Source organism: Methanoregula sp., assembly GCF_049518935.1.
Lineage (GTDB): Archaea > Halobacteriota > Methanomicrobia > Methanomicrobiales > Methanospirillaceae > Methanoregula.
This window is the reverse complement of sequence record NZ_JBEKRH010000001.1, coordinates 285,453-343,123: the sequence shown is the minus strand read 5'-3', so window position 1 is coordinate 343,123 and position 57,671 is coordinate 285,453. Positions and strand designations below refer to the sequence as shown.

Here is a 57,671-nt window from a genome sequence, read left to right as displayed (position 1 = left end):
AGGAGATTATGGTAACGGGTCGGAAATAGTGCGGGTATGTGATGTCTTATGAGAATCACTATCTTATGCCTTCCGAAGGGTGAACCGGATGGCAGCACCCTGCTTAGGATCCCCGGCAACGCGGTCATCAGCTCTCACATTTCCACCATAACTTTCAATGAGCATCTTGACAATATGAAGTCCGAGACCATAGCTGCTCCGCGTCTTTTTGTCGTGTGCAAACCGATCGAATATTCTGGGTTTCATTACATCGGGAATCCCCGGACCATCATCAGTCACCGATATTTCAATATCCTGATCGCTGATATCCCGGGCACTGATCCCTATCGTTACTCCGGTCCCCCCGAATTTCAGGCTGTTGGAGAAGAGATTGTCAAAAACTACTCCCAGCATATCGTTGGCAAGGACATTCCTGTAGCAGTTATCCATCCGGAAATGAACGTCAGGCCGTGATTCTATCTCTTTTTTCAGGATATCACCTATATTGACCGGCCGGATTTCCGGTGGCGTTTTATAGATATGGCTAATCGTCTCGATGTTCCGGATAACCTCGTTACTCTTCTGGGTAACCCCGATGATCTTCTCAATAAAGTATTTTTCCTTTGGGCCTGCGGTCTCACGGAATAATTCAGCGTATCCCCGCAGACCCATGAGGGAATTGAGAATCTCATACGAAATCGCGTCGAGATAAATATCGAGATAGAGATTGGCCTTCCGGTTCAGTTCTTCAAGCCGGTTGTTGCGATCGGCGAGTTCCTGCCGCGCAGAACTGAGATCATCACGTTGCTGCTGAATCTCGTCCAGCAAATCCCGCAATTCATCGCGCTGCTGCTGGATCTCATTTAGCATCTGGTTAAGGGAACGGGTGAGCGAGACGATCTCCTCGTCACCCCTCTCCGGGATCCGCTGCTCAAGATCCCCGGATTTGCCGATGGCCTTCATACCGGTATCCAGTGTACTCAGCGGAGCAAGGATAAATCGCTGGAGCAGGAGCTGGACAACGACAAGGAAAACGATGCTGAGTACCATTATTGCTGTAGCGACAATGAGGATGGATTTTTCCACCTCCTGGTAGACCGGACGCGTCGAGTCGACCCGGACAAGGAGGAATGTAGGCTTGTTTTCAATACCGGTAATCATCCCGGTACCTTCTATCCTCGTATCATTCATTGCCTGAGCAATGATCGCACCCTTTTTTAACCGGTTCTCGACATCCGCGTTCAATGGCTGGACATTTGCAGTCCGGGAATACGGGACAAGTGTTGCAGACATCTGGAGTATCTGGTCCAGATTATCGATCCGGTCCTGGGTGAGTAATCTGCCCATGACAAGAGTTCCCGCAGAAGATCCCATTCTGTTGCCGGAAGGGATAGGGTAACCGGCAAGAATAATCGGATCATTGTTGAGGTAGGATATGCCCCGCCGCCCTGCGACCCCTCCGGGTGATCCTTCAGGAATGATGCTGTCATGGATGATCCCATCCAATTCCTGTGGAACTGATCTGTCGACGGTTCCATCCGGAGAGATCGCTTCAGAGAATACGAGGCTACCGGATGAATTATAGGCCAGAATGTAATCGATGCCCAGGTTCTTCATGGAGATCGGCTGGAACGGGGCCGTGGGATTATTCACTCCCTGCGTACCGGTAATGAATGCAGACGTCTCATCCCGATCAGACCAGTCCTTGCAGGTAGCGGCTACATTCTCCACCTGACTGTTGACCTGAGCGACAAACTTCTGAACATTTGCGGTAGTTTCTTTTTGTTCCAGTACGTTGAACGATTGGAGGATCAGCGATTGGGTGATGAAGCTCAATATAATCAGAAAGATGACCAAGGTTGCGACAAGGATCAGTCTCGTTCGGGTCCGTACTTTCATCAAATGACCTGCACGATCCCATAAGTTTCAAACCTATATCATATCTTTCACTTTAGACTGTATATATATCAATATCAAATCATACTAATATTGTGAAAAAAATGATGTCGGATGGATGATCCGGCCCGGGATACTTATTGCCGCTCCATCTGACCGGACAGGTGAAGTATCTCACTAAAAAAGAGGGATAGCACCTATTCTTCTAATGAGAATTAATACTAGAACATGGGGTTTCACTCAATCGGGATACCAGAACCGGGCCGATACCCGCTTTTGGGAATGAGGATTTCGAACCTGCATCCTTTTCCCGGAATCCCGTTTTCCATGATCGAGATGCCCGTTATGGCAAGAATCTCACGGATCAGGAAAAGGCCGAGGCCGGTATTTTTTCCATAGCCCCGAATAAATAGTTTCATCTTCTCCTCGTAGGAAATCCCCGGCCCGGTATCCTCGTAAAGAAACATGAGGTGATCCTGGTCGGGCTGGCATGTGATCTTGATCAGTGTGTCAGGTTCTGCATACCTGAGCGAGTTCTCCAGTAGATTATAGAACACTTTTTCAAGAAGGGGATCAGCAAAAATTTCCATCCCGGCACAAGTCTCCGTTGTGTCAACAGCCATGGGGGGTAATAGTTTCTGCGCGTGCCTGATGGTGACTTCTGCATTCTGCCATTGGGGAGAAGCGATACCGATCTTCTGGTAATCCCGGGCAAAGAGGATTTGCTTGTGTATTGTCTCAATTACCTGTTCACTCCGGACAAAATATTTCGTAACTGCCGGGTCAGAGGATTGCGCTTCCCCAAGCGAGATGTATGAATTCAGTACCGTCATCTGGTTGAGAATGTCATGTCGGGTGATATCATTCACCAGATTCAGTTTCCTGTTACTCTCCTCGAGTTTTCTCTCGACATTTTTTCGATCCGTAATGTCAGTCGAGATGACCGTAACGGCGACAACCGTATTATCCATGGTATCTATCACGGGGTTAAGTTTACGGAGAAAAAATCTTCCATCCCGTTCGTATTCGTCTTGGATCATTCTTTTTGAGGAAATGACCTGCTGAACCCGAGCCATGAATAGTTCAGTTTCTTTCCGGGAATGGAAATCGGCGTAGGATTTTCCGGCATACTGTTCAGGAGATAATCCCCTGCGTACCAGATGTCGGGCATTAATCAGGAGATAACGCAGATCCTTGTCCACGGTGTAAATGGAGTCTTCAACGGATTCGACAAACGACCGGTACTGCATCTCGGATCTACGAAATTTCTCCTCTGCGTCCCGCTGGTGTGCAAGCGCCTCTCTTGCTTTCTGCTGTTCGCGGTAAGATCGTCGGAGTGGAAAGAATACGATGACAATCGAGATTACGCTTGTAAATACGATCGTAATCTCATGCGACTCCCAAATGGATATGGATGGATTGAGGAGTTGTTTGGTCAGCTCAAAAACTGACATCAGGATGATCATCGAGAAAAAAACAATTCCGAGATCCGTGGAAAGAGCGGAAATGGTTTTTTTCAGGTTGATTTTTTTCAGGTTCATGAATGAAGAATTCATTTCGGTGTGATACGAAGAATTTTGCGTATCATATGATTGACAGCTTTGTGATCTGCCTCTCTCCCGATCGTGTTATTCTATTTTCGGAGCTTACAGGAAATACGCCAAAGATAATGCCCTTTCCAAAATAATTGGGGTACTTACCAGTATGCTTCGGGAAGGTGGCAGGGTTAATTCTGGTATCATTGACTATCAATGAGCGTTTTCCTCTGTCGTATAGCATGGTCATGATGTGGATTGATGGCGAGAACCTGGTCATATGCATGCAAAGCATCCGAATGCCGGCGGATCTTTTTAAGAATGAATCCCTTGTAGAGCCATGCATCAGTATTATCACAGTCACATTCGATTGCGCAATCGCATGAATCGATTGCCTCTTCGTACCGGCCAAGCATAGCAAGCGCTTTTGCCCGGTTTATCCAGGTTGTTATATCCTCATTGTTGATCTCCAGCGCCCGGTCATAGGCGAACTGTGCCTCATCATATATGCCGAGTTTCCGCCGTGCATCACCAAGGGCCGCCCATGCTCGGGCATTCTCCGGTGCACGTTCCAGCACCTGTTCATAGGCTTCTGTGGCTAGCTGATACTTTCCTACTTTGATATAGAGATCCCCAAGGCTGTTCAGGGATCCACTATTCCCCGGGGTTCTGTTGAGGACTTCCAGTGTCTGGTGGATCAGTTCGTCATAGGAATTGCGGTGGACTTGGGTGGTGTTGGGGGCGGATGTTGTGGTGACTGGTGTTCCCTGCGGTCGTACATCGTATCGTTGAACGGGAATCGATTCAGTTTTTTGAGCATCTCTGATCAGTTTACCTGATGAGACCTGTTGGTCTCTGTCTATATCGGTAACCGGCTCGAAGAGATCACGAGAGATTTTTTTCCGGGCTGCTGCCGGGGGATGTGCCGAAGGGAGAATGTTCAAAGGAGCGGGTTTGGCACGGGGTACGCACACACTCCACGGCATGGTTGAGGTCTCTTCTATCATACCAGGATTGGGTGAAGTGAGGGGAGGAGCAGAAATCAGGTCCGCGGGTTTCTGGACCGGTTTTGTCTGCCTGGATTTCTCCCGCTTTTTCATTGCAATGCTGATGCCGCTCAGAGCATCGAAATGCTTTGGCTCAATAACCAGTACCTGTTCATAGGCACCGATCGCTTCATCATACCGTTCCAGGATAGCGAGCGTAAGGCCTTTGACGTACCATGCGTTTCCGTATTTGGGATTAAGTGCCAGAGCTCGATCGTACTGGACGAGGGCTTCGGAATGTCTGCCAAAACCGGAATAGATCAGGCCCTTATAAGTTAGTGCCTCGTGAAGCCGGGGATTGAGGGCCAATGCCTGATCAAAGAACTGCAGGGATTCCTCGTACTTACCCATCTGATAAATGGCGTAACCTTTCAGGAACCAGGAGTCGGCATGATATGCAGATATTGCAATCATTTTATCCAGCGCTTCAAGTCCATCAAGATAATATCCGCTGGTGCAGAGCTCGCGCCCCCGCTGGTACCAGAATTCAGGATCCTGGTTCTCATTATTCAGGATAGTGTTCATGAATCCCATATGATTAGATCTCCTGCCGGTTATTGCAATTCCGACTCCACTCAATCAGTGTTCTCACCGAATTAATATATACTTTTTTAAACAAGTATATAGTAAAATCATATCTCTACATATTTTATGCAAGGGACGTCTCTACAGAAGAGCGTTTATTTTACAAACTATGAAAAAGGTGGCTTAATACGAGAGGTGTAATGAAGGGGAGAAAAAATTATTTTCCGGCCTTTGCCTTATGGGGTCCCTGTTCGTTTTCCACCAGAAGGTTGATCACGGTTTCCGAGATATCGCCGGCATATTCCCCGGCCCGACGAATACTTTCGACAATGTAACCGATGGATACTGCAGCAACGGTATCCTGTTTGAGTACCATGTTGTTGATATCGCCGCAGATATTTTCGAGTGCACCGATCGATTCAATATTTTTGTGAGCCTCCTTCATGTCAGTATTAAAGAAAGATATGATGCTCCGGTCGAATATTTCCAGGGACAGGGCACTGGATTTCTTGATAGCATTCACGATTTTTTTATCGAGATCGCTGTCAATGATGGGAAGAGAATTCTCAGCGATCCTGACCGCGTGATCACCGATTCGTTCGATGATCCGGCTCAGCTGATAATAATTCATGGCCATACCGGTTGAGATCCCCATCTTGCGGGACAAGGAGGCATTCTGCATAATCATATTCGTCTGCCGGGCGATCAGCCAGTTAAGCCGGTCAGCGTCCATGTCGCGATTAATGACATCCTGCGCCAGCGTTTTATTATGCGTCTCAAGCGCCGTTATTGCATCCTCGTGCATGGTTTTAACGATGACAAACATCCGCTTGATGGTGTTGTCAAACGGCATCTCTGATGGGTTGAGCAGATCCTTAATGACAATGACCGTCTCAGTTTCCTCAACAACCTCCTGACCGATCGTCATCTGGGTAAAATCACGCACTACCGATCGCACGAACGGGGGAAATCTCTGTTTTGAGGTTATCCTGATGGTAGTAAATCCGGTTATATATGTACCTATAAGCATCCGGAATAAAAATGCGGGATCAGCTACTATACTACTATCTATCTCTTTGAGGCGCTGAATGGGATCTTCCGTGATCTTTTTCGTAACGAGCAACGTCCCGTCCGGCTGGACCGTCAGCCCGACCGGATCGTTCTTTTTGATCTTCTGCGCCTCCGCCCAGTCTTTTGGGAGTGTCACCACAAAGGATGCACCCCCCGTCATCTGCACGCGCCGTATCTCCATCTCTTTCTCACCGCAAGACAATAGGAAAATGATTTCGCTATTACACTCTATTTGTCTATTTCTTGTATATATACTAGTATAGTTTATGGCGAAAAAAGGTTTATTAGCTCGTGTGAAATGCTAGATCGAACACCATGAATGCAAAAAGGAGTTCCTATCTGATTATCACCCTCAGCCTTGTCGCGGTGTTCATGCTCGCGATTGCTGCAGGGTGTACGGGCAACGGATCAACGAACACGGCTGCCACGCAGGTGCCGGTTGCCTCCCCCACGATTGCAGCAGCTGGCGCCACTACCTCCGTTACTTCCGTCATCCAGACCGCGAATGCAGTACCGGTAACCACGAGTGCACCTGTCTCAACAGGGCAGAAGCAGACCATCAAGATCACGGGATCGACCACGGTCCTGCCGATCGTCCAGGCAGCGGCTGATAAGTACATGGCAGAACACCCGGACGCAGACATCCAGACATCCGGTGGCGGATCCGGTGTTGGTATCCAGGCGATTGGTGCCAAGACTGTTGATATCGGTATGACCTCCCGTGATGTGACCAAGGATGAAATGGCCAAGTACCCCGACTTCGTCATTACACCGGTTGCCCAGGATGGAATTGCTATCATTGTCAACCCGGCCAACACGATCCAGTCTGTCACCTTCGATCAGATCAGGCAGATCTACTTGGGCAATATCACCAAATGGTCCCAGATTACGGGAGCAGATGTTCCGGGCACGAACGACCAGATTGTTGTTGTAGGGCGTGACAGCGCATCGGGAACACGGGTGTATTTCGAACAGACGATTCTGCCGACAAATGCGACCCCGGTTGCCTCGATGCAGGAACTGAACTCCAATGGCGCAGTGCTCCAGAACGTTGCGCAGACTCCGGATGCCATCGGGTATATATCCATCGGGTTCGTCAGCTCCGATATCAAGGCACTTCCTATCATGGGTACTACCGGCACTACGATTTCCCCCACTATTGACAATGTGAAGACCCGGACCTATCCGATCTCCCGCAACCTCTATGTTATCACCAACGGTCAGCCAAGCGGCCTTGCCGGCGACTTCATCAAGTACATCCTCAGCCCTGAAGGCCAGAAGATTGTTGCCGATCAGGGATATGTCACTTTGACCTGAGATGGTTTGTTGAGAGGACCACCAATTTTTCCCCCATTTATCCTGAGGCGAAGATCGTGAAAATTGCCGGAACCAGCATCGGATTTGGGACCATTTCACCGGGTATCTCCCGCAGTTCCGTACTCAGGGAGCAGTTGATCAAGACCCTGTTCTTCCTCACAGCCTTCTTTGCCGTTATTGTCATCATATTCATCCTCCTATTCTTGTTACGGGACGGTTACCCGATCCTTGAGCAGGTCAGCCTGCCTGATTTTCTGCTTGGATTATCGTGGGAACCGACTGCAGCGGTGCCGCTGTACGGGATCTTACCGATTATTGTCGGGACACTTCTCGTTACCATCGGCGCCATGGTCTTTGCTGTCCCGCTGTCCATTGGCTGTGCAATCTACATTTCCGAACTCGCATCCCCCCGGGTGAAAACAATTCTCAAACCGGCGATAGAACTGCTGGCGGGGATTCCTTCCGTAGTCTACGGGTTCTTTGGTCTTATCGTTCTCACGAATTTCATACGGGTCACCTTTAATATCCCCTCGGGAAACACATGGCTTGCCGCGTCCGTCCTTCTCGGGATCATGGCCCTTCCCACAATCGTCAGTGTCTCCGAAGATGCAATCAGCTCAGTCCCATGCGAATTCCGTGAAGGCTCGCTTGCCATCGGTGCTACCCGGTGGCAGACGATCAGCCGGGTGATTGTTCCGGCAGCTCTCTCCGGCATCGCTGCAGCAATTATTCTCGGTATCGGCAGGGCGATTGGAGAGACAATGGCGGTCCTGATGGTGGCCGGCAATGCAGCGATTATCCCCGTTCCGATCTGGAACATCTTTTCCCCGGTAAGGACCCTGACCGGGACTCTGGGTATCGAAACCGGGGAAGTCTCCATCGGCAGCGATCATTATCATGCATTGTTTGCCGTGGCAGTCGTGCTGCTGCTCATTACGCTCGTCATCAACCTTTCTGCGGTTGCTATCCTTCGCTATCTTCACGAAGGGCGCAGGATCCGTCCCGGCCGGAAACCCTTTATCAGTCCCGCTGTAATGGACTCGATCGGGGGAGCTGGGAAAATCCTGCTTGCCGCCGCTCTTCTCATCTTCCTGCTTGCCGCCGCTCCCTGGTGGCTTGCGGCACTGGTCATCCTCGCAGGAGGTGCATGGTATTTCGGCAGGGATCGGCTTTCACAGGCTACGATCCAGAAGTGCTCATTTGCCCTGATCGCGGGAGCAACGCTCGTCGTCCTGGCAATTCTTGTTATCATCCTCCAGGACATCATCGTTCATGGCCTCCCGGCTCTCTCCTGGGATTTCCTGACCCAGCCCCCGAAGGATCTCGGAAGGGCCGGGGGAATTTATCCGGCGATCGTTGGTACGTTGTACCTCGTAACCGGTGCAATTGCCATTGCTCTCCCGCTGGGTGTCGGAGCAGCGATTTACCTGGTAGAATACACACGCGAGGGAATCATCACCCGGCTTATCCGGACCGGTGCCGATCTCCTTAATGGAACTCCTTCGATCGTATTCGGCCTTTTTGGTTTTGCCTTCATCGTCCTCTATCTCAATGTCGGGGTTTCCATGATTGCCGGGCAGATCACCTTGGCACTGATGGTCCTGCCCACCGTGATCCGGACCACGGAAGAATCCTTAAAAAATATACCCCAATCCCTGCGCGAGGGAAGTCTGGCACTTGGCGCAACAAAGTGGCAGACCATCAGCAAAGTGGTCCTTCCCCCTGCGGTCCCGGGTATCGTAACCGGAGCGATCCTCTCCATAGGAAGAGCGGCCGGGGAGACAGCCCCTATCATGTTTACAGCAGCAGTCTTCTCGCAGCGCTTCCTGCCTTCATCTGTCTTCCAGCCGGTAATGGCGCTGCCATATCACCTCTTCATTCTTGCAACCAATGTCCCGAATTCCTCTACCAACAGGTACGGCACGGCCCTCGTTCTGCTGATGCTTGTCGTTGGATTTTATCTGGTAGCGATTCTTGTAAGAACCCATTTCCAGAACAAGGCACGGGGATAATATGTCTGAACACAGTATCATTTCCACAACCAATCTCAACCTCTGGTATCACGAGAAGCATGCGCTGCAGTCAGTCTCCATGAAGATCCCAAGGAATAAGGTGACTGCCCTGATAGGTCCTTCGGGATGCGGGAAATCTACCCTGCTGCGGTGCTTCAACCGGTTGAACGATCTTATCGATCATGTGAAGATCACGGGTGAGATCACGCTCGATGATGAAAATATCCATGCACCGGATACGGATGTTGTCTCACTCCGGAAGCGGGTCGGGATGGTCTTCCAGAAACCCAATCCTTTCCCGAAATCGATTTACGAGAATATTGCGTACGGTCCGAAAGTCCACGGTGTAAAGGATAAAGGGGAGCTCGACAGGATTGTTGAACAGAGTCTCCGTCATGCCGCCATCTGGGACGAAGTAAAGGACCGTCTTCACGATTCTGCTCTTGGCCTTTCCGGCGGCCAGCAGCAGCGACTCTGCATTGCACGGACCCTTGCCGTCTCCCCGGAAGTGATCCTGATGGACGAGCCCTGTTCGGCACTTGACCCGATAGCAACTGCAAAGATCGAGAACCTGATCGACATGCTCAAGGAAGAGTACACGGTCATCATCGTTACGCATAACATGCAGCAGGCGGCCCGGGTGAGTGATTTTACCGGTTTCATGTACCTGGGCAGGTTGATCGAATGCGGGAAGACCGTGGAGATCTTCGAACACCCAAAAGAAGAACTCACCGAGAATTACATCACCGGCCGGTTTGGGTAGGGAGGGAACATGGCAGAAAAATTTCATATAGAACTCAAAACCCTGAAAAAAGATACCTTGGCTATGTCAGCGCTGGGGCGCCTGATGCTCAGGAACTCTGTCGACGCATTGATACGGCAGGATAAGGAACTTGCAGCCACGGTCATTGCCAGAAAAGATGAACTCCATAAAATGGAAGTCAGGATTGAGGAGCACTGTTACCAGTTGATCGCACTCAACCAGCCAATGGCAAAGGATATGCGTGTCATCGCCTGTACTCTCAAGGTCATAACGGCATCTATGCGGATCGGACGTTATGGCAAGGTGATTGCCAACATCGTCAAGGATATCTCAGACAAGCCCCATATCGCCAACCTGATGAGCATCCCCCACATGGCCGATCTCGTAATCGAAATGATTGACGATGCGGTCAGGGCCTACGAGACTGACGATCTCTCGTTTATTGAGGATTTTTCATCCCGTGACGATACGATCGATGCACTCAGGCATTCGATCTTCCGGGAGGGGATTACCTACATGATGGAAGATCCCAAGAACATCTCGCGCTGCACGCACTACATCATGGTTGCCCGGTACCTTGAACGCTGTGCCGATCATGCCTGCAAGATTGCGGAGAATGTGCATTACATGCAGACCGGCGAGCGCATTGAGATTCACTAAACCCCCAGATGCATCATTGGACCTTCGATGGAAACGGTACTTTTTATATGTTCTTATAATTCAGTCAGGTCACAGATAGCCGAAGCTCTCCTGCGAGCCAGGTGCGGGGAGCGATATACGGTTTTTTCCGCAGGAGTCGCCCCCGCGGGAATCAACCCGTATGCGGTGAAGGTGATGCAGGAGATCGGTATTGATATGTCACATGCCCGCTCCAAATCCCTGACCGTTTTTGCCGGGAAAAAGTTTGATCATGTTATCACCCTGTGCGATCAGGCCCGGCTCGCTGCATCGAATACTCTCCCTCATGGAACCTATAACATTCACCAGGGATTCATCAGCCCTTCGGAGATCCGGAAGAATAAAAATGAGATCCTTCTGGATTTCCGGAAACTCCGGGAGGATATCAATACCTGGCTGCTGGAAATTTTCCCGGACTGTACATTACGGGAGCCTGAATGCCGATGATTTCACGACAGCGGGTATCATTTTCCGGAAAGGCCTGTATCCCGTGGAAGGTGACTATATAGAAACGATTTTAAGTATATACTACAAGAATAAAATATGTAGCCGGAATAATCTGGCAGGGTGCATCCCATGCAGGGTCCGGCTGTGGAGAGGAATGATGGAACTATCAGCAAAACAGGCAAACCCCCGCAGGGTATCAGCACGATTCATGAAAAAATGGGATCCCGATGAGAATCTTACGGATGAATGCCGGCAGCTCATCCATGTCCTGGTAAAAAAAATTGATGTGCTTTGCGATGACGAGTCAGGAGATCACGAACAGATCAACCGCATCAAATCACTTGTTCCTGCGTTGTCAACCATGAGCGATCTCCTCCATGAGATCAAACCCCGGAACATGTCGCGGTCAGCGCTGGATGATTTCATGCAGGATGATCGCGGGTTCACGTATGTTTCTGTCAGGAATTCAGAGCTTGAACGATTCAGTGCGAAGTAAGGAGAACTGCATGTACTCAGTATCTGTTGATTCGGAAAGATATGGAAAAGAATGGAAACGTATGAGCTCGTTTGGGCTCAGGGAAGTGGTCCGGATGCATCCCGATGATGTCATCGCACTCAAAGCATGGGTCATGGCAAAACGGCTTTACGAGCATGAGCTTGCCACCATATGTCGCGATGGGTACCTGCATGGCCGGATGCCCGGATAGAGCAGAAGGATCTGAAAAAACAGCGAACCAGAAAAAAATCATCTGTGGGGGATCTGCCGTTGGCAAACCTGAAATTCTGGTCAAGAAGCTGATACTTCCTGATAAAATATAGTTTGCAAGTGATTGATATATATACATTTCCCTATCTATGGCGCCCAGTACACCGAGTTTTGATAATTTATTTGAAATGTACAAGCGCTTTTGCTACATATTCGGGCAATCCTTCGACCGGGACCCGAACCGGGATATTACAAAGTTGATCTACCAGGCAGATCTTGAGATGACGCCGGGAATGTTCACCTCATTATGGCTGGTCACGTCCATCCTGTGCGGGGCGATTATGTTTGTTATCGCATGCCTGATCCTCATGCTCCCCCAGAGCCCGTTCTTCACCAAGACCCCATATATCTATATTCTCCTTATCGCCTTTATCGGGGCCGCAGCAGCAGGTATAGGTTTCCCGTTCTATCTCCAGAACGAGATCGAGAACAAGAAGCGGGATATCGACAAGCAGATCCCGTATGCCCTCGCATTCATGTCAATCCTCGCAAGTTCCGGTGCAACACCGCTCGATATTATCCGGCGGTTGTCCCGCGAAGATTACGGCCAGATCTCCAACGAATTTCGGAAAGTACTGTTCCGCGTTGACATCCTCGGAGAAGATGTGGTAAGCGCCATGAACGGACTCGTCCACAACACGCCGTCTGATCTGTTTCGCGATATCTGCGTGGATATGACCAACATCATCTACGGTGGTGGTGGGCTGAAGTCGTACCTGGAGACCAAGTCCAAGGAACTCATGGCGATCAGGAGGCAGACCTACAAGGAATTTGTAGAGTCACTGGCGATCTTCGGTGAAGGGTATCTCGGGGGCGTTGTGATGACAATCACGCTTGCCGTCCTCGGGATCGTTATCTCCGGGGCACTGGGCATTCAGTTTGGCCCCTTCACACCCCAGGACATGTTCAACGTCCTTATCTACGTCCTGATCCCGATCATCAATATAATCTTCCTCCAGGTGCTCGCTGTGAAATATTCAACAACCCCCTAGGTAAAGGAGTTCTTTCCCAATGCGTGAAAAGATAGACCAGAAGATTGAGGAAGTGAAGGAAGTAGTTGAGCGGATCCGGATCCTCTACAACCCGCCGCGTGAATATTTTACTGTTGCGCTGCCGGTTGTTCTTGCTCTATTACTTCTCATCGGTGCAGTACTCGCGGGATATACGTTCCAGGGAACCGAGAAGCAGCAACAACAGGGAGACAGCGCCAGATTACAACAACTAAAGGAACTGCAGGCCCAGATGGACGATTCCAGCGGAGCATCGGCGGATAATGCAACAACGCCGGAAACACCAGCAACCACTCAGAAGATGGGCCTTGATGAGATCATGGTCTTTGCCGTCATTATTGCCATAACCCCTTATGCCATAGACATCACGCTCCAGAAGCGGAATACGCGGAGGAAAGAGGAACTGTATACTGAATTTTTGTTTAAACTCTCGGAACTGATGCGGGGCGGGCTCGATCCGATCAAATCCGTAAAAGAGTTATCCCGGACCGATCTCGGCATACTGACGCCCCATATCCGCATAGCATCGACATCCATGGTATACGGGAAGTCATTTGAGGAATCGATGAAGATGATGGCACGATCCCTCCATTCCGAGCTGATTGTCCGGTATACGACGCTTGTCATCCAGGCATCGTATTCCGGCGGCTCGGTCGCCGATCTGATCCTCAAGGCATCAGAAGACATGCGCAGTATTATCAGTATTGAGCGGGAGAAGGAAGGAAATCTCTCCCAGTATGTCATGATATTCTATTTTGCTCAGGGTATCATCCTCTTCATCATTTACACCCTCTCCACGAGCCTGCTCCCTTTCGTCAAGCAGCTTGGTTCTACTTCAATCTTCGGGGGGGCCAACCAGATTGCCAATCTTGACTTCTCCCGGGGATTTTTCCACATGATCATGATCAACTCGTTCTTCGGCGGCCTGATCATCGGGAAGATCAGCGAGGGGGATGCCCGGTTCGGGCTGAAGCACGCGGTTGTCCTGATGATCTTCGGCTATATTGCGTGTGCGCTGTTCATTCTTCCGCCACCGGCAACCACCGGGCAGAACATCAAGATCATGCCTGTTGTGAACGGATCGATAAATGCGTATCCTTCCGTCCCCCTCAAGGACCCCGTCTCATTCATGGTGACAGACACGAGCGGGAACCCGGTGAACAGCACGGTAGTCCAGTTCAGTATCGTACCATCCGGATCGGTTAGTCCCACGTCAGATACGTCCGATAATCTGGGTATTGTCAAAACGAAAGTTACTGTAGGGGATGCACAAGGAACCTACATTGTCATTGCCTCATCGAATGGAGCTACAGCACGCCAGATCATTGTTGCAACAGGAGAATGAACCAGTAACGGAGAACTCCAGATATGAAAAAAATTACAGGCCTTACCATTATTATTGTGTGCGGGTTGATTCTGGCCATGTGCCTTGCCGGGTGCATGCAGAAAATGCCTGATCCGGAAACCGGCGTAAACAACTGGGTTTCTGCGGCGAATAATCACGATTACAGCCGGGTATATGATCTCGCACCACAGGAAATCCGCATCCAGATCAACCGGCAGGATTTCATCGCGGCGCAAAATGGAAATCCATTTCTTGCCCCGGGGAATAGCATCAGGAATTATCAGGTTGTGAACAGGACCCTGAGCGGAGACAACGCAGAACTGACCGTAGCGGTCGACCTGTATTCCCCGGGCTCAGCCAATGCATCGTCCGGCAATGTCCTTATCTTTCTTAAATTCCTCGAGGTTTTTGAGGATGGTGAATGGAAAGTGTGGACTACTAAACCGTAGAGATCGGATCAATTGCAACAACGCAAAATGAATATTGTTCATTTTTTAAGAATGCGGTGGAGAGAAGAATGATTTTTAACCGGATTATCCATGTCGCTCTCTCGTATCAATCTGCAATCCCTCTTCATTGAGCGTGAACGAGAGCATCTTGGTTCTCGGGAATTCCCCCCGCATCTTCGGGATATTAATATAATGTTTGAGCTTGTCGCCTTCGGGAACTACCACGAACTGTATGATCCCGTCTGCCATTGCCCTGACAAGGTTTTCCTGTCGCTCAGGGAGAACACCGCTGTCCACCATGAGGAGGAAGGTGGTTCCTTTCCTGCTCGCCGATACCAGGCTGAACAACAAGGCACTCAGTTCGGTAAACGAGTCTTCGGCAAAAAAGACCGAGAACGGATCGATGACAATGAGTGGAGCACCTGGATTCATGATCTCGGCGAGGACTTCCTGCCTGGCATGGGCAGGTGTGATCTCAACAATCGTAAGATTTTCTGATTCCGGTATCCTCAGCAGCGCCATTTTTTTCATGACATCTTCCCTGACCTGGAGCGTGAGGTAATGTACCGGGGACCCGTTCTTTGCCCATTCCGAGGCAACATAGATCGCATAGATAGATTTAATATTTCCCGAGTGATCTTCGATGCACAGAACGCTGTGATCGGGGACCATCTCCAGCCCGTTTACCAGTGCCATTACTCAGTATTGGTCAACAAACTATGATAATTCATTCGCCACTCTATATGGCGAAAAGCGCGTCGGTTACTGGCATAACGGGGCATCGTGTCACTGCGCTCATGCGGGAAAAACCGGAGGATACCGGCATTTCTTTCCCGATCAGATTACGATTTCCCTAAAATATATATAATATTGAGCCATCATAGAAGAAAGTGCAGAAAACAATCTGCAATAAACGAAAGAAATCATAATCAGGGATTGCTATGCAGATGAAATCGGAAATACTCGGAAAATTGTATGGCAATTATAAATTCATTGCTCTGGCGCCTGCCTTTGCGGTAATCATCGATTATGCATTGACATTTTATCTTGCAGGCGATACCTCGATGATCACCACCTGGGAAGCGAGCCCGTTCGTCCGGTTTGCGGTGATCCATAACCTGATGGCACCCTATCTCATCGCCATTGTCCTCTTCTACTACACCGCTTCATATGCAGTGCTCAAGGTACTCCACAACACAGATTACTACAAATTCGGGGTCCTGCTTATTCTCACCCTGAGTTTCACGCATGTCTTCGGGGGCCTCTCCTGGTACTTCCGGAATGCCTTGTACTCAAACGGTGTGGTCGCCCTTTCGATTCTTTCTGTCGTGATTGCGGTGATCCTGTTCGGGTTCTCGCTGCTGCACGAAAGGTCTGTGACGGATTCCTGAACCCTGTTTTCCCGGAACCAGTGTCCGGAACTACGGGTATGTCTCACCTTAGAATACTACCGTTCATTTCCCCTCCTGGCTGACATTCTCTTCTGGTGCTGGATGACAGCCTGGGTCTCACCTTTTTACCGGGACGATCTTTCCACCCCCTCAGGGGGATCACTTGACTCCATGGTCCGACCCCTATGACCCCCTCCCTGCCCCGTTCTTCTCCGCCCGGTCCGCGAATTCTGATCTTTCACGTCATAATTCTGATTCTTTCCGCATTGGGATGTTCGCCCGGGTGGATAGTGAAAATTCCCCTCAGGGCCGTGGGTCCTGGGGGGTCACATGCACATTGTGGGTGACCCCCATGATGGGTCAGGCAGAAAAGAAGGCGACCCCCCCAACCCCCCAAGCTGGAATCCCGGCCTCCAAATTATGTCGTAAATTCCCAAATGGCCATGAGTAAAACTGCTGCGGAAATAGCCGGTTTCCATAGGGGGTCACCAATGATTCTGGCATGACCCCCCATGACTCTCAATGGGGTCACCATGTCCCTTAAGCCGACCCCCCTGACTCCCCCCCTTCCGATCAATTAGAATATATTTTATTAAATCTTTTCTTCTTAGAATTATACTTGCAATGATTGACTCCGGTTCCGGGTCAGCCAAACCTCCGCAGGCTCTTGTGACGGAAAATCCACGTTCATGTCCCGGTGGAGGTGCAGCAACCCGGTACCCGGATACCCTTGCACGGTATCATGCTTCCCGGGATCCGGGCACGGGAACGACCTGAACGCGTGAGCGAAAACGAACGTGCGCAGAAACCGTGAGATACAGAACCGTGAGAACCAGGACAGAATAGAAAAAGAACAGGAGATTGTGTAAACCATGGCAGATTTCCAACAGAACTCCCAGCAGAAGAGCGCGGCCCGGATACTTGCGATCCCCATTGCCGATGTGGACGCATTCCATGCGATCGTGCAGGACATCATAATGAATAACCCGTTCGGGTGCATTTCCTACTACACGCCCGGTACCAATCACCCGCCCATAGAAAAAGTGAGGGAGATGTATACCGCGAAATTCGTGTATACGGACAGCGGTGGAAAACGCGTGGGCTCCGGATCTGAAGTGTACAACTCTATCGCCGGTTTTAACGCGGGCATTGCCGCAGTTACTTCCCACATCGCAAATGTCGCCGCCCACTGAGGGACGGTCAGCAGGAACCCGGCCGCGGACTCCTACGCAGTATCGCTCAAGTGCCACGATGCCAGCGGCGAGCTCTTCTTCCTGAACCTCGCCCGCGACCGCGTGACGCTTTCATCCTACCGGGACGACGCAATCCGCACCCGGATCGAGAACTGGGCGGAGGGTGTGCCGGCGCTGAAGTAAATTGCATATCAGAAAAATGCAGTAGGGGGAGCGGCCGGGTTACGGGCCCAGGAATAAACGGGGGTTCAGCAGCTCACCGGGTGCGGGGAGTGGTTTCCCGGTCACCACCGGGTGCCGCAGTTTTTGCAGTACCAGGTTTGTTTGCCGCGGCGGGGATCGGATAAGATGAGTTTTCCTTTCCGTTGCGCTGCATGGAGTTGCGGCGTCGGTCCTGCATAAACAACAGGTATGACGTCCCGGTCGCTGTTGCAAACGGGGCAGTAATTCCCGGTATTTTCCGGAACCTGGCCGGGAGTGTCCTGCATGAGCATACCATGGAATTTCCACAGGATCCCATAACTGTTGTGAAATCGTCTGAGAGAGATCCCCTCTCAAATCTCCGCGTCCCGTGCTTTACAGAAATCTGGTGGGCGGTAAATAACAAAGAATGAGAGCTGTCCGGGAACTTCGCCCGGAATGATAAAATGCCGGAATGGTAAGGATCCAGGTACCAGGATCCTCGGGGCGTTTCCTCAGGGATGGTACCAGAAGATCGGGTGGCGATCCCTTCGCCCGGCCCGTTTTTTTTTATGCCCTTATCGCATCTCCAGGATTTGTTTCGGGGTGAGCAGCCACTGGAGATCTCCCGACGGCTTTCCGTCGAACGAGAAATTCCTGATCTTCGCAAGGCCCCCTTTTGCAAATATGACGGAACCCGTCCCGCCCCCGGAGATGATCCTGCCGACCAGCGCAGATAACGCCGGTTCGTGGCCTACGATAAGGATGACCGCATCGTCACCGGATTGCGCGGCGTGGTAACAGATGGTGTCCGGATCCTCTTCGGGTGCAAGTTCATCCCAGAGAACAAGCCGGTCCTTCCGGTCCAGTGCCCGGGCAATAATGCCTGCGGTCTCACTTGCGCGGGCCAGCGGACTCGACGCGATCACATCGAACCGGAACCGCTCTCTTCGCATCCACCGTGCGATCTCCCGGATTTCTTCTCTCCCGTTCGGTGTCAGCGGTCGTGTGCTGTCATCCGGGTCGTCTGAAGATTGTCCTGCTTTTCCGTGCCTGATAACAAAAAGATCCATCCGGTCCCCCCCATTTCTGATCCTCAGTACGTCTTTTCAGTTATCAAGATATCGGGGTCTCGCATTCCGGGAATGTTTTCAAGGCCGGAAAACTGGTACCATTGCTCTATATAAGATAGATATGACTATATCTTCAATTCAAAAAATATATATCCCCAACCGACCGAGAATCTAGTATACAGGCGCGGGATCTGATCAGTTATCTCATCAGGCTAACAGGACATCCACATGACACAGGATCTCGTTTTTATGGGCAACAAAAAAATATCTGCTGTCGTTCCCGCGGCCTGTTTAATCCTTCTGACGATCGGGAGTGTCTCCCTTTATGGTGTTCCCGGCGATTTCCTTTTGCCCGCAAGCTTTCTCATTGCGATATGCACACTGACACTGGTGATCGTATTCATGCGTGTGAATGCAGATCACTCCCAATAATGCATTTTTCAGGTTCCAGGACCTGTTGTTATTATTGAGAAATTCGGAGGTATATGTAAACCCCTCGTCTCTATATCGTACTATAGAAATCTGTTTTAAATCTATATTCAGATCGACAAAAATATATACCCGACCGTCTATTATCTGATTGGTGAAGATGACATCTGTGGGGGATGAATGAACTTCGCCAGAATCCGTTGCAAACCTACAAATTTTTTTAATCGCAGCAATCTCTCCAACGCATCCACAAGAACTCCAGAATATAACAGGTGAATTTCACATGGCAAGCTACAAGACCAATGATATGGCAATTTCGCCGATCGTTGCGACCCTCGTCCTTATCGTCGTCGCAGTCATCGGTGCGGTCGCAGTCGGTACCATCCTCGGTACCTTCTCGTCCGATGTATCGAAGCAGGCAAATGCAAATGGTGCAAGTTCTGCCTCCCAGACGGAGATCCTCGTCGCCGGTTCAACAACCATCGACCCGATCACCCAGGCAGCAGCCAAGATGTACACCGCCTCGAACCCGGGCATCAAGATCACCTCCCAGGCAATGGGCAGCGGTGCAGGTGTCCAGGCAGCAGGCAACGGTGTCGCTGACATCGGTGCAGTCTCCGAAGCAATCAAGCCCGCATGGACCACCCAGTTCACGAACCTCAAGACCTACCAGATCGGTGAGGGCGCAATTTCTGTTATCACCAACAAGGCAAAACCCGCTGCAACTGCATCAATCCCTGTTGCCGATCTTAACACATTATTTGATGGCACAAAGCCTGCAGGCACCCTTGCACCCGCATCCGTTAACGCATTAGTTACCGTCGTAACCCGTGCTGACGGTTCAGGTACAGCAGATTCATTCTACCAGAAGTACCTTGGGCTTCCCAAGACCTATACATCCAGTGCCGCCTTTAACACCACCGCAGTAAACGGAAACGCAGCAGTCGTCTCGACCGTTGGGTCAACCTCCTATGCACTCGGATTCGCCGACTACGGTGACTCAGTTGCAAACGCAGCAAGCGGCGCATCAACCATCATCATTCTCCCGGTTCAGGATTCAGCAAGTGTTACCTACACGCTTCCGGGACTCTTCGACACAACTACCAACGTAACCGCCAACTTTAACTACCTCCGGAGCAGCGCAAAGTACATCTACCAGACCTCCGTTGAGAATGGCCAGACCCCCGTCCAGTCCGGTACTGCTAACTACCCGATTACTCTGTTCCGCCCGCTCTACTACGTGACCAACGGCGCGCCATCCGCGAACGTTCAGGCATTCATCAACTACGTCGAGGCCCAGCCATACGACACCCAGACCAAGACGAACATCTTCCAGGAAACCAACAACTTCTGCGTTGCAGACGTTGCATAACCCGGATGAATTAAACCCACTATTTTTTTGCTTATCCTCCTCACCAGACCGATGGGAATGCCCTGACTGAACTCAATTGACCTGCCTGAAAGGATTTTTCCGGTAGTGTCGGCATTGTCACGTTCCGTATCTTCCTGACCCGGGAAAACAGTCCTGATCGTAACCCTCATTAAGACTCACCAGAATCCCATGGAACCACACCATAAATCCCGGACGGTTTCACTGGAGGGGATCGGCAGCGTAATTGTCACAGAATCCCCTCTATTAAGCATCAAGCCTGCAACTGGCGCCTGCGTTATCGGTAAATTACAGGAAAACAACTGTAACCACGCTGAAAAGTACGAACATGCCGGTCGGATTTACCCCGGTCATAGCGTTTGCGTGAGACTCCCCGACAGTTCCCAGGATCAGACTACGCCGGAATGGACCCAGCACGCAATACTGCGTGTATTGCTAACGAAAATCATATGGGAACACCATATCCCTCTATATTCTCTACTCAAAAGATATATTTCACTAAAACCCCGATGTTTTACTGTAGTAGCATAATCCTGTCCGGTGCGGTACGATTTTCCCGGATCCTGAACGGACGATACAAACGCATCACCAGCCAGAACGGAATGCCATGAAAGAACACATTGACCTGCCCGAATGGATCTTTTTTGGCATTGCCGGCATCACCGCGCTCCTTGTCCTCCTGATCATCGGCTTTCTCATCTATGCTGCCGCCCCAGTACTGAGAACCTCGGGAATCGGCTTTGTTACTTCGTCTGTCTGGGATTACGATGCCCACCAGTACGGCGTCCTGATTTACCTGATCGATACGCTCATCCTGACTGCGCTTACCCTTGCAATCGCCGTACCATCCGGCCTCCTCACCGCCATGTACCTGGCAGAGTGGGCCCCGGCATGGATGGAAAAGATCCTGCGCCCTCTCGTGGAACTTCTCGTCGGCATTCCCTCCGTAGTCTACGGGTTGTTCGGGTTGCTGGTCCTTTCCAATTTCTTTATGGATTACCTCGATCCTCTTGTCGATCATCTCATCGGGTTCATCCCGGTCTTCCGGAATGTGCACCCAAATCTCCATATGAATTTACTCCTCACCGCCACCATTCTCGCGGTAATGGTTATCCCCACTATTGTTGCCCTTTCACAGGATGCCATGCGGGGAGTCCCGGATGAATACCGGGAAGCCTCTGTTGCCCTGGGGGCGACCCGCTGGGAGACCCTGCGATATGTGGTGATCCCTGCTGCATTCCCGGGAATTGTCACTGCAGTGGTTCTCGCCATGATGCGCGCGATGGGAGAGACCATGGCCGTCGTGATGCTCATGGGAAATACGCCCCAGATACCCTCATCGGTCTTCGACACGGGGTATACCATGACCGCCAAGATCCTGAACGATATTTTGTGGAATATAGCCGACCCTGAGCCCCGGGCTGCGCTCTTTGGGATCGCGGTAGTGATCTTACTCATGGAAATTCTTGCCGTTGCCGGAGTACGCCTCATCTGCTCCTGGGCCCAGACGAGGTCCCGGTCATGAAGACAATGCGCCGGCAGGTAACCGAGAAGATCATCACAGGGTTGTGTCTCCTGGCAACACTGGCAGTTGTCGGCGTGCTCTTCCTGATTATCGGACAGATATTCATCAACGGCCTGCCCTCCCTCTCCTTGTACTTTATAACTACTCCTGAGAATGCCACGCCAGGACTGGGACAGGGTATCGCCAATGCGATCGCCGGTACTGTCCTGATCTCCCTCTGTGCGGTCATTTTTGCTGCACCATTCGGGTTCGGGACTGCGATCTATATGAAGCGGTACGCGCCGGATAACGCTATCACCCGGGCATTCCGGTTCCTGCTGGAAGTCCTGTCAGGAACCCCGTCCATCGTCGTCGGTGTTTTTGGTTTTCTCGTATTTGTCATTTACCTGAAAAAAATTACAGGAGGATATTCCCTGATCGCCGGCTCGCTCGCCCTCGCGATCCTGATCATGCCGGTTATCGAGCGGGCCATCGAGGATGCCATCGACCGTGTCTCCCGGGAACTTGAAGAGGGAAGCTACGCACTTGGCGCTGACAAGTGGCAGACCATCCGGGGTATCACGATCCCGACGGCCTTTACCGGTATCCTGACCGGACTCACGCTTGGTTTCGGGCGGGCAGCCGAGGAATCCGCAGTCGTGATCCTGACTGCCGGTTATACCCAGTATATGCCGGATTTCGGTATCCATTCCGGGAGCAGTGCCGGCATGAAGATCTATCCGATTCAGGACCAGGTCGCAACTCTGCCATACGCCGTGTATCATGCATTCCAGAACCAGACCCTGGTAAAACCGTCAGCGGGATTTGCCGCAGCCTTCGTACTCGTCGTAATTGTATTTACGATAAATATTGGCGGTAAGATGCTGCTCCAGCGAACCATGAACGCCGGAAAGCCCAAAAACTCCCTCATCGGGATGATACGGGAAAAATTATCGGCCGGTAAACCACGCCCTGAACAGGTAGCCGGTAATCAGATAGAATCACTCCCTGAGCCGGGCCCCGCCATGCCGGAACCCACCGATCAACCCGGATCGTCATTCGCTGACAGGATACGGAATCTCCCGCTGGTAAAAAAGATTATCCTGCTGATCGGGCGTTCCGGAAAAAAAGAGAATCCGTCGCAGATCCCATCTCCTGAAAATGACGGGAAGAAACGAACACTCAGATTACACGTCCTCCCCTTCCTCCGCCCCCTCCTCCCCTTCGCGATCCCGGCGGTCCTCCTCCTCCTCATATCGTTCCTCGCAGGCATCCCCCCGCTACACCAGATCCTCGGCCCGGCCAGCCCTGCCCTTGCAGGCCTGTTCGCCTCCGTTCTTGCCCTGATCGTCACCGTCGCCGGGTTGATCTTCGGGATCCTGCTCGCAAAACGGAGCGGGGCGTTCAAAGCAAAGACCCGGCGCACCGGGTACGCAGCTGTCGGGGCAGGATTCTGCATCCTCTGTATTGCCGGCATCATCTGCTCGTCAGCCGCAGCCGGTCTCTTTATGACCGGAGATGAACCGGCAGTGCAGGCTGGCGGGGACCGTGCCGCAAAACTCGCTGCCATGGCTGCTGGCGGTGAATTGGGGGACGGATCAGGATCCACCGTTTCAGTCCAGACTGTCGCCCCAGCTATGCCGGCTCCGTCTTCAGTACCTCCACAAGTGATGCCGGGAGCGGCAACGACACAGACGGTCCCGGTGAAAGATGCTCTTGACGTGGGTGAATATTACTGGTACGGGGATGCCGAGCACACCAGCCGGGCAACCGTGTACGATTACAAAGTGCTCCCGTTCTATTTCTGGTGGTTCATTGATTACAACCGGTTCGTCCAGCAGGTTCCTCCTCCGGGCTATTCCTACCTCGTAGTATTCCTGCGGATTGAAGATGTGGGAACGAAGAGTGCCATTGTCCCGTCCGCAGACCAGATAGTGGTAACCAACAATGGCAACAGTTACTCCCATGAGCTGTTCTTCAACCAGTCAGTCCTCAGTTCATACCAGACAACGTATTATGAGTATAACTATAACGCCCTCCCATACCAGTGGATACGCGAGATTGGCCAGGACAAGCGGGACTATGCTTTCCTGACCGATTACAATATATTCGGGGATAACTTTTGGCTAAACAACGGCACGACAGTAACCCCGACTCCTGCAACAACTTCATCTGATACAACAGATACAACCAATTCCACTACAGATACAAACGGCGAAGGCTTCTTCCTGCACCCCGGCTCAAGCAATGCGATTGACGGTTATTTAATCTACACCGTACCCAATTCGGCGCTGAATACCACGGAGGATCTGAAATCAACCTATGTCCAGGTAACGTTCAACAATTTCAGCGCCACCCGTTGGCGGCTGGGGACGGATGTCCCGGGATAACCGTTTCATTGGAATCTCTCCCAGCCGGTGAATGTATGATTCCTCTATATTCTCTATTCAAAAGATATATTTTTAGAACGTTCTAATAGGTACTAAAGAACAAGTCGCTCGCTGAATATCATCCATTGAAGCTATTCATTTCGCATGATTCCCGCCGTTTTCGCGGGCGTAAGATCTGTCCATTCAAGGTTCCGGTTGCAGGTAAGGAGATTTTTCGTGGCACGGTTCCCCAGGCTTAAAAAACGGTCAGTACTTGCTGTTCTCGGTATTGCAATCCTGATCCTCATCGCCGCCGGTATATTCTTCCATATCCTGCCCGGCCCGGGGGCGCTTGCACGTTTCTTCGAGCCCAAAGCAAGCCCGGCGGTGCTTAACCCTCTCGCAGGTGCAGTGAATTCCGTCACCGCTCCTATGAATCGCCCCCTGATCGCCGATTTCCTGCATGCGTCGGCATCGGAGTATACACCCTTATCCATCAGGTTCATCGATTTGAGCCGGGGTTCACCTGCCACCTGGGACTGGGATTTCGGCGATGGGACCACAGGCTCCCTGCAGGATCAGGTACACGAATACCAGAAATCAGGTCTGTATAATGTCACCATGCGTATTACCCGCCCGGACGGCTCAGTGCGATCGGTCGCCGTTAATGATGTGCTGGGTATCGCCAACCCGGAACCCCGGCAGGTACTTGTCGATACGCTACGGCAGGGAACACTGGAAAAAGGCTCGTTTCTGACCTTCGTTTCCACAAACAGTGATTCGTACTGTTCCATCAATGGCAATCGTATAGCGCTGCCGAACGGTTCTGTTGTCAAGCTCAGGACAAATACCGATGGGGATGGTATGGTGAGCATCCGGCAGGGCAATCTGCTGAAGTTCTCCGTGCCCGATGCAACTCTTTATGTCAACGGTTCTCAATTGGCGCAGGGATCTTCAGGTGATTGCAGTCTCCCGGACTTCCGTTACTTCAGTACGAATTTTACTTATACTGTAGTTCCGACAAAAGGCGATGTGCGCCAAGTGGCGATCAACGGCCAGAAGATACTGGCGGGAGTGGAGAACTCACGCATTATGATCGTGCATGAATCCGATGACCACAATGCTGATCTGACTCTTGTCACGAATCCTGCATTTTTTGAAGGGAGCGCTGCACAGTTGGAAATTACGCCCGCAGTCATAGCAGACTTTTCCACGGTTTCCCCGCGTGCAGGTGATGCACCCCTGAATATCACCTTCGGGGACCAGTCGGCGGGAGATCCCACCGCATGGGCCTGGGACTTCGGTGACGGGAGCCGGTCCACCGAAGAGAATCCTGCACACCGGTACATAACGCCGGGAGCCTATACCGTCACCCTGACTGCCAGCCGCGGAGCTCTCTCCGATACCATTGCAGAAAAGAGTTTCATCGTCGCAACACCACCCCGCCTCGTAGCAAACTTTTCCGCCTTTCCCATAAAGGGCGTCATCCCGCTGGTTGTGAGATTTACTGACAACTCCACGGGATCGCCATGGATGTGGAACTGGAATTTCTGGGAGGTGGGGAATGCAACCCCGTCCTCCTCGTCGCAACAGAACCCGGAGATAACGTTCACCGAGCCGGGAACCTACAATGTCTGGCTATCGGTCAACAATATTTATGGCAGCAGCGACCTGATGCGCCCGCAGTACATTATCGTCACGGATCCCTACAGGTTCCCGGATACGATGCTCCAGGTCCAGACCGGCAAGCAGGGGTACATTGAGAAAGACTCCTGCATCCAGTTTATTGTCGGGAACAGCCCGGCAACCATCAGCATCAACGGAGGATATCGCGATCTCCCGAAAGGAGCTCTCGTGAGGATTGAGGCGCTGAGTAACCAGAAAGGCGATATCTATATCGACAATGGCCAGCTGCTCAAGTTCACCCTGCCCGATGCAGCAATCTATATTGACGGGGACCTTGTTGCTGCCGGGAAGATTGACAGCATTTACGTGCCATATATGACTGATTTCCGTACAGCACTTTCATACTATCTCGAACCGGCATCATCCTGGACAACAGTAACCGAGAACGGGTACCGTGTCCTCGGTGACTGGGACAATGCATGGATACGATTCTCCAACATCGGCATGAACACCGGTGGCAGCCTCCGTCTGACGGTTTCCGACAATGCTACCTTGATCGATGGTGCGGATAACCAGACGGTACACGACTGGGTAGTGCAATAAATTCACGGACCCGGTAAAAAAATCCCCGTCTGAACAGGTACCAGGTACGGCAGATCTCAGGAAATGATACAACCGGCCCGGGCTTATCAAAACGGCGTGTGTGCGATCCGGAGTATTACTGATCCTGAAAAATGAGTGTTCCGAGCGGGAACAGGTACAGCCCCTCGTGATCTGCAGGCCCGGCCGGGCCGGGGAATCGGATCCCCGTCATTACGATCAGCACCGGGTTTTATAATCCGGTGAAATACCCGGTTTCCTGGCAGAAGGTATGTTGTGATGCTGGTGCAGGAAACAGCAGAATATGGGAATTACTGGGTTTGTTGCAGCAGCTGTGCCTGTGCAGTCATATTTTCCAGGGCTGTATCCCCGTCAGAGAGCGATGATGCGGCAAGCTGCCGCGAATTCATGGCGGATTGCAGGTAGGCATCATTCCAGTAATCGGGATCATCTGGGGTCACGTACGCGCCTGCATTATTTGTATAATCGATCAGGTGCTGCTGGGCATTTCCCATCGAGACGGTATAGATCCTCATGTACTGGACCATGAGGGCAATCTGCTGTTGCGCTTTCGGGTTGTTCGCATAGGTCAATGCCGACGTATTTTTTTCAAAATCATCCGTTGCGAAATTCAGCCTGGCGATTTCATTCTCCCACGCATCGAGAAGCTGCCGCTCTTCCGCCACGTTCTGTCGTGTGAGCGCAAGATCCGGGGAATCGCGCGTAATTTCCGTATTATAGGTCATTGTATCTGCAGAGATCCGCTGGAGATCGGATCTCACCTGACGATCGAATTGCTTCTGTTCGGTAACCCATGAATTGTATTCCTGGATGGCAACGGTCGTGTTGTGGGTATCAGCGGTACGGATCGATGTGCAGCCGGAAAACCCGCACAACACTATCAGGATAATTATTGCACACAGGGTGATTACCGGGCCTCTTGAGAACATTACTTATCTATAGGGTTGGTTTTTTCTTTAATATTTCCTTAGTTAATACCCAAATGTGAGCAGAAATGCTCATAAAAATTTTTTCAGCAGCCACTGGAAAGTATTGTGATTTCGTGAATAGAGAGAATAGTTTAAAACTATTGTGAGAGAAAATAATATATGTATAAATGGGGCTGGCCAGTCTGCCTTTTGGTCGTCTTGATCGTCATGACCAGCGGCTGCACGTTCCTTGGTGGGGGAAAAAGTAACAGCAGCACGAATAACCCGTCGGTTCCCACGATGACAGATACGCCTGCCCTTCCGGATCAGTACGTTGCACAACCCGTTGTCACGGCAACACCGGGGAATGTGACACCACGGCCTTCATTGGGAGATCTGCCGGCGATTGAGGCAGCAGCAAGGACAACGATCAATGGTACGGGTCTTGCCGGGAACGATTCGAACTCTACAAATTCCAACACCGGTGTTGTGATTCCCGTTGCGCAATTCAGTTCGAATATTGCCATGGGATTTGCACCCCTGACAGTCCAGTTTACCGATACCTCACTGAACCTGCCTACTGGTTGGTACTGGGATTTCGGGGACGGGAATACCTCGGCGCTCCAGAACCCTGCCCACACGTATTATTCCGGGGGACAGTATTCCATCGGGTTCGTTGCATCAAATGCGGCGGGATCGAATACGATGAATTCCACAAATTATGTGTCTGTATATGCGCCCGGTTTTTCCGCATATCCCTTGTCGATATCGCCAATGGATACGGTCACATTCACTGATACCGGCGGCGGTTACCCGTTGCCGTCATCCTGGTACTGGGATTTTGGGGATGGGATCACAAGCAAGGTACGGAATACAACCCACCAGTACGTGTCCTCCGGAACGTATGATGTACATTACCGGGTTTCCGGCACTGCCGGCACGGCATGGATCAACCAGAGTGCCCTCATCACAGTCAGGTGAATCTGCATGAAATCTCTCCCCTACCTGTTTTTATCGTGTGGTTCAGGTGTATGATCCTATGTCGTTCATGAGCAGCATTTCATCGTTCTTTATGGAGCCGGAGGAAGAGACTGCCGTAGCAGAGCCAACCCCCTCCTCAGGGGTCCGGAAAAACAAGAATCAGGAAAACACCGCAGCTGTCCCCGGGGGAGATCCTATTCCCACCATCCCTCATGCAGATGACGGGGACCCTCTGCATATGATAATTGAAGATGCGCTGAGTGAATCCCCCGAACCGGAAGACAAATCCCATTCTCACGGAGACACTGCCACCCCCGCTCCCTCCTTCCTTGACAAGTTCCGGATGCTCCTCTCAAAGCCCCCCGAGCAGGATATCACTACCCTTGCATTCGATCCCGGGGACCTTGCTATCCCTTCGCTGGAAGGATCGCTCAGGGATGTCAACCTGACATACGTAGTGGAAGTTCCGTTCCAGTTTGTCCACATCGAGTATTCCCGTCTCGAAGGAATGATGATCTACGGCGTTATCGAACCTCAGCTCAGCGAGAACGAGCGGTCCGCGCTTACTATCATTGAGAATGCTTTTGAAAAGCTTGTCAGCACGAATGCCGAACTGGTCGATGCGGAATCACGGGAGAAGTACCTGCACGAACGCTTCTATTCCCTTGTCCATATTTTCGGGCTCAACCTGACCGATCCACAGAAAGAACGGATGTATTTCCACCTGCGCAAGCAGTACCTGGGGTACAGCCGTATCGACACCCTCATGAAAGACAAATACATCGAGGATATCAGCTGCAACGGGTCAGACATGTACCTCTATGTCCAGCACCGTACCTACGGTTCTGTCCGGACCGATGTGAAGTTCGGCGAGGTCGAGCTCAACAATTTTGTCCTGCGTCTTGCGCAGATCAGCGGTCGGCATGTCTCGCTCCTCCAGCCGATCCGCGACCTGACCCTGCCGGACGGGAGCCGTGGCAACATTACGCTCGGGGGCGAAGTAACAAAAAAAGGCTCCACGTTTACCATCAGGAAATTCCGGGCAAACCCTATCTCGTGCATTGAGCTTATGGATTATGGGTCTATCGATGCCCAGCAGCTGGCGTTCATGTGGATCCTGATGGAATACAAACGCTCTATCCTCGTATCCGGGGGAACAGCGACCGGTAAGACCACGTTCCTCAACGTGCTGTGCAGTTTCATCCCGCCCGAATACAAGATCGTCTCCATCGAAGACACGGCCGAACTGAACCTGATGCACCCCAACTGGATCCAGTCCATCACCCGTACCGGGTTCGGTACGTCGGATTCAGGGGCCAGTGGAGTTTCCGGCATGAGTGGCGGTGGCGGGGGAAAATCTCCGGGTGATATCTCGTTATACGATCTTCTCGTCGCTGCACTGCGGCAAAGGCCGGAGTTCATCATTGTCGGTGAAGTGCGGGGCGGGGAGGCCTTCACCCTGTTCCAGGCAATTGCTGTCGGTCACGCTGCCCTTGGGACCATCCATGCCGGATCCATGGACGAACTGCTGGCCCGTGTGGAATCCAACCCGATGAACGTGCCGCGCAGCCTCCTTTCGAACCTCGATCTGGTTATCTTCCCGATGCACATCAAGAAAGGCGAGCGGAGCATGAGGAGGATCGCAAATATCGTGGAGATCCTCGAGCTTGACCGGGACACCGGTGACCTAATCACGAACACGGTATTCAAATGGGTGCCGGAGATCGATGTTTTCCAGTGGCAGGGCCGGAGTTTTCTCTTTGACCGGATCAAGGACACGTACGGCGTGAGCAAGGATATCCTCAACGATGAGCTGAAATACCGGACGGATTTCATCATCTGGATGCAGAAGCACAATATCCGGGAGTATCATGCAGTCACCAAGATGGTCCAGCTGTATTACCGGGATAAGGAAGAGGTTCTTGGATGGTTATATCCGGGTCCGTCATTACCGACAGAACCCGCGGATATTTCGGCATATCTTACCGGGTGATGCAACATGACCCGGGGACACCCGCCACTTGTTGCAATCGATGAGGCAAAACGGAAGGCGGCTCTTGGCGGGAGCCCGATCCTGCTTGTCCATGCAGACCGTCGTCTTCCGTTTGATTTTATAATGTATGAAGGAGGCTGCATCACGCTCGTCCGGGTGTACGGAGGTTGCGGTACGCCCATTATGGAATTTCCGATATCGGGATCTATTGTGCCCGCGAGATTTTGGAGATGCGGGATCTCAAGATTCCGGAAGGGATTTTCTGTGAGTTGCATATACGGGGCCCGGACCGTCGCTGGCACCGGTACCTCGTTCTTCCCACAATTGTTGAAGTTCTGGAAAATGTAATGCCCGAAGATCCGGGGGACGGGGAGGATGAACTTCATCCGTAATCCCGGATTTTCTTTTTAAACTTTTTCAAAAAGGATTCACGTGTTATCCTTCTGCCGGTTCAGCCCGCAGGAAATACGCACGCGTGCGATCCAGGAGACCGCTGAATGACCGGCTGATACCGGAGAGGCTGTTCTGCGGGGATTTTGCTGCACGTTCACGGTTTCCCTTTGAGTTCATATTCTCGCGGGGGTGCGGTGCCATGAGTGCCCCGGCACCGGTTTTTTGTTTTTTCTTCATCTTCATTGCCATCTTATTTCACCTTTGCTTCCCAGCAGGGAATACATAACCCGGTTTTTTTCGTATAGTAGAAATCCAGTACCGGAAACTGTTCCCCACACTGGCGGCACCGCATTGCAGGGATCTTCGGGCCTTCCCATGCCGGTAGATCCGTCCCGTTCTCATGAGCCCGGGAGGTCCGGGTCCCCTGAGCTCCCGGTGAAATTGCGCTCTGCTCCCGGTACACGGAAATGCATCCCTGTGTACTCTGCGGTTTCCTGTACCCTCGTTGAGAATACATTACTTTCAAGGATTCGTTCAGATGCTGGATCTGTTCGTGATGAACTCCGTAGGATGTAAGAATTCTCCTCACCTGCCCGGCACGTTCCCGCAGTGCGGACTGCTGCCTTACCTGCATGTTTGGCTTGCAACTATATAGATTTGGCGAATTAATATAGAGTTAATCAAATTTTTATAGAATTTTAAGATTGTTTTATGGCAGATAAAACTTGTACAGGAACTCTCCAGTGACGCTAAAATGTTTTCATGTACAATTTTCGAATCCCAGCAATAATGCTTAAAGAGCAAAATCAACCCCCGTCCGGATTCACAGCATAAAAAATATAGTAATAGTAAATTTTATATAGATTTTAGGCAGACTTTATTGTGTCGCATTCGGTCAGGACCTGTGTGGTTCCCTCCGGGAAATTCCGGCGGAGCACGGGATCGCACACCGTGACAAAACTGCCGGCCGGCCAGTCCCGGATTGACCCGGTCATTCCTGCACGTACTTCTTTGATGGTGCCGCTTCACCTGGTTCGGACCGGCAGTCTCATCGCGGTCATGGTCCCTCTCCACTGTTTATTACCAACGCGGATTGGTTGCATCTCCCCGCCCGGACAGGATGAGCGTGTGTCAGCCGGTACTCAGGTGAGGAGGACCGTATGAAGATAGATTTCCATGTGCATACCAACCGGTCCATCGATGCTGTTCCCAGCCCGCGTCTGGTAGTAAAACATGCAAAAAAACTCGGGCTCAATGCCATTGCCATCACTGATCACAACCGGCTCTTTCCTCATCACGAGGCCCAAAGGCTTTCCCGCGAATTTGGCCTGCTGGTCATCCCGGGCATGGAAGGCGGCAACATCGCGGTCCGGAAACACTGGATCGCGCTTGGCGTTTCCCGCCCGTTTGAATCCCACTCTATCGATACGGTCCTCTCCTTCATCCGGCATGAAGGTGGCGTCTCGGTCGCACCTCACCCCCATGCGAGGCTCGGCTATGCCAATTATGCCGACCTTGGTTTCGATGCCGTCGAGTCCCTGAACGGTAGCGAGCCCCTGGCGAACACCCTGGTCAGGAATACGAAAAATATGCCGGAGCTCGGTGGCAGCGATGCGCATGCTCTGCCCATGATGGGCCATACCTGGACCCGGGTAGAAGCGGATGGGACTCTTGACAGCGTACTCGAGGCAGTGCGTAGCGGGAGGTGTACCCCTTCCGGAACAACCGTCCCGTTTCTGGATTTCCTCCGGTTCTATCCCCTCTATGTCCGTCACCGTATCCTCGGCGAGCCACGGGAAGCAATATCCCGGGCCTGCCGGGTGATCCGGGAGATCCGGGCCCTCGGGACCGGGGAGTCCTCATGCACCGCTGTCGAATACCCACGGATACAAGGTGAACAGCATCCATCTCCATAACGATTCATCCCGGCCGGCCCGCTGGATTGGCATTGATCTCAACACCACCGGCCACGCTGTAGTTGCTGCCGATCTGGTGACCGGTAAAATCTTGAAACTTGGCAAGAGACTCCAGTATGCACAGACTTCTTCCACAAATAACTGCACGAAACTCTACAGGGAAGGAAAACTCTGGAAGCTTAAGAAGATGAAGACCCGGGAACGAAAGGAGTTCAAGGCCTCGCTCAACAAGATCTCGCGCCAGATCGTCTCGTTTGCAGAGTCGTCCTGCGCAGGGATTAAGTTCGAAAAACTCTTCACGTACCGCTACCTGCACCACAAGGAGGTGGAGAACCCGTACGAGTTCTCCTTTGAGAACAGCTCGTTCATCTCCCTCCTGCATCTTGTCGAGAAGCGGGCGCTCTCCCGGGGGATCCCGGTCCTGTACGTGAATCCGGCCAATACTTCAAAACGCTGCAGCAGATGCGGGAGTTTCGGACGCCGGGTCCGGAAACGGTTCGAATGCCCGCACTGCGGGGCTGTCATCCATGCCGATGTAAATGCCGCGTTCAATATCGCCGCCACCGCCCATGACCTGGACAAGTTCGAGATCGACCGGATGCGGATGACCAGAAAGGAGATCCGGCGCAGGGCCCGGGCCAGGCTGCCTCCTGAAGAAGAGGGTCGGTCTGTGCCGGTACCTGACCTCACCTGCCCACGGGAGGTCCTTATCCACAGGGACGCACTGCAGATGATCCTCGGGGAAGGGCAGACCCGGGCATGTTTATGAAAAGGAGGACACTTGTGACAACAACATCCATTGTAATAATCCGGTTTACGTGCCCTCGATGCGAGCACCGCTACGAGATGCACGATACCCGGGCCTCGCCCGACCGGGATATCCTGGAACAGCGTTCAGACCAGTACGAAGACGGGATCTTTGCGGTCTGCCCCTCCTGCGGCTGTGCCGTATCGGTAATGATGAGGATGCAGGGGTAACAGGATCCGGTATTTTTTTTAAAAATGTGGTAAAAAACTTCCGGAAAAGACATTGAATGCGGGGTCTGATACGCGTAAACGTACTATCAGGCAGAGTACCTGATAATAACGTCTGGAAATCCGAAAATCCCTTCTCATTTCTGTTCTGATTATTGCTGAGGTATTCTACGGAACCGATTGACAGGGAATTATAGTGAAGGGAAACCGGTTTCCGAGAGGTAATTTATCAGAGCCTGCCACATGGCTTTTATCTGCGAGATGCGCTCAAGGAAAAACCGATACCTGTTAACGAGGAAAATGATGAGCGGGACGAATCGTTCTGTATATCAATGATGATAAGTGCTGCTTCCACTATAGGTTTTTCTCGTGAGAATATTGATACCTGGAACGTAATAACATTTCAACAATCTTTTCGGAGTGTTTCATGGACCTGATCCTGCAGTATGCCAGTCTTTTACTCACCGGGATCCTCACCGGCACCGCTTCCGGGCTTTTTGGTGTCGGCGGCGGGTTCCTGATGACACCGGTCCAGTACTGGTTGTATACCCTTGGCGGAATGGATAGCACTCTTGCCACCCGGCTCGCTTTCGGGACCTCACTTGCTGTCATAATCCCGACAATGATCAGCGGAGCTTTTGCACACCACAGCCGCGGGGCGGTGAACTGGCAGGCTGCTATCCCGATGGGCTGTGCTGCCGTCTTCGGTGGCTTTGCCGGAGGGACAGCTGCCGCTCACCTTCCCGGCATCGTTCTCCGGAGTTTCTTCGCGCTCCTGATTATTTTAATAGCCGTTCGTATGATCTGGCACTTACAGAGCTGCACGGTCTCCGAACCCCGCGGATCGACCGGGGTTTTCATCATCATCGGATTTTTCATCGGAATCGTATCCGGTCTTGCCGGGATAGGTGGAGGAGTTCTCCTCGTGCCGGTTCTCGTGATTTTCCTCGGCTACCCCATTCATTCTGCGGTCGGTACATCTTCGGCGTGCCTCATCTTTTCATCGACAGGTGCCGTAGCTGCATACGTTATCAACGGGCTCAATATTCCGGGTCTTCCGCCATATTCTTTTGGCTATGTGAATCTCGTAACCTTCGTGCTCCTCGCTGTCACCACCATACCTTTGGCACGCTTTGGTGTGCATTGTGCCCATTGTTGTTCCGGCCGGAATTTACAGATTGTATTTGCCGGGGTACTGATCGTGATCGGTGGGATGATGCTCGTCATTGGGTAAGATAGAGGAAACCCCGCGGGCCAAAGATTTTGAAAATTATTCTTTTCGGATAAAAAAAATGCTTGTAACGATACAAATCGCTCCAAGAATGAGAAACGCTGAAGTTATTATGAAATTGAAGTTAAAGGCTGAAACTCCCGCATAGAAAAAAAGAGCTGCGCCAATAAAACAAACCAATCCTATCAGCTTATCAAAGAGAAAAGATTCAAGTCCCATGATAAAATCCCGAACGATCAGTCTTCCTGATTTCTAACAGGAGACATGAATGACTGCGGCGAATGATCGTGATTCCTCCTCAATAAGGGTGAGTATCTCCGGTGTCGGCCGGATAAACGTCTCGAAATGCCGGAGAATACCGTGGGATTCGATTGTAACAGGCAGATCCCCGTACTGCCCGGTTCCGATGTAGATGACAGGAGGTTGCTCATCGTTAAGAAATGACAGTTCGTGATCGGCAAGCGGTGTGTGGCCATAGCTGTTTTTGAGTTTTTTTGATTTTTTCTTGGACCGTTTCGAGACGCTCCGATCGGTATGGATGATTATGTCATGGTCATAACGCACATGGTCGATCTCGATCCAGCCGTACCTTGATTTCAAATCCCCCTCCCTCCCCATCATTATTCTTTCCTTATCGTCCGGACATATCATTATTTTCGCCATACCTCTCAATAGGCAACTATATTCCGTTTGTGATGACCGATGAAAAAAGAGGAAAACGAAAATGAAAAAAAATTAAAAATGAAATTGGAAGAAAAAATTCCGGTACCGGCGCTTAACTGGTCTTTTTCGTGCGAGGTCTCTTCACATCATCATCGGTAAAAGGAACGAATTTCGCTCCCTCCATCCGGATTCCCCCGACAATCCGGTGCTCATAATTGCCTTCACAGGCATCCGTGATCGCGATAACCTCCACGTAACCTGAAAGCGGCCCGGCCCTGACCTTCGGGGCGAGGATCTCCTGCACCTGGTAAATCCCCGCGGAATTGGACATTGAGATGCAGAGTTCGATTGGTTTATGCTTACCCTTCCGGATTTCCACACGCTCGATCGCAAGGGCCGAGACCGAATGGATGGTGATGCTCCCCCGTTCGAAGGCTGCCCGTCCGCGCCCCTTAGTCATGTCCGTTGAATCGCCGATACAGACAAGCGCCGCCTCGATCGTCAGCGGTTTTGGTTCCCCATGATGGGTATACATCGCAGAGAGGATGAACGATTTTACCTGTGTCCTCTTCACTATATCCGGGTAGATTGCCGGGAGCAACCGGTCGAGCACCGGGACTGCAAGTACGATACCCAGGTCGGCATGATCGGTTCGGTGGACCATGTTGCCGAAATCATGGCAGAGCGTGGCGACAAGAACCACGAGGGCCGCATCATCCCTGTCTCCAAATCCCCCGGCAACGATATCAGGCTGCACATCAGCACCCTCAAGAAGGTCGAGCATGGTGAGTGCCGATGCAGTGGCAACCTTCGCGTGCGTCTCCCCGTGATCGTTCATCCCGAGTTTTCTGGTGGCCACAAAATCAGCCATCTGCCAGTGGGTCTTCACCTCGGCATCGTTGATAATGAGTTCCCCCATGGCAGCAGCCCTGTGCTTACCGGCAAGACAGCGCCCGATCGTGGCAATGGACTGCTCTTCGAGATCAGGCCCTCCTGTTCCCCCGGTTGTATGTGCGATGTCTGTTCGCCGTCCCATGATGCATAAGGTGTGGTGGGGAAAGAATATCTGTCTCGTGGTCCTGCCAAAGGGTGCGATAATGTACGGAGGTTGCACTATCTGTTCACAGGTGCATCGCACGAGGACTCTGCCTTTTTAGTCCTTCATGCGATTTTTCGGATGGTGCCGGGTATCCGGGCGGGAATTCTGCCTCAAACGTGTCCTCCCCTGCGCAGCGAGGGAATATTTTCCGAGTCAGGGCGTTCTTTTTTGTTCAGATGCCGGGAACGAGCCGGGGGAGATCTGCTTCCACGGTACTGTTCTTTTTAATGCCGAAATTATTCACAAGGACATCCAGCACACCGGGCGAGACGAACGCCGGGAGTTTTGGCCCGAGCGTGATATCCCTGATCCCGAGGTTCAGCAGGGCGAGGAGCACGAGTGCCGCTTTCTGTTCGTACCAGGCGATGTTGTAGGAGACCGGCAGTTCGTTGATGCCGACCTTGAACGCGCCTGCGAGTGCCTGGGCGATCACGACGAGCGAGTAGCAGTCATTGCACTGGCCGGCATCGATCACCCGGGGGATCCCGCCGATGGTGCCGAGGTCGAGGCCGTTGTACCGGTACTTTGCGCAGCCGGCCGTCAGGATCACGGTGTCCATCGGCAGGGCTTTTGCAAACTCGGTGTAATAGTCCCGCTCCGCGTGCCGGCCGTCGCAGCCTGCCATGACCACGAAGCGTTTGATGTCGCCGTTCTTCACGGCGTCGATCACGGTACCGGCAATCGCGAGTACTGCGCCGTGGGCACAGCCGGTGATGAGGTCACGGCCGGGGGCGTTCAGGTCCTGCGGGGGTTGTGTGGTTTTTGCATGGGCAATTATGGATGAGAAGTCCTTCTTCCCGCTCTTGTCTGCCGTGATGTGTTTCACGCCCGGGAATCCGGCCGGTCCGGTGGTGTAGATCCGGTCCTTGTAACTGTCCTTGGGCGGGACAATACAGTTGGTGGTGACGAGCACCGGCCCGTTGAACTTCTCGAACTCCTCTTTCTGGTGCCACCAGGAGGAGCCGTAGTTGGCGACGAGGTTGTGGTATTTCTTGAAGGCCGGGTAGGCATTGGCCGGGAGCATCTCGCCGTGGGTGTAGATGTCGACACCGCTGTCCTTTGACTGCTCGAGGAGCTGCTGGAGGTCCTTGAGATCGTGGCCGGTGATCAGGATGCCCGGGCGCGGGAGCGTCGTGGTCTTTACGGACGTGATCTCCGGGTTGCCGTAACTCTTCGTGTTCGCGGTGTCGAGCAGGGCAAGCGTGGTCACGCCGATGCCGCCGCATTCGAGCACGAGCGCCGTCATCTGGTCGGCCGGGAGTGCGTGGAGGGTGGAGGCGAGCCCCTTCTGCATGAAGTCCGTGATCTTCTCATCGGTGTACCCGAGCACCGCCGCGTGGTGATAGTAGGCTGCAACGCCTTTCAGGCCGAAGAGGAGCAGGGCCCGAAGCGAGGTGATGTCATCGTTTTTGTTTGCTGCTTCTGCGATCTCCTGCGCTTTTGCGGCAATGTCGGCAGCGTTCCTGGGTGTCCAGGTGCAGGCATCCGGCTCGGTTGCGCTGCTCTTCGGGAGTGCGTCCCGGATCGCGAGGGCCTGCGTGATGAGGGCATGGAGCCGCCCGTCATCGAAGTTCGTGTTGGTCAGGGTGGCAAAGAGGGCTTCGGTGATGAACATGCCGGCCTCCTTGTTCTCTTTGCCGGTCTTTGCCGCGGCGATGTTGCGCTCGGCAGTTCCCTTGTTCAGGTAGATTAGGACATCCATGAGTCCTGCGGTCACGGCTTCTTTCCCGCAGACACCTTTTACGGTGCAGCCGGTTCCTTTCGCGGTCTCTTCGCACTGGTAACAGAACATTGTCAGACTCCTTTCGTATTCTTTTACTACAAAGTATCTTTAGGATACCAAGATTAAATAGAAAAGAGTTTCAGAAACCATACCATGGACGATGCGTGCACGGTTAACATGACTGTGAAATATTTGACAAAGAAGTGGACTCTTCTGATTATTCTTGAATTGTACAAGGGGCCGGGGCATACCCGGCGGTTTTCGGAGCTGAAGGATTCGCTTGGGGATATTACGCAGAAAATTTTGTCGGAGCGGTTGCGGGAACTTGAGACGGAGGGGATTGTTACCCGGAAGGTGGATGCTTCCACGTTTCCGGTGAAGAGCGAGTATACTTTGACCAAGAGCGGGCTGGAGCTGGTGGATGTGATACGGGGGATCAAGATGTGGGCGCTGAAGTGGAAGATTGATAATATTCCGTGCGGCGGGCAGGATTGCAGCGTGTGTGTGTTGTAGTTTTAGATTGACGCTCTTGGGGGCTGCGCCCCCGCCGCGTGGGCATCCCCCCGGGGGTGCCGATGATGCGGGGAATACTGGAGATCAATTATTGACAATTTCCCGGATACCAGTTCTATCTGATTATGAGTTTGTTTGTTCCTGAAACTGTAGAATTAGAAATGAAGATAACAAAGATAGCAAAGATAACAGAGACAGCCGCATTCAACTCCTCTTCGATGCGTTCGTAACGAATTTAATTTAAACCAAATGATCTTGTCCCAATAATTTGAGAATTTCAAGTACCCTTTACTTAAATAATAATAATCTGTCATAATTAGTTGTTTCATATGGTCAAAATGGATAATCAAACTAAGGCGTTTCTAAAGTCAGATAAAATGCCCGGTGAGATTGAAATCCGTAATCGAAAATTTTTTCTGAAAAAATATGAAGGATCTGGATATAAAGGGGTAGTATGGAAAGGAAAAAACGAATATAACTTAGATGTCGCAATAAAATTTACAATTCGCGAAGACTACGACGATCGGTCCTACTTGAAGGAGGCTGAATTAGCAAATAAATTATCGGATTCGCAATATTTCGCTCGATTTCTTGATGTTGGAACTGTTGAATTAAATATTTTAGATACTGGAAAGAAAATTTTTGTTTGTTTTGTTGAAGAATTTGTGTCGGGAGAAACACTAGAAGAACATTTAAAAAATAATTCTAATATCAAAACAAGTTTTTTAAAAGCATATATTGAAAATATGTGCCAGGCCTTAAATGATTTAAAAGTTGCAGGTTTATTCCATGACGATCTCCATTTAGCAAACATCAAAATAATCCCCCCAAAAAAAGGGCAGTTGAATCAAATTGAATCGTCTTTGAAAATTATTGATACAGGGTCTTTAAAGGATCAACCCTCGAAGAAAATCAAGGATGATCATTTGTGGTTTGTCACCCATATTATTGAGATAAAAAATGCGATAATTCGACGCAAAAAATTATCTAAAAATGAAAAAGTATTCCTCGAAAAAACAAACAAGCTTCTCGAGACGATGATTGATGAAGACATTACGCGAGCACTCCGCGACCCATCGGCTATCACTAAACAATTTTCGGCAATTTGGAAAGAAAGTATGTATCCATCATTTCCGAAAGAAGACAATACATTGGACGATCCATTTTACTATTTATCAGCTGAAATCATCCCCAATGATTCATTGTTAGTTGAGCTTTTTGCAGAATCTTGTCCTTGGAAAAAGCGTGTTAGTAGTCCAGATATGATTGTTTTGACTGGGCCGCGGGGATGTGGTAAATCCACGATTTTTCGAAGGATGAGTCTAAAAGGAATGCTATATAAGGGGATAACTGAAGTCGAATCTTCTCAAATCGTTGGTTTTTACATTTCTTGCAGCACAGATTTCAAAAATCGTGTCTCGTGGATAAATACTAAAAATTTAGCTAAACGGTATGAAGGTGAAATTCTTCACTATTTTAATTTATTACTATTGAGAGAAATTGTCTCAACTCTCAACGTTGTTTCGATAAGAGATGATAGAATTCGGATATTTAGATTTGATAATAGTGATGAAATTCAGTTTTATAACTTTGTTACGGGAAAATTGCATATCACAGATTCAAAGAAACTTCTATTGCAAGGATCTTCTCCGATAAAACATCTATTAGAATTAGTCGAATCTGATTTGGAAAATTGTCATTCAACAATGAAAAGAGGGACTTCTTTACTTCAAAAAACAGATGTCTCATTCATATCTGATATTACAAATTATTTATCTTCGAAAAATCAATTTTTCGGTCAAAGAAAAATCGTATTTTTTGTTGATGACCTATCGACTCGAATTATTCCGAAATATGTTCAAATCGCTCTAAACCAGATAATTTTTGACAGGCCATCCAATCATATTTTCAAGGTATCTTCAGATAAGTACGGTTGGGAAATTGGTGAAGACAGGACATTTATCGATAAATATCGTGAGTTTGAAGAGATTGATTGTGGTACATATTTTGTCAATGCCGATGAAAAAACAAAAATTAATTTTTCAAATGATATTTTGGAGCTCCGTTTAGAGCTCAGTAAGTACAAAGGGACTCCTGAATCAATTATAGGACATTCAATTTATCAAGAAAAGTCGCTTGGAAAGGAAATACGTGCCAGGGCCAGACGAAGAGAGAAAATTAATGATATTTACTTCGGTATCGAGACAATTTCCAATTTGTGTTCTGGAGATATTTCAGTATTAATTGACGTCTATAGAAAAATATTTGAATACGGGAAAATTACTCCAGCCAGCAATCAAACCGTTAGCTCCTTCACTCAAAATAAAGCAATTTTGGAGGTTTCCAGAGAGTATCATCAATTCATAAAATCTTACCAACCATATGGCGAGGAAATGTATAAAATTTCCACCGAATTTGGAAAGTTATCCCGGAAAATCCTCCGAGAATCCGAATATCGAAACGCAAAAGACAAAAGTCTGATTCCAGAAACTTCACGAATCTATGTAGAAGAGGACTTGTCAGAACCGTCATTAGGTTTAAACCCTGAACAATCAGAAAAAATGACGGAGCTAGTTAAACGCACAATTTTCATCGAACTTGAACCTTCAAGGGCAAGAGACGGCTATACAAAATTAATTAGATGGCAATTAAGGCCCATTTTATGTCCGGTATTTGGAATCAGTCTCGCTAATAGCGGTGCAATACAATGGAAACCCGAGGCATTCCGATTTTTTATTAGTTCTCCGGAGGACGCATGCAATTCTGAATATACAAAAGTTTGGAAGTCTGAAAAAAATGAAGAGGATAAAGACTTACAAACATTAGATCGTTGGTCACCCCATCAATCGGAGGATTAAATGTTCAGTTTATCCGAAACTAAGTTAGGTGATATCCTCCCGGATTTGCCGGATATTAAAAAACTCAAAGTCCCTAAAGATTTTGAAAATAAAAAGGATGATTTATTCATCTGTGTCCTGGGTTTTGAAGATAGAGCAAAAAATATCGCGCAAAAATTATCCGATAATGCTAATTATCAATGTACCGAGAGTATTTTATTAGAATACCTTACAAATCGGAAAGATAATGAAATTAATCGAGAAGCAACTGAAAAATCTTTGACGAGTTTCAGTGATTTGCTAACTAATATGCAGTGTGAAGCGGATGATTTCCTTGATTCATTCCGCCAAATACTAAAAAGACTCTGCAATAATGAAAAACATATCCCTTCAATTACATTTGATATCAGCTCTTGCAGCGCAAAATTAACTCTTGAATTATTACATATTATTTTTGAATTCAATGTAAGATTACTATTGGTCTATACTGAAGCAGCCTTATACTATCCTCTAGAAAAACAAACCGAAGAGATTTTGAAGTTAATTGATGAGAAGGGTGATGATTTTTATCAAACTTTCGGACCGACACGTGGTGTCGCAAAAATTGTCCCAAGTCGATTTCATTCGGGTTGCAATTTAGATGATTTGCCAAATGCTGCGATTTTATTTGCAACTTACAAACCAGAAAGAAATACGACCGCATTGTCCAATATTTTTGCCGACCCGCCAATTGAAAAATATGGAGATCGAATTGTTTGGGTTATAGGCAAACCGCATAAGAAGAAGGATTATTATCGAATTGAATTTACTAAGAAAATTAATAAAATTACAAGGACCTCGAAATGTAAAATTCTTTCAACTTTTTACTATAAGGAAACATTATCCTATCTCAACGAAGAATTCGAAAAATTATCCAATGAATATCATGTTTTTGTAACCGCTTTGGGATCAAAGATGCAAGTTATCGGACTGTCCCTCTTCCATCATATTCACCCAGATGTAACTATTTTGTTTGTCACTCCCAAAGAATATGATGCTGATAAATACTCCGAAGGGAGTCTCGAAACCTGGAAAATAGATTTTGGCGAAGTAAACAAAATTAAGGAAATATTGGATAAAATTGGGACGTTAGAACTAAAAAATTAATAAAATTCTCGACATTTTAGAAGGATATTTGCTTGGGTTTCGTATGTTTTTTCGAAATGGATAGAAGAGTCCTTTTGAGATCTCAATAATTATCAATAATTCCGATTGCGAACCTTAACCTTTTGATCCTGTTTTCACTTTCATTTTGAATATGTCAAAATTGGATGGTTGGAAAAATTCACTCATGTCCACAAAAGGTTTTCAGATTGAAGTTAAGCAAGTAAGCGATAACATATGGGTTTTTATCCCAGATATTTCTTTCGAAAACCATTTTTGTATCCCATACTAATGGAAAATATGTTTCATTAGAGAAAAATTTATGATAGCTTAATGCATAATTAATGTTAGTGATGTGAAGCCAATGGTAAAACCAAAAGTAGAAAGTGAAACAAAGGATGCAAGATTCAAACGAATCGCATCGGCCCGAACATCAAGAATCTTAGATGATCTTCGTTTGCTTGGGAATTGCGCCAACACCAGTCATTACGGTTACACAGAAAACGAAGTCGGGAAAATATTCACCGCTATCGAAAAGGAACTAAAGCGGACAAAATCGTTGTTCAGCACTCAACTGACAGAATTTTCCCTTGAGTAGGGAAGGTGATTGAAATGCAAGTGAAGGAACTGTTCCAAATTTTTCAAACCGAAAATGATGTCTCAAAAATTGAAGAAGCGATAGAAACATTCGAAAAAGCAGCAGGTCAATCTGTTCAATGGATCCCTGTTGGGAAAAGAGAAAATAACGTTGGAACTATTGAAGGATCTTCCGATCCTGGAAGATCTATAGTTGAAAGAATTACCAACGGAATCGATGCTATCCTTGAATTGGAATATCTGAAACATAATGGACTTCCGGATTGCAGAAGCCCGCGAGAAGCGGCGAATTCATGGCTGAATGTTCCACCGAATGGATTGAGCGAGCTTAGCCCGGCCCAAAGAAGATCCTTAGCCCAACAGATCATGATTAGAATTCAGCCCGGGTCCGGACGTGAAAAGAGAATCGTAGAGATAAGAGATTTTGGTATCGGAATCTCTCCCGAACAGATGCAAGATACAATTTTGAGTTTGAATGAAAGCAATAAGCTGAAAAAATATTACGTCGCTGGTATGTACGGACAAGGGGGCTCCAGCACTTTTGCACGATCAAAATATACTGTGATTGCATCCAGAGAGGGTCCAGATCCTAGAGTTGGTTTTACGGTCGTAAAATATCTAGACTTACCACCCGATTCCTACAAATCCGGGCATTATGTGTACCTTACATTGAATGGTTCGGTCCTACAAACGGAAACAGAAATAACTGAATTCAAACCAGGAACCCAAGTGAAACATTTCGGGTATGATTTAACAAACTATTCTAGCCCCGTCGGTCCAAACAGTGTCTATGGCCTGTTGAATTCGATATTATTTGATCCGATATTGCCAATTTGGTTGGATAATCAGATCCATAATTATCGTCGTGTAATCAAAGGTTCACGAAATGCACTTAATGGTGCGGTTGACGAGGGGGATGAATCCAGTAGAGGTCCAGATATCGCCCACTCAATGAAAATGTTTTATGTAAATCTGGGTGATTGGGGGAGAGTAGGGATGGAGTACTGGGTCCTTAAAAAACCGGAGAAGGGAAGTCAGAGCCCCATCAAGGCATTTGTCAATCCACAAAAACCCATCATCCTTACATTGAACGGTCAGAGCCATGCTGAATTTTCGAAAATTCTGATTAGTAAAAGTGCAGAGCTGCCATATCTGACTCAGCGGTTCATCGGACATATAGATTGCAATTCACTCACTCCTTCTGGAAAACGAGCTCTCTTCGTTTCAAACAGGGAAGATGCGATAAGGGGAGAATTATCTGAATTAATTCAACAAGAATTCATCAAAGCAATAAAATCAGACGACGCTCTGCATTTACTAAATATCGAAGCCCGCTCCGAGAATATTCACGAAAGAGATGAAAATGAAATCCAACAAATGCGGAAAGAGGTTGCTGCGATATTAAGAATTCAAGGCATGGAACCGACTTTTGCAATTGGGGGTTCAAAAGTTAGTGGAACGATAAAAACAGAACCGCCCATTTCACGACCCGGACATAAGAGAGCCATCAAACAAATTGAACCTCGCGAGCCTCCGACGTACATAAAAATATTATGGGATGTCAATAAGGAAATTCCATTTTACCCGGGTCAAAGAAAGTACATCCGGATCGAAACAGATGCGAATAGTAATTATCATGATCCAGATGACCCGACGAAGTCGAAGGTCAACATTATTCAGGCTCCCGGCATTGTGAATTTCTGTGGGTCCACACCACTACAGGCCGGACGTATGAGGATTATTTATGAGAGTCCGACCACAGCCCAGATCGGCAGCAAAGGAAAAATCCGTGTCGAACTCCATCGTCAGGGATTACTTTCGTTATCTGATGAACGCTCTGTTGTTATTATTGAGCAACCTCCTGCATCCGATCCAAGTAAACAGTTGACACTCCCTCCCTTCGATGTTGTTCCGATAGATCCTGATAATACAATGTGGGAGACGCTCCAGTGGCCTTTGGAAATTAATGAAGTTGCATCGGCTGCAATCGAACAAGAAGGGATGTTAACTATTTATTATTCGACGGTTTTCCCAAAATTTGCTGAGAAATTAAAAACCTATGAACGTCGCGATTCTGCTCTTGCGGCGTCTTTCACGAAGAAATATGAAGTATGGCTTGCGGCTCATTCTTTATTGTTGGAGCAGGATCGAAAGATGAAAGAGATGGTGAGTATCGGCAGCCAGGGCGATGATTCAGATCAATCCGAAATATTTGAGAGAAATGAACGATGCCGGATTGCAACAATCGCAACAATTTTCGCTGAACGCGAGGTGGCATATATTAGTGCAAAACCTACTGAAGATCAATAATTTTTTTCAGAGCTTTTTCAATTGACCAATATCCTCTTTGAAATTCATCTTGTAGGATTACAACAACATCCTTTTTCGTTTTCCCACTTTTGAGGAGCTCATTGTATCGACTCAGAAGTTTTTGACATTCTTCCGGATCCCATGATTTTCCTTGATTTATTGACTTCTTAACAATTGGTGTCCGTAATTTTGAAAATAAATATCCCGGCTCGAGCGTTTCAATCTCCTTGATTTTTTCTTGGAATATAGAGGAAGATAATTCGAACCCAACAAATTTTCTGTTCAATCCTATCGCAACTCGAGCCGTTGAGAAGCCGCCCATGAAGAAATCACAAACCAAATCTCCCTCATTACTGCTATATTGAAGCATTTTTTTCAACAGTTCATCAGGAAGTTCATTCTGGTTTTTTATTTTTCCAGGTTTGTATTGACGGGGTATTGTCCAGACATCCTCCCGGTCAAAATAATTGATGGATCTCCCATTCTCATTTGCTTCCTTTAATCCGAATCGTGATTCGACATTAAAAGTCCGAACTCCCCCAGGTTTTTCACAGAATAAAATATGATAATGTGAAGAAACGTATTTTTTTCTTGTGTACACACCAAAATTAAATTTCCATATTATATGATTGATTTCTTTTAATCCTTCATCCTGTAAAGCTCGAAGAACGTAAGATAAATTTGTGTAACCTGAAACGACATAAATTGAACCGCCAGGTCGTAAAACTCGTGCTGCTTCTCGGATCCACTCGTAGCTAAATTTTTCGTATTCGGATCCAGGGATCTCAATATATCCATCGACCACAAGTTTTTCATTCCGATTATAGTGTAAATGATGATTATTTCCGTTAATTCCATATGGCGGATCAGTAACAATCAAATCAACCGAATTATCATCGAGATGGTTCAACGCCCCAGTAATGCAATCTTCATTATAAAAAAAAGAATCATGAAGGATTCTGGGACTATTCTTTTTCGAACTCATGCTTCTAACAGAAGTAAGTACGGTTTATTCGTTATTAATTCCAACGATTCCGTTTTTATTTTCGAGTATTCTCGATCGCAGATTTCCTGAATGAAAATAATTCCCGGTTCAACACCAACCTTATCGCGCTCAGACTCGCAACCCCTTGGCCACTGCCGAACGCCCGCATGCGCCAAAGCGCAGGGCCCCTAAAAATTTAGAATTTTGATAAAACAAATGAATAATTTCTTTGCTATCAACCCAACAAATAACAATAGAAGAAAAATGGTTCCAATTAACGACAAATCTGAAGAGCAATCTCAAAAAGATTTTTTTATAAGTTATACTAAATCCGATGAAAAATGGGCCGAGTGGATTGCCTGGCAACTTGAGGAGGCGGGATATTCAACTGTGGTTCAGATATGGGACTTCAAATCGGGCAGTAATTTTATTCTTGAGATGGATAAAGCGATAAAAGGAACTCAGCGAACGATTGCTGTATATTCCCCAGATTTTTTTCAATCGCTTTTCACGCAACCGGAATGGGCTGCAACTTTAATTCGGGATCCAACTGGGGCAGATGGCCGACTTATACCTGTTCGGATCCGGAAATGTACGCCGGATGGCTTACTGAAAGCTATCAGTTATATTGATCTCGTTGATTCCGATACATCGACTGCAAAAGAAATCCTGCTTCGAAAAATTACGCAGGAGCGACTCAAGCCAAAATCAGCACCCATTTTTCCGGGACAGCCAACCATTTCCACCCCCCCACAATTTCCGGGATCACTACCCACTCTGTGGAACATTCCGTATCGTAGAAATCCAAATTTTATCGGCCGCGATGAGCAATTGGAAAAACTGCACGAGAGTTTGACCTCCGGAAAATATGCAGCGGTAACTCAAGCGATCAGTGGGTTAGGAGGGATCGGAAAGACCCAATTGGCGACAGAATATGCATACCGTTTTTCATCAGATTATACCGTCGTGTGGTGGCTGCGTGCCGAGGATCCTGCTATTCTTGCTGCGGAATATGCCCAGCTCGCAGATAGTCTAGGTCTTACGCCGGTCGGTACTTCTGATCTGCAAAAGAAAATTCGAACTGTTCGAAGTTGGCTTGAGCAAAATCGGGGATGGCTTCTGATCTTCGATAATGCGCTGCAACCAAGAGATTTGCATGACCCACAAAATCCCGAACGCCAATACCTACCTTCATGTTCTATTGGTCATGTTATTATTACATCTCGTAATCCCCATTGGGGGGAACTTGCGCAACCAGTAAAAGTTAAGGTTTTTGAACGATCGGAATCTATCACGTTCCTTTTGAACCGTACGAAGGAGACAGATCACATTGCAGCCGGTGTTCTTGCGGAAATGTTGGGTGATTTACCTTTGGCATTAGAACAGGCCGGGGCGTTTATTTCTGAAACTCCAGGCATAACAACTGCCACTTATCAAGATTTATTTAAAAAGCATCATTCTGAACTCCTAAAACGCGAAAAACCTCCATTGCAGTACCCTGATACGGTCGATACAACGTGGAGGATCTCCATGGATAAAATCAGGAAGGATAATTCAGTTGCCGCCAATTTGTTGAACCTATTTGCATTTTTCGCACCAGATAACATTCCGCCAGCATTGTTAAAAAACAGGGAGAGATTTCTTCCGAAACTTCTTGCTTCGGTAGTCAATGATGATATCGAAATAGGTGATGCTCTGGCACTTCTCGAAAGATACTCACTAATCGAATCATCTTGCCAAACTATTTCCATCCATCGTTTGGTCCAACTTGTCACGAGGGACTGGTTGAACGTAACCGAGAGAAGGAATTGGAGCAAAGTTGCAGTTTTAGTAAATAATGATGCGTTTAATTTTCATCCGGATCATCTCCAATCTTGGCAGGAATGTCTTCCATTACTCCCTCACGCTCTGTCAGTTGCCGAACATGCGGAAAATTTGGATGCAGAAGCTTCCACCACATCAGAAATTTTGAACAAAATTGGGTTATACTTTCAACAACGTGCAGAACTGCTTGACGCAAAACGAAATTTTGAAAGGGCGTTGGTAATTGACGAGAAAAAATGTGGATCCGAGCATGCATCAGTAGCAAGGGATATCAACAATCTTGGAGGGGTTATGAGGGCCCTAGGTAACTTTTCCGTAGCTAAGATTTGTTATGAGCGTGCCCTTGCAATTAACAAAATTGTCTATGGGCCTGAGCAATCAGAAGTCGCTACCGTTTTAAACAATCTCGGATTAGTCTCGAGGAATTTGGGCAATCTTCGTGAAGCTAAGGAATATTTCGAGAAGGCGTTAGTAATCGATGAGAGGGAATTTGGGAACGAACACCCATCAGTTGCCGCTGTGATGAACAACCTTGGAACCGTCTTGTTGGATTTAGGGAAACTTCAGGAAGCTAAGAAATTATTCGAGCGTGTGCTGGCAAGCAGTGAGAGGATATACGGAACTGAGCATCCTTTGACTGCAACAAGAGCAAACAATCTCGGATTTACCCTAAGGGCTCTTGGCGATTTTTCCGAAGCTGAGAAATACACCCGGCGGGCATTGTGTATTGACGAAAAAAGTTATGGGCCCGAGCATCCTGAAGTTGCAATTGATGTTAACAATCTCGGACTAATCCTCCAGGATATGGGAAATCTACAAGATGCTAAAAAATGTTTTGAACGGGCACTGGCAATCGATGAAATAGCATACGGACCCGAGCATCCAAAAATAGCGATAAGAGTTAATAATCTCGGATCAATTCAAGCAAGTTTGGGCGATTTTTCTAGAGCGAAAATATGTTTCGAGAGGGCTCAGAAAATTGATGAAAAAACTTACGGACTCGATCATACCCAAGTTGCAATATCGGTTAATCACATTGGAGAGGTTTTGAAGGAGTTAGGCGACCTACCCGAGGCAAAAAAATGTTTCAGACGTGCATTGAAAATTTTTAGGAAACACTTGGGTGATCAACATAGTTCAACTAATATGGTTCGAAAAAATTTGTCGAGTCTAACTAATAGGTAGATGGGTGATTGAACCCAATCAAAATTGTTACGACCCTTGAATAAATTTCAGTTTTTCTTTTTATTAATTCCAGATTCCCGAAACTAAAACGCTCTCACGCAACCCGGCCCGTGTCTCTAACAAAATTTTGATTCCGGTTCAACACCATTTATGCCACGCACCCTCTCGCAACCCCACTTCACAGAAAATTCCCAAAACCATAACGCTCCCCGGCCTCCCAGTTCCGGAACAGAACACCGGATTTACGTTCCCCCGCTGATCAGCCGGGCCGTCGTGTCCTGCGTAAGCAGCGTCATCTGGTGGATCGCGATTGCATTCAATTTTATAAGCCGCTCGGGCTGGGGAATATCTTCGCCAATGAAATGTGCGTTGAGATTCTCTAGATATCGAACCTCATATGAGGTGAGATACGCGAAGAGCATCAGCTCTTCGATGTTTCGAGAGGCAGACAAGCTGCGAAATATCGGCGTAATCCCGGATATTCCCTTTTTTATCCGGGTTGCTGTCGCGCCATTCTTTTGCGGTGAACCCGAAGAGAGTCATGTTGAGAAGATCGGCTTCGGATGCGTACACCCGGTTGATCTGGGCCGGGTTGAGCTCTTTCGGGATCAGGTTCTCTTTGATCGCGTCCGTATGAATCCGGTAATTGATCTTCGCGAGGTTACGCCGGATATCCCATCCAAGTTGTTTTCGTTCCTCATCCTTGAGTCGCTGGAATTCCTTGATGAGGTAGAGTTTGAATTCCACTGAGATTCATGAAGCGAATTCAAACGCGATATCCTTGTGCGCATAGGTACCGCCGTATCGTCCGGGTTTCGCAACGATGCCCCGGGCGTGTGTCATCTCGATCCACTGTTTCGGTGTCAGGGTGAAACTGTTGAGGCCGGCCTGTTTTCTAAACCCGTCGAATTGGACGGGATTAAAATCCGGGTTGTTGAGCTGCTCCCAGATGCTGAGGAACTCAGGCGGTGTTGCGGTTCCGGAGCCAGCTCCGGATAAGATCGTCAGTGTTCTCGGCATTCTTGTACCGTGCGATATCGGTAATGCAGATGTAATCCTCATCGTTCTCAACAACAATACCAACTTCACGGTCTAACACATTGATCTTCGCCATGGTGAAACCTCATCTGAACCCGGAGTTTCCGGACAAATATCGGTGAACCGGAATCTTCCCGGGTTTGTTATGAAGGAACGGCGTGAGTGGTGTGAAACTGTCCTTAGTGTGGACGAATAAAAAAAGCGACAGATTTTTTGGCAATATCGGCCGATTTGCTGATCCAAAATGATCAAACAGAGCCTATTTTGGAGAGATCCGGGAGGTACTCCCAAACATGAAGCATCTCCGACGGGAGGGTGGTGAACCCTCACGATCACCGGCTCATGCCAGACGCCTCGTGATCGCCCGGTTGTGTGCTGCCCTTCGCAAGTGCAAAACTGAGGTCCTTCCGCCACCCCCGCGAAGTAGTGGCAGACTCCTGGCCCGGGAAGTTTACACTATCCAAACAATTTCACATGAGCAATAGAGAGCAGAACTACGATCGTTCCCGTAGTGAAAATCGCAACAAACGCGGCCTGGTCTTTTGTTTTCTGATGAAATTTCCTGATCCCGTAATAGGTAAAGACCATGAACGCCGCTGCAAGAACCAGTAATGAATAGGGAACGTGAAACGCGATCGGGAGCCAGATGAATAATACCGGTAACGCCGATGCAGTGATCACTGATTTCAGGGTTTTTTCAAAATCCGGTTTTCCCCCGGTAAATAAAACAAAAAAGTGCTCGATGAGACTGATGACGAGAAGGAAGAATAATCCGTCTACTAAGAACAGAAAAATCGTCGTAGCGGTAAACACGGTTATCCCCGTCAGATCCGGGACCCCGGCCCTTTCAAAAAAAACCTTCCGGATACCATAGAATACGAGAAACAAAAACGATCCGGCGAGAACCGTAGCAATAAACGAAAGAATATCGGCTTTTACCGGCTGTGCCCCGGTTTTTTCCAGATACTCGCGGGAAAGCGGGATATGCGGTGTAATTTTTTCCCGGGAAACCATGTCAACGCTCCAAAAAATAATTATGGGACTCCAAAACAGCCAAAGCCGGTCGAGACCCCTTTTCCGAATCAGGTTCCGGTCCATGAAAGGGATATCTGCGATCAATTTCCCGGGAGATCATGAGAACTCCTGCTCCCACCAAAAATCCGAAAATAATTAGGATCTCGCATAACATGGCACTCTTCACTACGGTCTGGGAGCTCATGATATCCGCGGCATACGAGCCCACCTGGGAAAATATCCCAAGGATACTCATGATCATGATGAATAAAACCAGGAATCGTTTTGTTTTCATATCCATACGTTCACCTCATTTATGACCGGAATACATCAGTACCTATTCTCCGGTTCTTCAGCGATTACGATTCGTTTAGCCTGAGCTTTTCCTGGAATGCCAGGGCAAGTACCAACATTAAAAGATACCCTCCGATGGTTGGATAGGTATTGTAACTGCTGTTAATTTGCGATGGCTGAATTAGGATCACCACGATCCAGAGAAAAAAACCAGCAATAATTCCTTTCAATGCAGAAAACTGCTGTTCCTTTTTTGCATCTGACCAGCTTGATCGCTCGAAATAATAAAATCCGGATCCAATAAACACCGGGACAGGGCCAAGATTTATCCAGGCAAGTAACGGGTTCAGGAAAGCATTCTGGTGATAGGATATCGTAGTTGATTCAAGGTATAGTGTGAGAATCGTCCAAGCCGTAATGAGTATTAACCCGCTGACAATTCCCAATATTTTTTGATCTGTCTGAGATTGGGTCATTATTGAATCACGTGTCCTGTCTCTGAAGATAGATCATAGATCTGGAAGTCTCCCAGTGAATTTCAATAGTTATTTTTTCTCCAGGGCCTGCACCCGCTCCTCAAGTTTCTTGAGATCCGTTTTTGATGATTCATGCCATTTCTTGAAATCAGAATAAAGAAAGGCAACGAGAATAAACGCAATTGCGATCAGTGTCAGGAGGTACTGGCCAAGAAAAAATCCTACAATACTTGCGAAACATCCGATAGCAAATAATACAATTTGTTCATTGCGGTTCATAGTAAAATCACCTTATGTTTTTCATTGCTCTGACAAGAGAATGCACAATAAAAATTACGGGAAAGAAGTGCGGATACCATGATCAGGGAAATTTTTTTGAAAATAATTCGAGACTGTAATTTATATTCATACCCAATAAAATGGATAAAAATATCACAATCTGGCCAAGCCTGGCATTCTGCCCGACATTCGATATGCAATGTAAGAAGTGTCCACGCAAGGATGTGCGTTAACCCGCTCACCACCCCCAGTACTTTTTGCTCTCCTGCTGACTGGGTCATTGTTGTTGTCTCCGGTAGAATCTTCCAATAATGCACAAGATGCCCAGAGCAGAGACCGGAAGATATACCGGAACAGCTGACGTGGCCGTGGTCGGTTGCGATGTCATACCGGCAACCACCGGTATACCGGTATCATTCCCGGAGGGGACCGGTTGAGCAGATTCAGGCTTCCCGGTTCCCGATGACACGAGGACAAGCTGTTGCGTTGCAATAATATCCGGTCCGTAATGGTTCCTGGAAGTGACCGCGACCAGATATCTGCCCGGTTCGGCGGGCTCAGACGTGGGTGTCGGATAATAATTGGGCGGCTCGGTATACACCTGCCAGCGGGAAGGCTGAATTTCGGCAGACCAGATATTCTCCCCGGTATCTCCTCGTTGTATGGAAACATTCGCTATGTAAAACGATGATCCGAATCCACCGGGATTGAACTCCGCAGAACCAATCTGGAGAAGAAGAGAATCGTTCGAAGCAGCCAGGTTCGTTGTCCCGTTAATAAAGAATACCTCACTGGTTGTATGGGTTCCGCAGGGATCAATTGCAATAAATGGGGTTGCGGCTGGTGAAACTTCCGGGCTTATCGCAGATGCCCCGGAGATAATCAGTACTGCAGCCATGAGCAGGGTACATTTCCGGAAAAATACTTGTCGGAGACTCATTTCAATCACGTATTCGATGGAGGAGGATCCGCTCTTGTTTTTACAAATCCACCCTTCGTCTTCAGGGGTATGTGCTCGTATGTCTATATCAGATAAAGGAGGAATAAATAATTGTTCCTCCTTATGTGTTGGATTCGAACCGCTTTACGGTGTGTAAATGGTCACCATTGTCGGGTTCGGGCTGAAATACACACTGAATAACCCGGCCCAGTCCGAGGGGTACGAAATAGTGCCCGAAGAGAGAGTTACTGCAGGAATGTTGACATTGTGGAATACGATATATCCGCACAGGTTATACGGATTGGAATTGGATCCCTGAGCCTGTTCGAGCGTGTTCACGATTTCCAGATTCGTATTCGTTGAGATGTAGTTGGAGAAGTAGTAGGTAGACGTCCCTTTCGTGAGATCGCTTGTCGTAACCTGCCACCCGGTCTGACCATTAACCGTGGTATACTGCAGGGTTCCCTGTATATTGTCACCCTGAGTGACACTCAGCATCGGGCTGTAGTAGTAACTGGTTGAACTCGTATACCGCCATGACGCGATTGTCCAGTCTGAATTATTCAGATTATAATTCCACTGCAGCACGGGTTGCAGGATCGTGTTCGCGGTTTCAAGCCCATTGAATATCGCCAGAGCATAGCCTTTGGAAGATGGGGCTGTGGGCGTATACCACGTCGATTGCAGATAACTGATCTGGCTGACAGTTGCATCCGCCCATGCCAGCCAGTTGCTGCTGAGCAGGGGTGTCGCCATTGGAGAAACCCTGCCGGAAGATGCGTCGTCTATAACCGTCATAACAAGGTCCCCGTTCTCATTCACGACATATGTCGTATTTTTCTTTCCCGGCGGAGTGAGAAGAAGTGCTCCCTGGGGAACCGCGTGGACTACTGATGCAGGCTCGAGTCCTTCGGGTGTAGCGATTTTTGTCGAAGCCGCATCGGAAGCTACGAGTATCTGTTTTCCCGTAGAGTCGAAGACATAGGTTATCCCATTCGCGGAATGATGAATAATCGAACCTTCAGGAACTGTATATACATCGTTTCCGGCCAGTGTGCTGAATGCGCCTGTGATGTTGGTATTTTTTTGGGTAGTATCAACATGGAGTGAGGGCGTGTGAATGGTATTCACATCAATTGTTTTTGCACTCACCATCGGTACCATCGCCATCGCTGCCAGCAGCAGTGTCAGCAGGACAACGCTCCATTTTCGTAGTTGCATTTTCGTTTCCTCCCATTCAAACGCTTCGCTCGAAGGCATGGGAAAACCTTCAAAAGGAACTGAAGATAATGATCTCATGCCCTCGGGCAGGATGCAGGCCATCTGACTTCTACGGTAGGTGGACTCGTCCTTTCTTTTCGGGACAACCCCCGGCTGTCCACGTGTGACGTTTTGCCACGTGGCTTATAGCATTTCTATGGCGTCTCTCTAAGTGTTGGGCTGACAAACCGACAGACACCAGCCCCCGGGCCTGGCATGCGATCACCGGCCCGGCCACCCCTCATCGATCCCGCCGACTCCACCGCTCTCGCGACCCGGCCTTCTCTTCCGAACAAAGAGGGTCCGGCTCCACCAAAAAAAATTCAGCGGGCCACCCACCCAAGGAAATTATTTCCAGAAAATTTCCGCCAATGAAAAAAGGGACGGGTCTGATTTTCCTCATATGTGGGAGATTGCACAGATCATTCCCCAAGGCCGAGAAACCCAAGAAAAATCCGGCTGATCATCAAACAGGGATCTAAAAAAAATGCATGTGTTATCTTTCATGAACGATTTCAGTGTTTTTCGATCAATTCTATATTCTGGACAATCTTTGATGGGATCTCTCTTTTTAATCCCTTAAAACCCAGAACGTGATAGACTTCGGCGAGATCGATATTGTAATCTTTATCGATGTTATAGGATGATTTCACCAGAAATCCCTTTTCTGTATCAATCCAGTTTTCTCCCGTGGCATTTATTGTTGTTACGGTCACCACAGTACCATTTGGTGTACCGATTGCTTCAGTGATCGAGAGATTGATCATATTCTGGATCCCGATACAATCAAAATTTCCGGCGGACACCGGAACGTTTTTTCTGCCTAGGTATGAGTTTGTACTCACACCCTCCGCAGAATAATTCACATTATTTCCCTTTGATGTATAATTTCCACTTTTTTCAAGGGTGTACATCCATGAACTATTTTCTTCAATTTTTTCCGGATATGTTATGGTGTTTGGCAAATCCCTTTGCATTTCCGGGAATAACGGAGTATCTGAATATGATTCGGTAACCAATCCTTTGTTCGTCATCGTAAGCGTTTCCGTTTTTTCTGTTGTAACGCCGGAAGAAGTGGCATTTGATAAAATGTTCATCGTGATCGTTTTACCTGAACTGCCGGTAACATCCTCCTTTATCCAGGCAGGAATTTCCGATCCCTGTGCGCTGTTTACAGATTGGATCCTGTACAGGAATTGATCGCCTAGACCAAACCGGTAACTTAGATTATATCCTCCCAAACCGGGACTATTATCATTCAGTGTCTGGGCATTTATCGAAGCGATAATTCCCATGTAAATGACTACAACCAGACAACCTGCCACCAGCATTTTTCCACCATTCTTTTCCCATCTGCTTCCCTTACCGTTTCTGATAAATACCTGATACGCATGGAAAATTGCGACAATTACCATAATAAATGAGATCCACAGGATTGGTTGGGCAATCGGGACTTTCGGCTGCAGATAATAATAGATAAAACCCACAGATGCGAGTGATAAGATCAGAACGATTTCCAATAATTTCGATAACCATGCAGGATATTTTTGCAGGTCTTTTGTCAGAAGAACGAGACCGGAAATCAATACCGGTATCCCAAAAGAGAATAACGTGATACCTGAGAAGTCATGAAATCCGGAATACACTACAATTCCTAAAAGAAAGATAATAACCGATCCTGCAAAAAAGCCTTTTTTTAAGGCAGGTTCGTTAAAAATAATGGAATTTGTCATGGCCTCTACCTCGTTAACATTTCAGGTTGTGGGCCACACACATAAATTGCTGCCCCAGCTGGCAACCGCAGGACCAGCACGGGCATGCAACATACAGGGGTGCTAGCCCGATGCATGCGCCACACGCAACTCCGCCGGTGAATCCTCCGAGGGTCGTACATATGGCAAAACATGTGGCACCTGCACCGCCAAGTTCAAACAGGCAGGTAACGCAGTCAAATGAACCCTGCACAACAAGAGTTTCACCGGTTTTCTTGTTTACGATATAATGAAGGTATTCATTCTGCCCCGTTGCTGATTCATATCGTATGCCAACAACGTAATATTCGTCTGAAGTGCTCTGCTGAAGGGGATTTGCGGAGACCCCCCCGATACCGGTACTGCTTGTTGCATTAGCCTGTGTTTTTGAAACAACAACGGAATAGACGGTCGCATCCTTCTTCACGAACCCTTCCTTTTCCATCTTCGCCTGGAAATCCAGCAGGTTTTTGTTCTGTAATGCCTGGCTGGTAAATGTATCTGCCATAGGGCCGGAGATGATAGTTGACACCGGTTTTGCACCCGTCTGTGACAGGTTATTTCCTGAACACGCGGATGTGGATTGATCGGCAGCAACAGGTGCAACGGCAACAGCAATGAGCAGCAGCGTGACCAGCATCAGGCTCCGAACCTTTGGCATGATCGATAAATTCATTTTTTCCTCCCATTCATTCTTTAAAATTCTCAGGGGCATGACCAGAAACTTC

General features: G+C 48.8%; 56 protein-coding genes. 29 read left to right on the top strand and 27 right to left on the bottom strand.

From position 1 onward, the window contains the following. Positions 1-63: 63 nt before the first annotated feature. The 4 genes from ABSE13_RS01650 to ABSE13_RS01635 form a co-directional block, all read right to left on the bottom strand. The gene (locus tag ABSE13_RS01650; RefSeq protein WP_424026736.1) at positions 64-1,878 is read right to left on the bottom strand and encodes a sensor histidine kinase; all 1,815 of its coding nucleotides are present in this window, start codon (positions 1,876-1,878) and stop codon (positions 64-66) included. A 233-nt stretch (positions 1,879-2,111) separates the two neighbouring features. After that, positions 2,112-3,416, bottom strand: coding sequence for a sensor histidine kinase (locus ABSE13_RS01645; RefSeq protein ID WP_424026735.1), 1,305 nt, complete (start codon positions 3,414-3,416; stop codon positions 2,112-2,114). A 197-nt stretch (positions 3,417-3,613) separates the two neighbouring features. Next, positions 3,614-4,990 (bottom strand): tetratricopeptide repeat protein, encoded by a 1,377-nt coding sequence (locus ABSE13_RS01640; RefSeq protein ID WP_424026734.1) that lies wholly within the window; start codon positions 4,988-4,990, stop codon positions 3,614-3,616. 208 nt (positions 4,991-5,198) lie between these two features. Continuing rightward, entirely contained in the window at positions 5,199-6,233 is a 1,035-nt protein-coding gene (locus tag ABSE13_RS01635; protein ID WP_424026733.1) for a PhoU domain-containing protein, read from the bottom strand. A 134-nt stretch (positions 6,234-6,367) separates the two neighbouring features. On the opposite strand from ABSE13_RS01635, the gene ABSE13_RS01630 reads away from it, so the two are divergent. The 10 genes from ABSE13_RS01630 to ABSE13_RS01585 all read left to right on the top strand — a co-directional run bounded on the left by ABSE13_RS01630 (position 6,368) and on the right by ABSE13_RS01585 (position 14,839). Beyond that, positions 6,368-7,369 carry a phosphate ABC transporter substrate-binding protein gene (locus ABSE13_RS01630; RefSeq protein ID WP_424026732.1) on the top strand — a complete coding sequence of 334 codons (1,002 nt, stop codon included), beginning with the start codon at positions 6,368-6,370 and terminating at the stop codon, positions 7,367-7,369. Between the two features lie 62 nt (positions 7,370-7,431). Then, a complete protein-coding gene (gene pstA, locus ABSE13_RS01625) occupies positions 7,432-9,381 on the top strand; it encodes a phosphate ABC transporter permease PstA (protein WP_490356169.1) in 1,950 nt (649 codons plus the stop codon). A 1-nt stretch (position 9,382) separates the two neighbouring features. Then, positions 9,383-10,144 carry a phosphate ABC transporter ATP-binding protein PstB gene (gene pstB / locus ABSE13_RS01620; protein ID WP_424026730.1) on the top strand — a complete coding sequence of 254 codons (762 nt, stop codon included), beginning with the start codon at positions 9,383-9,385 and terminating at the stop codon, positions 10,142-10,144. A gap of 9 nt (positions 10,145-10,153) precedes the next feature. Continuing rightward, positions 10,154-10,804, top strand: coding sequence for a phosphate signaling complex protein PhoU (gene phoU / locus ABSE13_RS01615; protein WP_424026729.1), 651 nt, complete (start codon positions 10,154-10,156; stop codon positions 10,802-10,804). A 27-nt stretch (positions 10,805-10,831) separates the two neighbouring features. Next, positions 10,832-11,269 carry an arsenate reductase ArsC gene (locus ABSE13_RS01610; protein WP_424026728.1) on the top strand — a complete coding sequence of 146 codons (438 nt, stop codon included), beginning with the start codon at positions 10,832-10,834 and terminating at the stop codon, positions 11,267-11,269. Between the two features lie 154 nt (positions 11,270-11,423). Then, positions 11,424-11,765: a hypothetical protein gene (locus ABSE13_RS01605; RefSeq protein WP_424026727.1), complete on the top strand. Its 342-nt coding sequence runs from the start codon at positions 11,424-11,426 to the stop codon at positions 11,763-11,765. A 61-nt stretch (positions 11,766-11,826) separates the two neighbouring features. Continuing rightward, positions 11,827-11,976: a hypothetical protein gene (locus tag ABSE13_RS01600; RefSeq protein WP_424026726.1), complete on the top strand. Its 150-nt coding sequence runs from the start codon at positions 11,827-11,829 to the stop codon at positions 11,974-11,976. Between the two features lie 187 nt (positions 11,977-12,163). Next, the gene (locus ABSE13_RS01595) at positions 12,164-13,027 is read left to right on the top strand and encodes a type II secretion system F family protein (protein WP_424026725.1); all 864 of its coding nucleotides are present in this window, start codon (positions 12,164-12,166) and stop codon (positions 13,025-13,027) included. Positions 13,028-13,046: 19 nt separating this feature from the next. After that, positions 13,047-14,390: a type II secretion system F family protein gene (locus ABSE13_RS01590; RefSeq protein WP_424026724.1), complete on the top strand. Its 1,344-nt coding sequence runs from the start codon at positions 13,047-13,049 to the stop codon at positions 14,388-14,390. A 23-nt stretch (positions 14,391-14,413) separates the two neighbouring features. Continuing rightward, positions 14,414-14,839, top strand: coding sequence for a hypothetical protein (locus ABSE13_RS01585; RefSeq protein ID WP_424026723.1), 426 nt, complete (start codon positions 14,414-14,416; stop codon positions 14,837-14,839). Positions 14,840-14,923: 84 nt separating this feature from the next. On the opposite strand, the gene ABSE13_RS01580 is transcribed toward ABSE13_RS01585, so the two are convergent. After that, complete coding sequence (locus ABSE13_RS01580) at positions 14,924-15,535, bottom strand: RAD55 family ATPase (protein ID WP_424026722.1); 612 nt, start codon at positions 15,533-15,535, stop codon at positions 14,924-14,926. A 251-nt stretch (positions 15,536-15,786) separates the two neighbouring features. Here ABSE13_RS01580 and ABSE13_RS01575 point away from each other — a divergent pair, with 251 nt between their 5' ends. Continuing rightward, positions 15,787-16,230, top strand: a complete 444-nt coding sequence (locus tag ABSE13_RS01575; RefSeq protein WP_424026721.1) for a hypothetical protein — start codon at positions 15,787-15,789, stop codon at positions 16,228-16,230. Positions 16,231-17,102: 872 nt separating this feature from the next. After that, positions 17,103-17,423 (top strand): hypothetical protein, encoded by a 321-nt coding sequence (locus tag ABSE13_RS01570; RefSeq protein WP_424026720.1) that lies wholly within the window; start codon positions 17,103-17,105, stop codon positions 17,421-17,423. Positions 17,424-18,181: 758 nt separating this feature from the next. On the opposite strand, the gene sixA is transcribed toward ABSE13_RS01570, so the two are convergent. After that, positions 18,182-18,676 (bottom strand): phosphohistidine phosphatase SixA, encoded by a 495-nt coding sequence (gene sixA / locus ABSE13_RS01565; protein ID WP_424026719.1) that lies wholly within the window; start codon positions 18,674-18,676, stop codon positions 18,182-18,184. Between the two features lie 712 nt (positions 18,677-19,388). Between sixA and ABSE13_RS01560 the strand changes: the two genes are divergently transcribed. The 4 genes from ABSE13_RS01560 to ABSE13_RS01545 all read left to right on the top strand — a co-directional run bounded on the left by ABSE13_RS01560 (position 19,389) and on the right by ABSE13_RS01545 (position 26,597). Next, entirely contained in the window at positions 19,389-20,477 is a 1,089-nt protein-coding gene (locus ABSE13_RS01560; RefSeq protein ID WP_424026718.1) for a substrate-binding domain-containing protein, read from the top strand. A 625-nt stretch (positions 20,478-21,102) separates the two neighbouring features. Continuing rightward, entirely contained in the window at positions 21,103-22,020 is a 918-nt protein-coding gene (gene pstC, locus ABSE13_RS01555; protein ID WP_424026717.1) for a phosphate ABC transporter permease subunit PstC, read from the top strand. Further along, positions 22,017-24,389 (top strand): phosphate ABC transporter permease PstA, encoded by a 2,373-nt coding sequence (pstA, locus tag ABSE13_RS01550; protein ID WP_424026716.1) that lies wholly within the window; start codon positions 22,017-22,019, stop codon positions 24,387-24,389. Before pstC ends, pstA (ABSE13_RS01550) begins: the two co-directional genes overlap by 4 nt. 216 nt (positions 24,390-24,605) lie before the next feature. Then, positions 24,606-26,597 (top strand): PKD domain-containing protein, encoded by a 1,992-nt coding sequence (locus tag ABSE13_RS01545; protein ID WP_424026715.1) that lies wholly within the window; start codon positions 24,606-24,608, stop codon positions 26,595-26,597. A 308-nt stretch (positions 26,598-26,905) separates the two neighbouring features. On the opposite strand, the gene ABSE13_RS01540 is transcribed toward ABSE13_RS01545, so the two are convergent. Further along, a complete protein-coding gene (locus tag ABSE13_RS01540) occupies positions 26,906-27,544 on the bottom strand; it encodes a hypothetical protein (RefSeq protein ID WP_424026714.1) in 639 nt (212 codons plus the stop codon). 189 nt (positions 27,545-27,733) lie between these two features. On the opposite strand from ABSE13_RS01540, the gene ABSE13_RS01535 reads away from it, so the two are divergent. The 3 genes from ABSE13_RS01535 to ABSE13_RS01525 are packed head-to-tail and all read left to right on the top strand — an operon-like array spanning position 27,734 to position 30,845. Beyond that, a complete protein-coding gene (locus ABSE13_RS01535) occupies positions 27,734-28,504 on the top strand; it encodes a PKD domain-containing protein (RefSeq protein ID WP_424026713.1) in 771 nt (256 codons plus the stop codon). A 58-nt stretch (positions 28,505-28,562) separates the two neighbouring features. Then, positions 28,563-30,497: a type II/IV secretion system ATPase subunit gene (locus ABSE13_RS01530; protein ID WP_424026712.1), complete on the top strand. Its 1,935-nt coding sequence runs from the start codon at positions 28,563-28,565 to the stop codon at positions 30,495-30,497. A gap of 6 nt (positions 30,498-30,503) precedes the next feature. Next, a complete protein-coding gene (locus ABSE13_RS01525) occupies positions 30,504-30,845 on the top strand; it encodes a hypothetical protein (protein WP_424026711.1) in 342 nt (113 codons plus the stop codon). A gap of 87 nt (positions 30,846-30,932) precedes the next feature. On the opposite strand, the gene ABSE13_RS01520 is transcribed toward ABSE13_RS01525, so the two are convergent. Both ABSE13_RS01520 and ABSE13_RS01515 read right to left on the bottom strand, forming a co-directional pair. Continuing rightward, positions 30,933-31,139, bottom strand: a complete 207-nt coding sequence (locus ABSE13_RS01520; RefSeq protein ID WP_424026710.1) for a hypothetical protein — start codon at positions 31,137-31,139, stop codon at positions 30,933-30,935. A 617-nt stretch (positions 31,140-31,756) separates the two neighbouring features. Then, positions 31,757-31,885, bottom strand: a complete 129-nt coding sequence (locus ABSE13_RS01515) for a hypothetical protein (RefSeq protein ID WP_424026709.1) — start codon at positions 31,883-31,885, stop codon at positions 31,757-31,759. 165 nt (positions 31,886-32,050) lie between these two features. Here ABSE13_RS01515 and ABSE13_RS01510 point away from each other — a divergent pair, with 165 nt between their 5' ends. The 4 genes from ABSE13_RS01510 (at position 32,051) to ABSE13_RS01495 (ending at position 35,015) form a co-directional block, all read left to right on the top strand. Next, on the top strand, positions 32,051-32,806 hold the full coding sequence (locus ABSE13_RS01510; protein ID WP_424026708.1) for a PHP domain-containing protein: 756 nt from the start codon (positions 32,051-32,053) through the stop codon (positions 32,804-32,806). Further along, a complete protein-coding gene (locus ABSE13_RS01505) occupies positions 32,784-33,575 on the top strand; it encodes a zinc ribbon domain-containing protein (protein WP_424026707.1) in 792 nt (263 codons plus the stop codon). Before ABSE13_RS01510 ends, ABSE13_RS01505 begins: the two co-directional genes overlap by 23 nt. A gap of 14 nt (positions 33,576-33,589) precedes the next feature. Further along, positions 33,590-33,784, top strand: coding sequence for a hypothetical protein (locus tag ABSE13_RS01500; protein ID WP_424026706.1), 195 nt, complete (start codon positions 33,590-33,592; stop codon positions 33,782-33,784). 424 nt (positions 33,785-34,208) lie between these two features. Further along, positions 34,209-35,015: a sulfite exporter TauE/SafE family protein gene (locus tag ABSE13_RS01495; protein ID WP_424026705.1), complete on the top strand. Its 807-nt coding sequence runs from the start codon at positions 34,209-34,211 to the stop codon at positions 35,013-35,015. A gap of 249 nt (positions 35,016-35,264) precedes the next feature. Here ABSE13_RS01495 and ABSE13_RS01490 read toward each other — a convergent pair whose 3' ends face one another. The 3 genes from ABSE13_RS01490 to hcp all read right to left on the bottom strand — a co-directional run bounded on the left by ABSE13_RS01490 (position 35,265) and on the right by hcp (position 38,566). After that, positions 35,265-35,612, bottom strand: coding sequence for a hypothetical protein (locus ABSE13_RS01490; RefSeq protein ID WP_424026704.1), 348 nt, complete (start codon positions 35,610-35,612; stop codon positions 35,265-35,267). A gap of 175 nt (positions 35,613-35,787) precedes the next feature. Next, the gene (locus ABSE13_RS01485; RefSeq protein ID WP_424026703.1) at positions 35,788-36,711 is read right to left on the bottom strand and encodes a hypothetical protein; all 924 of its coding nucleotides are present in this window, start codon (positions 36,709-36,711) and stop codon (positions 35,788-35,790) included. A gap of 235 nt (positions 36,712-36,946) precedes the next feature. Next, positions 36,947-38,566, bottom strand: coding sequence for a hydroxylamine reductase (hcp, locus tag ABSE13_RS01480; protein ID WP_424026702.1), 1,620 nt, complete (start codon positions 38,564-38,566; stop codon positions 36,947-36,949). 84 nt (positions 38,567-38,650) lie between these two features. Between hcp and ABSE13_RS01475 the strand changes: the two genes are divergently transcribed. The 5 genes from ABSE13_RS01475 to ABSE13_RS01455 all read left to right on the top strand — a co-directional run bounded on the left by ABSE13_RS01475 (position 38,651) and on the right by ABSE13_RS01455 (position 45,897). After that, positions 38,651-39,010: a winged helix-turn-helix transcriptional regulator gene (locus ABSE13_RS01475; protein WP_424026701.1), complete on the top strand. Its 360-nt coding sequence runs from the start codon at positions 38,651-38,653 to the stop codon at positions 39,008-39,010. Between the two features lie 329 nt (positions 39,011-39,339). Beyond that, on the top strand, positions 39,340-41,868 hold the full coding sequence (locus tag ABSE13_RS01470; protein WP_424026700.1) for an ORC-CDC6 family AAA ATPase: 2,529 nt from the start codon (positions 39,340-39,342) through the stop codon (positions 41,866-41,868). Further along, complete coding sequence (locus ABSE13_RS01465) at positions 41,869-42,993, top strand: hypothetical protein (RefSeq protein ID WP_424026699.1); 1,125 nt, start codon at positions 41,869-41,871, stop codon at positions 42,991-42,993. It begins immediately after the preceding gene. A 361-nt stretch (positions 42,994-43,354) separates the two neighbouring features. Beyond that, positions 43,355-43,588, top strand: coding sequence for a hypothetical protein (locus ABSE13_RS01460; RefSeq protein ID WP_424026698.1), 234 nt, complete (start codon positions 43,355-43,357; stop codon positions 43,586-43,588). A gap of 14 nt (positions 43,589-43,602) precedes the next feature. Continuing rightward, the gene (locus ABSE13_RS01455) at positions 43,603-45,897 is read left to right on the top strand and encodes a hypothetical protein (RefSeq protein WP_424026697.1); all 2,295 of its coding nucleotides are present in this window, start codon (positions 43,603-43,605) and stop codon (positions 45,895-45,897) included. On the opposite strand, the gene ABSE13_RS01450 is transcribed toward ABSE13_RS01455, so the two are convergent. After that, on the bottom strand, positions 45,881-46,882 hold the full coding sequence (locus ABSE13_RS01450) for a DNA-methyltransferase (RefSeq protein ID WP_424026696.1): 1,002 nt from the start codon (positions 46,880-46,882) through the stop codon (positions 45,881-45,883). The two genes, ABSE13_RS01455 and ABSE13_RS01450, sit on opposite strands and share 17 nt — an antisense overlap. A 216-nt stretch (positions 46,883-47,098) precedes the next feature. Here ABSE13_RS01450 and fxsT point away from each other — a divergent pair, with 216 nt between their 5' ends. Then, complete coding sequence (gene fxsT / locus ABSE13_RS01445; RefSeq protein WP_424026695.1) at positions 47,099-49,891, top strand: FxSxx-COOH system tetratricopeptide repeat protein; 2,793 nt, start codon at positions 47,099-47,101, stop codon at positions 49,889-49,891. Positions 49,892-50,133: 242 nt separating this feature from the next. Here the strand turns inward: fxsT and ABSE13_RS01440 are convergent, their stop codons facing one another. From ABSE13_RS01440 to ABSE13_RS01375, 14 genes are all read right to left on the bottom strand, one after another. Further along, positions 50,134-50,313, bottom strand: a complete 180-nt coding sequence (locus ABSE13_RS01440) for a hypothetical protein (RefSeq protein WP_424026694.1) — start codon at positions 50,311-50,313, stop codon at positions 50,134-50,136. Then, complete coding sequence (locus ABSE13_RS01435; protein ID WP_424026693.1) at positions 50,285-50,638, bottom strand: hypothetical protein; 354 nt, start codon at positions 50,636-50,638, stop codon at positions 50,285-50,287. The genes ABSE13_RS01440 and ABSE13_RS01435 overlap by 29 nt, the downstream gene beginning before the upstream one ends. Before the next feature lie 6 nt (positions 50,639-50,644). Beyond that, a complete protein-coding gene (locus tag ABSE13_RS01430) occupies positions 50,645-50,911 on the bottom strand; it encodes a KilA-N domain-containing protein (protein WP_424026692.1) in 267 nt (88 codons plus the stop codon). Then, entirely contained in the window at positions 50,853-51,005 is a 153-nt protein-coding gene (locus tag ABSE13_RS01425) for a hypothetical protein (RefSeq protein ID WP_424026691.1), read from the bottom strand. The genes ABSE13_RS01430 and ABSE13_RS01425 overlap by 59 nt, the downstream gene beginning before the upstream one ends. A 256-nt stretch (positions 51,006-51,261) precedes the next feature. Further along, entirely contained in the window at positions 51,262-51,393 is a 132-nt protein-coding gene (locus ABSE13_RS01420; protein ID WP_424026690.1) for a hypothetical protein, read from the bottom strand. Then, positions 51,386-51,943 carry a YIP1 family protein gene (locus tag ABSE13_RS01415; RefSeq protein WP_424026689.1) on the bottom strand — a complete coding sequence of 186 codons (558 nt, stop codon included), beginning with the start codon at positions 51,941-51,943 and terminating at the stop codon, positions 51,386-51,388. Before ABSE13_RS01415 ends, ABSE13_RS01420 begins: the two co-directional genes overlap by 8 nt. Position 51,944: 1 nt before the next feature. Continuing rightward, on the bottom strand, positions 51,945-52,244 hold the full coding sequence (locus tag ABSE13_RS01410) for a hypothetical protein (RefSeq protein WP_424026688.1): 300 nt from the start codon (positions 52,242-52,244) through the stop codon (positions 51,945-51,947). Positions 52,245-52,302: 58 nt separating this feature from the next. Continuing rightward, positions 52,303-52,713 (bottom strand): hypothetical protein, encoded by a 411-nt coding sequence (locus tag ABSE13_RS01405; RefSeq protein ID WP_424026687.1) that lies wholly within the window; start codon positions 52,711-52,713, stop codon positions 52,303-52,305. A 69-nt stretch (positions 52,714-52,782) separates the two neighbouring features. Further along, the gene (locus tag ABSE13_RS01400) at positions 52,783-52,992 is read right to left on the bottom strand and encodes a hypothetical protein (RefSeq protein WP_424026686.1); all 210 of its coding nucleotides are present in this window, start codon (positions 52,990-52,992) and stop codon (positions 52,783-52,785) included. Next, positions 52,989-53,273, bottom strand: a complete 285-nt coding sequence (locus ABSE13_RS01395; protein ID WP_424026685.1) for a hypothetical protein — start codon at positions 53,271-53,273, stop codon at positions 52,989-52,991. The genes ABSE13_RS01400 and ABSE13_RS01395 overlap by 4 nt, the downstream gene beginning before the upstream one ends. Further along, positions 53,270-53,932 carry a hypothetical protein gene (locus tag ABSE13_RS01390; RefSeq protein WP_424026684.1) on the bottom strand — a complete coding sequence of 221 codons (663 nt, stop codon included), beginning with the start codon at positions 53,930-53,932 and terminating at the stop codon, positions 53,270-53,272. Before ABSE13_RS01390 ends, ABSE13_RS01395 begins: the two co-directional genes overlap by 4 nt. A 144-nt stretch (positions 53,933-54,076) precedes the next feature. Next, entirely contained in the window at positions 54,077-55,153 is a 1,077-nt protein-coding gene (locus ABSE13_RS01385; protein ID WP_424026683.1) for a hypothetical protein, read from the bottom strand. A 554-nt stretch (positions 55,154-55,707) separates the two neighbouring features. Next, complete coding sequence (locus ABSE13_RS01380; protein ID WP_424026682.1) at positions 55,708-56,925, bottom strand: hypothetical protein; 1,218 nt, start codon at positions 56,923-56,925, stop codon at positions 55,708-55,710. A 13-nt stretch (positions 56,926-56,938) separates the two neighbouring features. Continuing rightward, complete coding sequence (locus ABSE13_RS01375; RefSeq protein WP_424026681.1) at positions 56,939-57,604, bottom strand: hypothetical protein; 666 nt, start codon at positions 57,602-57,604, stop codon at positions 56,939-56,941. Positions 57,605-57,671: the final 67 nt, after the last annotated feature.

Coding starts and splice junctions, on each gene's coding strand:
- ABSE13_RS01650 (WP_424026736.1), bottom strand. CDS start 1,878: ATGAAAGTACGGACCCGAACGAGACTGATCCTTGTCGCAACCTTGGTC.
- ABSE13_RS01645 (WP_424026735.1), bottom strand. CDS start 3,416: ATGAACCTGAAAAAAATCAACCTGAAAAAAACCATTTCCGCTCTTTCC.
- ABSE13_RS01640 (WP_424026734.1), bottom strand. CDS start 4,990: ATGGGATTCATGAACACTATCCTGAATAATGAGAACCAGGATCCTGAA.
- ABSE13_RS01635 (WP_424026733.1), bottom strand. CDS start 6,233: ATGGAGATACGGCGCGTGCAGATGACGGGGGGTGCATCCTTTGTGGTG.
- ABSE13_RS01630 (WP_424026732.1), top strand. CDS start 6,368: ATGAATGCAAAAAGGAGTTCCTATCTGATTATCACCCTCAGCCTTGTC.
- pstB (WP_424026730.1), top strand. CDS start 9,383: ATGTCTGAACACAGTATCATTTCCACAACCAATCTCAACCTCTGGTAT.
- phoU (WP_424026729.1), top strand. CDS start 10,154: ATGGCAGAAAAATTTCATATAGAACTCAAAACCCTGAAAAAAGATACC.
- ABSE13_RS01610 (WP_424026728.1), top strand. CDS start 10,832: ATGGAAACGGTACTTTTTATATGTTCTTATAATTCAGTCAGGTCACAG.
- ABSE13_RS01605 (WP_424026727.1), top strand. CDS start 11,424: ATGATGGAACTATCAGCAAAACAGGCAAACCCCCGCAGGGTATCAGCA.
- ABSE13_RS01600 (WP_424026726.1), top strand. CDS start 11,827: ATGAGCTCGTTTGGGCTCAGGGAAGTGGTCCGGATGCATCCCGATGAT.
- ABSE13_RS01595 (WP_424026725.1), top strand. CDS start 12,164: ATGTACAAGCGCTTTTGCTACATATTCGGGCAATCCTTCGACCGGGAC.
- ABSE13_RS01590 (WP_424026724.1), top strand. CDS start 13,047: ATGCGTGAAAAGATAGACCAGAAGATTGAGGAAGTGAAGGAAGTAGTT.
- ABSE13_RS01585 (WP_424026723.1), top strand. CDS start 14,414: ATGAAAAAAATTACAGGCCTTACCATTATTATTGTGTGCGGGTTGATT.
- ABSE13_RS01580 (WP_424026722.1), bottom strand. CDS start 15,535: ATGGCACTGGTAAACGGGCTGGAGATGGTCCCCGATCACAGCGTTCTG.
- ABSE13_RS01575 (WP_424026721.1), top strand. CDS start 15,787: ATGAAATCGGAAATACTCGGAAAATTGTATGGCAATTATAAATTCATT.
- ABSE13_RS01570 (WP_424026720.1), top strand. CDS start 17,103: ATGGCAGATTTCCAACAGAACTCCCAGCAGAAGAGCGCGGCCCGGATA.
- sixA (WP_424026719.1), bottom strand. CDS start 18,676: ATGGATCTTTTTGTTATCAGGCACGGAAAAGCAGGACAATCTTCAGAC.
- ABSE13_RS01560 (WP_424026718.1), top strand. CDS start 19,389: ATGGCAAGCTACAAGACCAATGATATGGCAATTTCGCCGATCGTTGCG.
- pstC (WP_424026717.1), top strand. CDS start 21,103: ATGAAAGAACACATTGACCTGCCCGAATGGATCTTTTTTGGCATTGCC.
- pstA (WP_424026716.1), top strand. CDS start 22,017: ATGAAGACAATGCGCCGGCAGGTAACCGAGAAGATCATCACAGGGTTG.
- ABSE13_RS01540 (WP_424026714.1), bottom strand. CDS start 27,544: ATGTTCTCAAGAGGCCCGGTAATCACCCTGTGTGCAATAATTATCCTG.
- ABSE13_RS01530 (WP_424026712.1), top strand. CDS start 28,563: ATGTCGTTCATGAGCAGCATTTCATCGTTCTTTATGGAGCCGGAGGAA.
- ABSE13_RS01525 (WP_424026711.1), top strand. CDS start 30,504: ATGACCCGGGGACACCCGCCACTTGTTGCAATCGATGAGGCAAAACGG.
- ABSE13_RS01520 (WP_424026710.1), bottom strand. CDS start 31,139: ATGGCAATGAAGATGAAGAAAAAACAAAAAACCGGTGCCGGGGCACTC.
- ABSE13_RS01515 (WP_424026709.1), bottom strand. CDS start 31,885: ATGACCGGGTCAATCCGGGACTGGCCGGCCGGCAGTTTTGTCACGGTG.
- ABSE13_RS01510 (WP_424026708.1), top strand. CDS start 32,051: ATGAAGATAGATTTCCATGTGCATACCAACCGGTCCATCGATGCTGTT.
- ABSE13_RS01495 (WP_424026705.1), top strand. CDS start 34,209: ATGGACCTGATCCTGCAGTATGCCAGTCTTTTACTCACCGGGATCCTC.
- ABSE13_RS01485 (WP_424026703.1), bottom strand. CDS start 36,711: ATGGGACGGCGAACAGACATCGCACATACAACCGGGGGAACAGGAGGG.
- hcp (WP_424026702.1), bottom strand. CDS start 38,566: ATGTTCTGTTACCAGTGCGAAGAGACCGCGAAAGGAACCGGCTGCACC.
- ABSE13_RS01475 (WP_424026701.1), top strand. CDS start 38,651: ATGGACGATGCGTGCACGGTTAACATGACTGTGAAATATTTGACAAAG.
- ABSE13_RS01470 (WP_424026700.1), top strand. CDS start 39,340: ATGGTCAAAATGGATAATCAAACTAAGGCGTTTCTAAAGTCAGATAAA.
- ABSE13_RS01465 (WP_424026699.1), top strand. CDS start 41,869: ATGTTCAGTTTATCCGAAACTAAGTTAGGTGATATCCTCCCGGATTTG.
- ABSE13_RS01460 (WP_424026698.1), top strand. CDS start 43,355: ATGGTAAAACCAAAAGTAGAAAGTGAAACAAAGGATGCAAGATTCAAA.
- ABSE13_RS01455 (WP_424026697.1), top strand. CDS start 43,603: ATGCAAGTGAAGGAACTGTTCCAAATTTTTCAAACCGAAAATGATGTC.
- ABSE13_RS01450 (WP_424026696.1), bottom strand. CDS start 46,882: ATGAGTTCGAAAAAGAATAGTCCCAGAATCCTTCATGATTCTTTTTTT.
- fxsT (WP_424026695.1), top strand. CDS start 47,099: ATGAATAATTTCTTTGCTATCAACCCAACAAATAACAATAGAAGAAAA.
- ABSE13_RS01440 (WP_424026694.1), bottom strand. CDS start 50,313: ATGCTCTTCGCGTATCTCACCTCATATGAGGTTCGATATCTAGAGAAT.
- ABSE13_RS01430 (WP_424026692.1), bottom strand. CDS start 50,911: ATGCCGAGAACACTGACGATCTTATCCGGAGCTGGCTCCGGAACCGCA.
- ABSE13_RS01425 (WP_424026691.1), bottom strand. CDS start 51,005: ATGGCGAAGATCAATGTGTTAGACCGTGAAGTTGGTATTGTTGTTGAG.
- ABSE13_RS01415 (WP_424026689.1), bottom strand. CDS start 51,943: ATGGTTTCCCGGGAAAAAATTACACCGCATATCCCGCTTTCCCGCGAG.
- ABSE13_RS01410 (WP_424026688.1), bottom strand. CDS start 52,244: ATGGATATGAAAACAAAACGATTCCTGGTTTTATTCATCATGATCATG.
- ABSE13_RS01405 (WP_424026687.1), bottom strand. CDS start 52,713: ATGACCCAATCTCAGACAGATCAAAAAATATTGGGAATTGTCAGCGGG.
- ABSE13_RS01400 (WP_424026686.1), bottom strand. CDS start 52,992: ATGAACCGCAATGAACAAATTGTATTATTTGCTATCGGATGTTTCGCA.
- ABSE13_RS01395 (WP_424026685.1), bottom strand. CDS start 53,273: ATGACCCAGTCAGCAGGAGAGCAAAAAGTACTGGGGGTGGTGAGCGGG.
- ABSE13_RS01390 (WP_424026684.1), bottom strand. CDS start 53,932: ATGAGTCTCCGACAAGTATTTTTCCGGAAATGTACCCTGCTCATGGCT.
- ABSE13_RS01385 (WP_424026683.1), bottom strand. CDS start 55,153: ATGCAACTACGAAAATGGAGCGTTGTCCTGCTGACACTGCTGCTGGCA.
- ABSE13_RS01380 (WP_424026682.1), bottom strand. CDS start 56,925: ATGACAAATTCCATTATTTTTAACGAACCTGCCTTAAAAAAAGGCTTT.
- ABSE13_RS01375 (WP_424026681.1), bottom strand. CDS start 57,604: ATGCCAAAGGTTCGGAGCCTGATGCTGGTCACGCTGCTGCTCATTGCT.